Raw genomic sequence first — 56465 nt, 5'->3', positions numbered from 1 at the left:
CCAAGCTGGGTCTGCGCAAGTAATCCGCCGAGCCTGAAGGTTCGAAAGGGCGCCTGAGTTGGTTCGCTGGCTCAGGCGCTTTGCACTTCAAAAACCGACAGATGCCACGCGCGGGTACGCGCTGTGTCATTCCACAAGCGGCCCGCGCCGCGGTTTCTTGTGGAATGGCATCGTCCCTTCGCAGGCGCTGTCTCCATCCCAGCCCGGCACGACGCCGCGCTGAAACCAAGAGGAGTACCGCATGACGATGTTCAATAAAGTCACCAAGACCTTCCAATGGGGCCAACACACGGTCCGCATGGAGACCGGCGAGGTCGCACGCCAGTCCACCGGCGCCGTGCTGCTGGACATGGACGGCACCGTGGTGCTGGCCACGGTGGTCGGCAAGACCACCGGCAAGCCCGGCCAGGACTTCTTCCCGCTGACCGTCGACTACCTGGAAAAGGGCTACGCCGCCGGCAAGATCCCGGGCAGCTTCTTCAAGCGTGAAGGCCGCCCCAGCGAATACGAAACGCTGACCAGCCGCCTGATCGACCGCCCGATCCGCCCGCTGTTCCCCGAAGGCTTCTTCAACGAAGTGCACGTGGTCATCCACACGCTGTCGCTGAACCCCGAAGTCGATGCCGACATCGCCGCCATGATCGCCGTCAGCGCTGCGCTGTCGGTCAGCGGCATCCCGTTCGCTGGCCCGATCGGTGCGGCCCGCGTGGGCTATGTCAACGGCCAGTACGTGCTGAACCCCGGCCAGACCGCCCGCAAGGATTCGGTGCTGGACCTGGTGGTCGCTGGCACCGAAGCCGCCGTGCTGATGGTCGAGTCCGAAGCCCAGCAGCTGAGCGAAGAAGTCATGCTGGGTGGCGTGGTGTTCGGCCACGACCAGGCCCGCATCGCCATCGAAGCCATCCATGAGCTCGTGCGCGACGCCGGCAAGCCGGTCTGGAACTGGCAGGCGCCTGCCCGCGACGAAGCCCTGATCGCCAAGGTCACCGCCGTCGCCGAAGAAAAGCTGCGCGCCGCCTACCAGCTGCGCAACAAGCAGGCCCGCACCGAGGCCACCCGCGCCGCCTACGCCGAAGTGATGGCCGCGCTGAAGGCCGACGGCACCGAGTTCGACAGCGTCAAGGTCGAAGGCCTGCTGTTCGACATCGAAGCGCGCATCGTGCGCGGCCAAATCCTGGCCGGCGAGCCGCGCATCGACGGCCGCGACACGCGCACCGTGCGCCCCATCGAGATCCGCAACAGCGTGCTGCCGCGCACCCATGGCTCGGCGCTGTTCACGCGCGGCGAGACCCAGGCGCTGGTGGTCACCACGCTGGGCACCGAACGCGACGCGCAGCGCATCGACGCACTGTCGGGCGACTACGAAGACCGCTTCATGCTGCACTACAACATGCCTCCGTTCGCCACCGGCGAAACGGGTCGCGTGGGCAGTCCCAAGCGCCGCGAGATCGGCCACGGCCGCCTGGCCAAGCGCGCCCTGGTCGCCGTGCTGCCGACCAAGGAAGACTTCCCCTACACCGTGCGTGTGGTCAGCGAGATCACCGAGTCGAACGGCTCCTCGTCCATGGCTTCGGTCTGCGGCGGCTGCCTGTCGATGATGGACGCAGGCGTGCCGCTGAAGGCGCACGTGGCCGGCATCGCCATGGGCCTGATCAAGGACGGCAACCGCTTCGCCGTGCTGACCGACATCCTGGGCGATGAAGATCACCTGGGCGACATGGACTTCAAGGTGGCGGGCACGACCAACGGCGTGACGGCACTGCAGATGGACATCAAGATCCAGGGCATCACCAAGGAAATCATGCAGGTCGCGTTGGCCCAGGCCAAGGAAGCCCGCATGCACATCCTGTCCAAGATGCAGGAAGCCATGGGCGCTGCCAAGACCGAGGTGTCCAGCTTCGCGCCGCGCCTGTTCACGATGAAGATCAACCCCGAGAAGATCCGCGACGTGATCGGCAAGGGCGGCTCCGTGATCCGCGCGCTGACCGAAGAGACCGGCACGCAGATCAACATCGAGGAAGACGGCACCATCACCATCGCCTCCGCCGATCCGGAGAAGGCCGAGATGGCCAAGCGCCGCATCGAGCAGATCACGGCCGAGGTCGAGATCGGCAAGGTCTACGAAGGCCCGGTCACCAAGATCCTGGACTTCGGCGCGCTGATCAACCTGCTGCCCGGCAAGGATGGCCTGCTGCACATCAGCCAGATCGCGCACGAGCGCGTCGAGAAGGTCACCGACTACCTGAGCGAAGGCCAGATCGTCAAGGTCAAGGTGCTGGAGACCGACGAGAAGGGCCGCATCAAGCTGTCGATGAAGGCGCTGGCGGACCGCTCGGCGCCGCAGGCGTACGCGCCCGCGCCCGCGCCGGTTTCGTCCGCACCGGTCGACGCTGCACCCGGCCAGCCCGAGTAAGCGCGCGTTGCGACGTGCCGCGTCCGCTGGGCGCGGCACACCGCACCGGCCGCACCGACACCTGGCCGGTGCCTTGTACTTTCGAGGACCCGCGATGAAAGCTATCGAGATCACCGCTTACGGCGCCCCCGAGGTGCTGCAACTGGCCGAGCGCCCAGACCCCGTGGCCGGCGCCGGCGAGCTGCTGTTGCGCGTGCGCGCCAGCGGCGTGAACCGGCCCGACGTGCTGCAGCGCACCGGCAACTATCCGGTGCCGCCGGGCGCGTCCGACATTCCCGGGTTGGAAGTGGCGGGCGTCATCGAGGCCGGTGATGCCGAGGAATTGCGTGCCGCGGGCCTGAACATCGGTGACCGCGTCTGTGCGCTGGTGGCCGGCGGCGGCTATGCCGAACTGTGCGTGGCGCCGATCGCGCAATGCCTGCCCGTGCCGAACGGCCTCAGCGACGAGGAGGGCGCGAGCCTGCCCGAGACCTTCTTCACGGTCTGGAGCAACGTGTTCGACCGCGCGCGCCTGCAGAGCGGCGAGACCCTGCTGGTGCAGGGCGGCACCAGCGGCATCGGCGTGACCGCAATCCAGCTCGGCAAGGCGCTGGGCGCGCGCGTGATCGCGACGGCCGGCAGCGACGAGAAGTGCGCGGCCTGCCTGGCGCTGGGCGCCGACCACGCGATCAACTACAAGACTGCCGACTTTGCCGAAGAGGCCCGCAAGCTGACCGATGGCCAGGGTGTGGACGTGATCCTGGACATGGTCGCCGGTGCCTACGTCGCGCGCGAGATCAATTGCCTGGCCGAAGACGGCCGGCTGGTCATCATCGCGGTGCAGGGCGGCACCAAGGCCGAGGTCAATGCCGGCCTGGTGCTGCGCCGCCGCCTGACGGTGACGGGCTCCACGCTGCGGCCGCGGCCGGTGGCGTTCAAGGGTGCGATCGCGCAATCGCTGCGCCGCCATGTGTGGCCGCTGATCGAAGCCGGCCAGATCAAGCCCGTGATCCACAGCCGCTTTGCCGCGGCGGATGCGGCCAAGGCCCACACGCTGATGGAATCGAACCAGCACATCGGCAAGATCGTGCTGACCTGGTGAGCAAGATGAGCGAGATGAGCAAGAAACAACTGATTGCAGGCAACTGGAAGATGAACGCCAGCCTGGCGGGCAGCGAGGCGCTGGTGCGCGGCGTGCTCGAAGGCCTGGCTGCTGCGCCCGCCGTGTGCGACGTGGCCATGTGCGTGCCCGCGCCTTACCTCGCGGCCGTGCAGGGCTGGCTGTCCGGCCAGACGGCCGTGCAGGCCGGCGCGCAGGATGTGTCGCAACATGCCAGCGGCGCCTACACGGGCGAGGTCAGCGCCGACATGCTGCGCGACTTCGGTGTGCGCTACGCCATCGTCGGTCACTCCGAGCGCCGCCAGTACCACGGCGAGACCGACGAGGTCGTTGCGGCCAAGGCGCAGCGTGCGCTGGCGGCGGGCATCACGCCCATCGTCTGTGTGGGCGAGACACTGGCCGAGCGCGAAGCCGGCCACACCGAAGAGGTGGTGCGGCGCCAGCTGGCGGCCGTGGTGCATGTCAACGGCCATTGCATCACCGAGATCGTGGTTGCCTACGAGCCCGTCTGGGCCATCGGCACCGGCAAGACCGCCTCGCCCGAGCAGGCCCAGCAGGTGCATGCCGTGCTGCGCGCGCAGCTCGCGGCCGCCAGCGTCCATGCCGACCGCATCCCGCTGCTGTATGGCGGCAGCATGAACGCATCGAATGCGGCCAGCCTGCTGGCCCAGCCCGACATCGACGGCGGCCTGATCGGCGGCGCGTCGCTCAAGGTTCCGGATTTCCTGGCCATCGTGGCCGCTGCCCGCTGAGGCGTCTGAAGAGGTTTTGCAGAGATGAATGTGTTGTTGAACTTGGTCCTGGCGGTGCAGATCCTGTCCGCCCTCGGGATGATCGGCCTGATCCTCGTCCAGCATGGCAAGGGCGCCGACATGGGCGCCGCCTTCGGCAGCGGCAGCGCCGGCAGCCTGTTCGGTGCGAGCGGCAGTGCCAACTTCCTGTCCCGCACCACGGCGGTGCTGGCGGTCGTGTTCTTTGTCGCGACGCTGGCACTGGCCTACTTCGGCAACCGCCAGCCCGCAAGCGCGGGCAGCGTGCTGGAGCGGGCGGTGCAGGAAGCTCCGGCACCGGCCTCGCAGATCCCGGGTTCCGCTGGCTCGGCGCCCGCAGCACCGGCCGCACCAGCCGTTCCTGCCTCGGGTGCGGGCCAGATCCCGACGCAGTGATCCCATGCTGGCGCCTCACCGGACGCGCCAGCGAAATTTCCCCGGCATCAGCCTGGGAACCCTGCGGTTTCAGGGTAAACTCGAATGCTGTCTGGAAAGCCAAATAACTAGCTCGACAAGAGCGAAGTTCCTCATGCCATCCAGGCACGACAAAACCGCCGTCGTGGTGAAATTGGTAGACACGCTATCTTGAGGGGGTAGTGGCGAAAGCTGTGCGAGTTCGAGTCTCGCCGACGGCACCAACTTAAGTCGGCATGCAACCCAGCAGGGCTTGCATGCCGACGCAGCGGTGAAGAAGTCCCCAGATGAACCTCGGCCAATACCTCCCAGTTCTTTTGTTCATCCTGGTGGGTATAGCGGTCGGCATCGCACCGCAGTTGCTGGGCTATCTTCTCGGCCCCAACCGGCCCGATGCGGCCAAGAATTCCCCGTACGAATGCGGTTTCGAAGCCTTCGAAAACGCGCGCATGAAGTTTGACGTGCGCTACTACCTCGTCGCCATCCTGTTCATCCTGTTCGACCTGGAAATTGCGTTCCTGTTTCCCTGGGCCGTGGCGCTGAAGGACGTGGGTGTCGTGGGTTTCTGGGCCGTCGTCATGTTCCTGGCGATCCTGGTCGTCGGGTTCGTCTACGAATGGAAAAAGGGTGCCCTGGACTGGGAGTGATCCTGTTCGGGCAACTGGAGAATTGCTATGGCCATTGAAGGCGTTTTCAAAGAAGGCTTCGTCACGACCTCGTACGACGCGGTCGTGAACTGGGCCAAAACCGGCTCGCTGTGGCCCATGACCTTCGGTCTGGCGTGCTGCGCGGTCGAAATGATGCATGCGGCTGCCGCGCGCTACGACATCGGCCGCTTCGGCGCCGAGGTGTTCCGCGCCAGCCCACGCCAGTCCGACCTCATGATCGTGGCCGGCACGCTGTGCAACAAGATGGCGCCCGCTCTGCGCAAGGTCTACGACCAGATGGCCGAGCCGCGCTGGGTGCTGTCGATGGGCTCGTGCGCCAATGGCGGCGGCTACTACCACTACAGCTATTCCGTGGTGCGCGGCTGCGACCGCATCGTGCCGGTCGACGTCTACGTGCCCGGCTGCCCGCCGACGGCCGAAGCGCTGATCTACGGGATCATCCAGCTGCAGCAGAAGATCCGCCGCACCCAAACCATTGCCCGCGTCTGATCCATGACCGTCTTTGCTGTTGATCTCGAAGTCCTGAAGGACACGGTTGCCACGACGCTGGGCGACAAGGTGCACGCGCTCACGCTGGTGCGCGGTGAACTGACGCTGACTGTCAAAGCCGCCGACTACATCGACACCATGCAGACCCTGCGCGAAGCGCCCGGCTGCAAGTTCGAGCAGCTGATCGACCTGTGCGGCGTCGACTATTCGGCTTACCGCGATGAGGTGTGGGAAGGCCCGCGCTTCTGCGTGGTCTCGCATCTTCTGTCGGTGAGCCTGAACCAGCGCCTGCGAGTGAAGGTGTTCTGCACCGACGACGACCTGCCCATGCTGCCGTCCGTCATGCACCTGTGGGCTTCGGCCAACTGGTTCGAGCGCGAAGCCTTCGACCTGTACGGCATCCTGTTCGATGGCCACGTGGACCTGCGCCGCATCCTGACCGACTACGGTTTCATCGGGCATCCCTTCCGCAAGGACTTCCCGCTGTCGGGCCATGTGGAAATGCGCTACGACGAAGAGCTGCGCCGCGTGGTCTACCAGCCCGTGAGCATCGAGCCGCGCGAGATCACGCCCCGCGTGATCCGCGAAGACAACTACGGCGGCCTGCACTGAAGGCGCGAGGCCGACCCGCGGACACCCCATGGCAGAAATCAAGAACTACACCCTGAACTTCGGGCCACAGCACCCGGCCGCACACGGCGTGCTGCGCCTGGTGATGGAGCTCGACGGCGAGGTCGTGCAACGCTGCGACCCGCACATCGGGCTCCTGCACCGCGCCACCGAAAAGCTGGCCGAGCACAAGACCTTCATCCAGTCGCTGCCCTACATGGACCGGCTGGACTACGTCTCGATGATGTGCAACGAGCACGCCTACTGCCTGGCCATCGAGAAGCTGCTGGGCATCGAGGTGCCGATCCGTGCGCAGTACATCCGCGTGATGTTCTCCGAGATCACGCGCATGCTGAACCACCTGATGTGGCTCGGCTCGCACGGCAACGACTGCGGCAGCTCCACCATCCTGATCTACGCATTCCGCGAGCGCGAAGACCTGTTCGACATGTACGAGGCGGTCTCCGGCGCGCGCATGCACGCGGCCTACTTCCGTCCGGGCGGCGTCTACCGCGACCTGCCGGACACCATGCCGCAGTACACGGTCAGCAAGATCAAGAACGCCAAGGCGCTGGCGCGCATGAACGAGAACCGTCGGGGGTCCATGCTGGACTTCATCGACGACTTCACCAAGCGCTTCACGACCTACCTCGGCGAGTACCACACGCTGCTGACCGACAACCGCATCTGGAAGCAGCGCACCGTGGGCATTGGCGTCATGGACGCCGACCGCGCGCTGAACCTGGGCCTCACCGGCCCCATGCTGCGCGGCTCCGGCATCGCCTGGGACCTGCGCAAGACGCAGCCGTATGACGTGTACGACCGCATGGACTTCGACATCCCGGTCGGCAAGACCGGCGACAGCTACGACCGCTACCTCGTCCGCATGGAAGAGTTGGCCCAGTCCAACCGCATCATCAAGCAGTGCGTGGACTGGCTGCGCGTGAACCCCGGCCCCGTCATCACCGACAACCACAAGGTGGCGGCGCCCTCGCGCGAGGGCATGAAGGCCAACATGGAAGAGCTGATCCACCACTTCAAGCTCTTCACCGAAGGTTTCCACGTGCCCGAAGGCGAAGCCTATGCCGCCGTCGAGCATCCCAAGGGCGAGTTCGGCATCTACCTCGTCAGCGACGGTGCCAACAAGCCCTACCGCCTGAAGATCCGTCCACCCGGCTTCGTGCACCTGGCTGCGCTCGACGAGATGTCGCGCGGCCACATGCTGGCCGATGCCGTGGCCATCATCGGCACCTTGGACATCGTGTTCGGAGAGATCGACCGATGAGCTCTGCTCCCCATTCCGCACCGGCCATGCCGGCGCCGGCCCTCTCGCAGGAAACGCTGGACCGTTTTGCGCGCGAGATCGCCAAGTACCCCTACGAAGGCCGCGCGTCGGCCGTGATGGCCTGCCTGGCGATCGCGCAGCAGCAGCACGGCCACGTGTACCCCGAGCACGAGAAGATCATCGGCGACCTGCTGGGCATGCCGACCATCGCCGTGCACGAGGTCACGACCTTCTACAACATGTACAACCAGCAGCCGGTCGGCAAGTTCAAGCTGAACGTCTGCACCAATCTGCCGTGCCAGCTGCGCGACGGCTACAAGGCGCTGCACCACCTCGAACGCAAGCTCGGCATCGGCATGGGCGAGACCACGGCCGACGGCCTGTTCACGCTGCAGCAGAGCGAGTGCCTGGGCGCCTGCGCCGATTCGCCCGTCATGCTGGTGAACGACCGCACCATGTGCAGCTTCATGAGCGAAGACAAGCTCGATCAATTGGTCGACGGTTTGCGCCAGGCGGCAGCCGAGGAGGGCAAGGCATGAACGCGCAACAAGTCCTGTCGCAATTCGCGGCCACCGGGGTGCAAACCTGCTTCCACGGCCGCCACATCAGTCCGCAGATCTATGCCGATCTCGACGGCAGCAACTGGCGCCTGAAGGACTACGAGTCCCGCGGCGGCTACCAGGCTCTCAAGAAGATCCTGGCTGCCGACGGCGGCGAGGGCCTCACGCAGGACCAGGTCATCGCGACCATGAAGGAATCGGCACTGCGCGGCCGGGGCGGCGCGGGCTTCCCGAGCGGCCTCAAGTGGAGCTTCATGCCGCGCCAGTTCCCGGGCCAAAAGTACCTGGTCTGCAACTCGGACGAGGGCGAGCCCGGTACCTGCAAGGACCGCGACATCATGATGTACAACCCGCACATCGTGATCGAGGGCATGATCATTGCGGCCTACGCGATGGGCATCACGGTCGGCTACAACTACATCCACGGCGAGATCTTCCAGGTCTACGAACGCTTCGAGGAAGCACTGGAAGAGGCCCGCGCGGCCGGCTACCTGGGCAACGAGATCCTGGGCAGCAAGCACACGTTCCAGCTGCACGCCTCGCACGGCTTCGGCGCCTACATCTGCGGCGAAGAAACGGCGCTGCTCGAATCGCTGGAAGGCAAGAAGGGCCAGCCGCGCTTCAAGCCGCCGTTCCCGGCCAGCTTCGGCCTGTACGGCAAGCCCACCACGATCAACAACACCGAGACCTTCGCGGCGGTGCCGTGGATCATCCGCAACGGCGGGGCGGCCTACCTCGAATGCGGCAAGCCCAACAACGGCGGCACCAAGATCTTCTCGGTCTCCGGCGACGTGGAACTGCCCGGCAACTACGAGATCCCGATGGGCACGCCGTTCACCAAGCTGCTGGAGCTGGCCGGTGGCGTGCGCAAGGGCCGCACGCTCAAGGCCGTGATCCCGGGCGGATCGTCCTCGCCGGTGCTGCCGGCCGCGATCATGAACGAGTGCACGATGGACTACGACTCCATCGCCAAGGCCGGCTCCATGCTGGGCTCGGGCGCGCTGATCGTGATGGACGACACGCGCTGCATGGTCGAGTCGCTCAAGCGCCTGTCGTACTTCTACATGCACGAGTCCTGCGGCCAGTGCACGCCCTGCCGCGAAGGCACGGGCTGGCTCTGGCGGCTGGTGGACAAGGTGCACCGTGGGGCGGGGCAGTCCAGCGACATGGACCTGCTCAACTCCATCGCAGACAACATCCAGGGCCGCACCATCTGCGCGCTCGGTGACGCCGCGGCCATGCCCGTGCGCGCCATGATCAAGCACTTCCGCCACGAATTCGAGGCCATGTGCAAGAAACCCGCGACGGCGCAGGCCTGAACGAGAAGCACCCGATATGGTTGAAATCCAAGTCGACGGCAAGAAGGTCGAGATCGCCGAAGGCAGCATGGTCATGCATGCAGCCGACAAGGCCGGGACTTACATCCCTCACTTCTGCTACCACAAAAAACTGTCCATCGCGGCCAACTGCCGCATGTGCCTGGTGGACGTGGAGAAGGCGCCCAAGCCGATGCCGGCCTGCGCCACTCCCGTCACGCAGGGCATGATCGTCCACACCAAGAGCGACAAGGCGCTGAAGGCGCAGAAGTCGGTCATGGAGTTCCTGCTGATCAACCACCCGCTGGATTGCCCCATCTGCGACCAGGGCGGTGAGTGCCAGCTGCAGGATCTGGCCGTGGGCTACGGCGGCTCGTCCTCGCGCTATGTCGAGGAAAAGCGCGTGGTGTTCCACAAGGACGTGGGCCCGCTGATCTCCATGGAGGAGATGAGCCGCTGCATCCACTGCACCCGCTGCGTGCGCTTCGGCCAGGAAGTGGCCGGCATCATGGAGCTGGGCATGATCCACCGGGGCGAGCACTCCGAGATCACGACCATCACGGGCGAGACCGTGGACTCCGAGCTGTCGGGCAACATGATCGACGTGTGCCCGGTCGGCGCGCTGACGAGCAAGCCCTTCCGCTACAGCGCCCGCACCTGGGAACTGTCGCGGCGCAAGTCGGTGAGCCCGCACGACTCCACGGGTGCCAACCTGATCGTGCAGGTCAAGAACCACAAGGTCATGCGCGTCGTTCCGCTCGAGAACGAAGCCGTGAACGAGTGCTGGATCGCCGACCGCGACCGCTTCTCCTACGAGTCGCTGAACAGCGACGAGCGCCTGACCCAGCCCATGCTCAAGCAGGGCGGCCAATGGCAGACCGTGGACTGGCAGACCGCGCTGGAATACGTGGCCAATGGCTTGAAGCAGATCAAGGCCGACCACGGTGCGTCCAGCATCGGCCTGTTGGCCAGCCCGCACAGCACGCTGGAAGAACTGAGCCTGGCCGGTGCTTTGGTGCGCGGCCTGGGCAGCGACAACATCGACCACCGCCTGCGCCATGCCGAGTTCGTGCCGACTGAAGGCGTGCGTTGGCTGGGGCTGCCGGTGGCGGCACTGACCACGCTGCAGCGCGTGCTGGTCGTGGGTTCCAACCTGCGCAAGGACCACCCACTGTTCGCGCAGCGCATCCGCCAGGCCGCCCGCAAGGGCGCCAAGGTGCATGCGATCGCCTCGTGCGCCCAGCTGGCCGATGCGGACGCCTGGGCCATGTCGCTGGGCGCCACGCTCAAGGCCGAAGCCGGCGACTGGCTGCAGGCCCTGGCCGATGTGGCCACCGCCGTGGGCGCTGAGAAGGGTGTCGCTGCGCCGGCCGCGGGCCAGGCCCACGAAGCCGCGCAGGCCATTGCCAAGTCGCTGCTGGGCGGTGACCGCAAGGCCGTGTTGCTGGGCAACGGTGCCGCCCACCATGCCCAGGCCGCCAGCCTGCTGGCCCTGGCGCAGTGGATCGCCGAGCAGACCGGTGCGAGCTTCGGCTACCTGACCGAAGCCGCCAACACCGTCGGCGCCCAGTTCATCGGCGCGCAACCGCAGGCCGATGGCCGCAATGCTGCCCAGATGCTGGCCGGCGGCCTCAAGGCCGTGCTGCTGCTCAACAACGAGCCCGAGTTCGACTCGGCGGCAGGCGCCAGCGCCGCTGCTGCACTCGACGCGGCCGAGATGGTCGTCACGCTGAGCCCGTTCAAGGCCAACATGGCGTTCTCCGACGTGCTGCTGCCCATCGCGCCGTTCACCGAGACGTCGGGCAGCTTCGCCAATGCCGAAGGCCGTGTGCAGAGCTTCCATGCCGTGGTGCGCCCGCTCGGCGAGACGCGGCCGGCCTGGAAGGTCATCCGCGTGCTCGGCAACATGCTGGGCCTGCCCGGCTTTGCCCAGGAGTCCTCGCAGGATGTGCTGGCAGGTCTCGGCCTGGCACAGGCCGACGGCGTCACGCGCATCCCGGCCGAGCGCCTGTCGAACGCGACACGTGCCAGCATCGCGGCCGCCGCCGCGGTGGGGGCACCGGCCGTCGCCAGCATTTACCAGTTGGACAGCCTGGTGCGCCGGGCCACGTCCTTGCAATTGACCGCGGATGCGCGGCAGGCCCAGGGAGCGAGCGCAGCATGATCGACAGCATCTACGGTTTCGGCCAAGGCCTGGTCGCTGCCAGCTGGTGGACCGGCGCCATCTGGCCTGTGGTCTGGGGCATGATCAAGATACTGTGCGTGCTGCTGCCCCTGCTGGGCGCGGTGGCCTACGCCACGCTGTGGGAGCGCAAGTTCCTGGGCTTCATCCAGGTGCGCCACGGCCCCAACCGCGTCGGCCCCATGGGGCTGCTGCAGCCGATCGCCGACGCGCTCAAGCTCCTGACCAAGGAACTCATCAACCCGACCGCCGCGAGCTCGGGCCTGTTCCGGCTCGGCCCCATCATGGCCATCATGCCGGCGCTGGCCGCGTGGGTGGCCGTGCCCTTCGGCCCCGAGGCCGTGATCGCCAACGTCAACGCCGGTCTGTTGCTGATCATGGCCATCACCTCGATCGAGGTCTATGGCGTGATCATCGCGGGCTGGGCCTCGAACTCGAAGTACGCCTTCCTGGGCGCGCTCCGCGCCTCGGCCCAGATGGTGAGCTACGAGATCGCGATGGGCTTCTGCCTCGTGATCGTGATCATGGTGTCGGGCAGCCTGCATCTGGGTGAGATCGTCGCCGCACAGGCCAAGGGCATGGGCGTCAACATGGGCCTGGGCTTCCTGTCCTGGAACTGGTTGCCGCTGCTGCCGGTGTTCGTGGTCTATCTGATCTCCGGCGTGGCCGAGACCAACCGCCACCCCTTCGACGTGGTCGAAGGCGAGGCCGAGATCGTGGCCGGCCACATGGTCGAGTACTCGGGCATGGGCTTTGCCATCTTCTTCCTGGCCGAATACGCCAGCATGTGGCTGGTCTCCATCCTCGCGGTGCTGATGTTCCTGGGCGGCTGGCTGTCGCCCATCGGCTTCCTGGACTTCATTCCGGGCTGGATCTGGCTGGGCCTGAAGACGTTCTTCGTGCTCTCGCTGTTCATCTGGATCCGCGGTACCTTCCCGCGCTTCCGTTACGACCAGATCATGCGTCTGGGTTGGAAGATCTTCATTCCCGTCACGCTGGTGTGGCTGCTGCTGGTCGGCGGCTGGATGCAGACGTCCTGGAACATCTGGCACTGAGCGGAGAGACCCCACGATGACCACCGCAACCGCTTCCTCTGGCTTTTCCGTCAAGGATTTCCTCAAGAGCTTCATGCTCACCGAGCTCTTCAAGGGCATGGTGCTGACCGGCCGCTACGCGTTCAAGCGCAAGGTGACCGTGCAGTTCCCCGAGGAGAAGACCCCGCTGTCGCCGCGCTTCCGCGGCCTGCACGCGTTGCGCCGCTACGAAAACGGCGAAGAGCGCTGCATCGCCTGCAAGCTGTGCGAGGCCGTGTGCCCCGCCCTGGCGATCACCATCGAGTCCGACGTGCGTGACGACGGCTCGCGCCGCACCACGCGCTACGACATCGACCTGACCAAGTGCATCTTCTGCGGCTTCTGCGAAGAGAGCTGCCCGGTCGATTCCATCGTCGAGACCCACATCCTCGAATACCACGGCGAAAAGCGCGGCGACCTGTACTTCACCAAGGACATGCTGCTGGCCGTGGGCGATCGCTACGAAAAAGAAATCTCGGCCGCCAAGGCAGCCGACGCCCCGTACCGTTAACGGCCAGGCGCCCCGAAGAAAAAAATGGACGTCAAGACAGGCTTCTTCTATCTGTTTTCGCTCGTGCTGCTGTTCGCAGCATTCCGGGTGATCACAGCGCGCAATCCGGTACACGCCGTGCTGTACCTGATCCTCGCGTTCTCGCAGGCTTCTGCGATCTGGCTGCTGCTGCAGGCCGAGTTCCTGGCCATCGTGCTGGTGCTGGTCTACCTGGGGGCGGTGCTCGTGCTGTTCCTGTTCGTCGTGATGATGCTGGACGTGGACGTCGAGGGCTTGCGACAGGGCTTCTGGAAGCACTTCCCGCTGGCCGGTGCGATCGGCGTGCTGATCGCGCTGGAGATGGCGGCCGTGTTGATGGGCGGCTTCCGCGCCACCGACGAATCGCGCAATCTTGCCGGCGCGGCCGTTCAGGCCGGCGCGCAGGTCTCCAACACCAAGGCGCTGGGCATTCTGCTCTACACCGAATACCTGTATCCGGTGCAGGTGGCGGCGTGCATCCTGCTGGTGGCCATGATCGCCGCCATTGCGCTGACGCTGCGCGGCCGCAAGGACAGCCGCAACGTGCGCCCTGAAGACCAGGTCCATGTGCGTGCCGCCGACCGTGTCGCCCTGGTCAAGGTCAACCCGACGCGCCCGGCGCCTCCACCACCGGCCCCACCGGCTGCTGCAGCCGAGGAGAAGAAGGCATGACGCTCAGTCTCGGTCATTTCCTGTCACTGGGCGCGATGCTGTTCGCGCTGTCGGTGATCGGCATCTTCCTGAACCGCAAGAACCTGATCGTGCTGCTGATGGCCATCGAGCTGATGCTGCTGGCGGTCAACATGAACTTCGTGGCGTTCTCGTATTACCTGAACGACATGCACGGGCAGATCTTCGTGTTCTTCATCCTGACCGTGGCGGCCGCCGAGTCCGCCATCGGCCTGGCGATCCTGGTGCTGTTGTTCCGCAACCGCTCCAGCATCAACGTGGACGAACTCAACACGCTCAAGGGCTGAGAACAACAACATGAGCCAAACACTCTCGGCCTCCACGCTCCTGGCCGTTCCAATGGCGCCGCTGGTCGGCTCCGTGCTGGCTGGCATCTTCGGCACCGCCTTCGGTGGCAACAAGATCGGCCGCCGCGTATCGCACTCGCTGACCATCCTTGGCGTCTTCGTCGCCTTCGTCATCGCGGCGATGACGCTCAAGAGCGTGGCGCTCGATGGCGCCCGCTTCAACGAGACGCTATACACCTGGATGGTGGTCGGCGACCTGAAGATGGAAGTCGGCTTCCTGGTCGACGGCCTGACGTCCATGATGATGGTCGTCGTCACCTTCGTGTCGTTGATGGTGCACATCTACACCATCGGCTACATGGAAGAGGACGCCGGCTACAACCGTTTCTTCGCCTACATCTCGCTGTTCACCTTCTCCATGCTGATGCTCGTGATGAGCAACAACATGCTCCAGCTGTTCTTCGGCTGGGAAGCCGTGGGCCTGGTGTCCTATCTGCTGATCGGCTTCTGGTTCAACAAGCCGACGGCCATCTTCGCCAACATGAAGGCCTTCCTGGTCAACCGCGTCGGCGACTTCGGTTTCATTCTGGGCATCGGCCTGATCGCCGCCTATGCGGGCACGCTGAACTACACCGAGATCTTCGGCAAGGCCGACGCCATCGGCAAGCTGGGCTTCCCCGGCACCGACTGGATGTTGGTCACGGTGATCTGCATCTGCCTGTTCATCGGCGCGATGGGCAAGAGCGCGCAGTTCCCGCTGCATGTGTGGCTGCCCGACTCCATGGAAGGCCCGACGCCGATCTCCGCGCTGATCCACGCCGCCACCATGGTGACGGCCGGCATCTTCATGGTGGCGCGCATGTCGCCGCTGTTCGAGCTGTCCGATACCGCGCTGAACTTCATCCTCGTGATCGGTTCGATCACGGCGCTGTTCATGGGCTTCCTGGGCATCATCCAGAACGACATCAAGCGCGTGGTGGCCTATTCCACGCTGTCGCAGCTGGGCTACATGACGGTGGCGCTGGGCGCTTCGGCCTACTCGGTTGCCGTGTTCCACCTGATGACGCACGCCTTCTTCAAGGCGCTGCTGTTCCTCGGTGCCGGCTCGGTCATCATGGGCATGCACCACAACCAGGACATCCGCTGGATGGGCGGCGTGCGCAAGTACATGCCGATCACCTGGATCACCTCGCTGCTGGGCTCGCTGGCACTGATCGGCACGCCGCTGTTCTCGGGCTTCTACTCCAAGGACAGCATCATCATCGCCACGCACGCCAGCCACCTGCCCGGTGCCGGCTTCGCGCAGTTCGCCGTCATGGCCGGTGTGTTCGTCACGGCGTTCTACTCGTTCCGCATGTACTTCCTGGTCTTCCACGGCAAGGAGCGCTACGACCAGAACCCGGACGCGCACCACGGTGCGCACGACGACCACCACGGCCACGACGACCATGGCCACAGCCATGATCCGCACGAGTCTCCCTGGGTCGTCACGGCGCCGCTGGTGCTGCTGGCCATCCCCTCGGTCATCATCGGCTACCTGACCATCGGCCCGATGCTGTTCGGCGACTTCTTCAAGGATTCGATCTTCGTCAACGGCTCGCTGCACCACGCCATGGCCGAGCTGGCGGAGGAATACCACGGCCCTGTGGCCATGGCCCTGCACGGCCTGCAGACCGCACCGTTCTGGCTGGCGCTGGCTGGCGTGGCCCTGTCCTACTACATGTACATGGTCAATCCGGCGCTGCCGGCAGCGATCAAGCGGGCCTGCATGCCGATCTACACGCTGCTCGAGAACAAGTACTACCTGGACTGGATCAACGAGAACATCCTCGCGCGCGGCGCCCGTGCCCTGGGCTTCGGCCTGTGGAAGGGCGGCGACCAGGCCATCATCGATGGCGCGTTGGTCAACGGCTCCTGGAAGCTGGTGGGATGGATCGCAGGCGCCGTGCGCCGCGTGCAGACCGGCTTCATCTACCACTACGCGCTGGTCATGATCCTCGGCATCTTCGTGCTGATGACGTACTTCGTCTGGTTCAACAAATAAGGCTGAGGGAGAAGAACAAAAATGGGTTTGTTGAGCCTCGCGATCTGGACGCCGATCTTCTTCGGCGCCGTGCTGCTGGCCCTTGGCAGGGATGAGTACGCACGCGCCGTGCGCTGGGTGGCGCTGATCGGCGCCATCGTCAGCCTGCTGGTCACGCTGCCGCTGTACAGCGGTTTTGACAACACGACAGCTGCCATGCAGTTCGTTGAGAAAGCGCAGTGGATCGACCGCTTCAATGTGCATTACCACCTGGGGGTGGACGGCATCTCGTTCTGGTTTGTGCTGCTGACGGCCTTCATCACGGTCATCGTCGTGATCGCCGGTTGGGAAGCCATCACCTCGCGCGTGAACCAGTACATGGGGGCGTTCCTGATCCTGTCGGGCCTCATGATCGGCGTGTTCTCCGCGCTGGACGGCCTGCTGTTCTACGTGTTCTTCGAGGCCACGCTGATCCCGATGTACCTGATCATCGGCATCTGGGGCGGCCCGAACAAGATCTACGCCGCCTTCAAGTTCTTCCTGTACACGCTGCTAGGTTCGCTGCTGCTGCTGATCGCGCTGATCTACCTGTACGTGCACTCCGGCGGCAGCTTCGACATCCAGACCTGGCACGACCTGCCGCTGCCGCGCAACGCGCAGACGCTGCTGTTCTTCGGTTTCTTCGCGGCCTTCGCCGTCAAGGTGCCGATGTGGCCGGTCCACACCTGGTTGCCCGACGTGCACGTGGAAGCGCCCACCGGCGGCTCCGCCGTGCTGGCCGCCATCATGCTGAAGCTGGGCGCCTATGGCTTCCTGCGCTTCTCCATGCCCATCGCTCCCGATGCTGCGCACGAATGGGCCTGGCTCATGATCACGCTGTCGCTGATCGCCGTGGTCTACGTGGGCCTGGTCGCCCTGGTGCAGCAGGACATGAAGAAGCTGGTGGCGTATTCGTCCGTTGCGCACATGGGCTTCGTCACCCTGGGTTTCTTCATCTTCAACGACCTGGGTGTGTCGGGCGGCTTGGTGCAGATGATCGCGCACGGTTTCGTGTCGGGCGCCATGTTCCTGTGCATCGGCGTGCTGTACGACCGCGTGCACTCGCGGGAGATCGCAGCCTACGGCGGCGTGGTCAACACCATGCCCAAGTTCGCGGCCTTCGCACTGCTGTTCGCGATGGCCAACTGCGGCCTGCCGGGCACGGCCGGTTTCGTCGGCGAGTGGATGGTGATCCTGGGCGCCGTCAAGGCCAATTTCTGGATCGGCCTGCTGGCTGCCACTGCGCTGATCTTCGGCGCAGCCTACACGCTGTGGATGTACAAGCGCGTCTACCTGGGTCCTGTGGCCAATGACCACGTGAAGGAACTCGAGGACATCAACGCCCGCGAATTTCTGATGCTGGCGCTGCTGGCGATTGCGGTGCTGGCGATGGGCATCTACCCCAAGCCCTTCACCGATGTGATGGACGTGTCTGTGGCCGAGTTGCTCAAGCATGTCGCGGTGTCCAAGCTGAACTGAGCGGGCGAGAGAAGAAACGATATGGACAAAATCAGCTGGATCACCGTTTATCCGGAAGTCGTGCTGCTGGTCATGGCCTGCGTGATCGCGCTGGTCGATCTTGCGGTCAAGAGCCCGCGCCGCACGGCCACCTATGTGCTCACGCTGCTGAGCCTCACTGTCGTGGCCGTGCTGCACGGCACCTATGCCTCTGGCAACACCACCTTGTACGGCTTCGGCGGCATGGTGGTCAGCGACCCCATGGGCAACTGGCTCAAGTGCTTCGCCACCGTGGCCGTGATGGTCACGTTGGTCTACGGCCGGCCTTACGCTGCCGACCGCGGCATGCTGCGCGGCGGTGAGCTGTTCACGCTGTCGATGTTTGCGCTGCTGGGCATGTCGGTGATGATCTCCGGCAGCAACTTCCTGGTCATCTACATGGGCCTGGAACTGCTCACGCTGTCCAGCTACGCGCTGGTGGCGCTGCGCCGCGACAACGCTGTCGCCAGCGAAGCCGCGATGAAGTACTTCGTGCTGGGTGCGCTGGCCTCGGGCTTCCTCCTCTACGGCCTGTCGATGATGTACGGCGCCACCGGTTCGCTGGACATCAACGAAGTGTTCAAGGCCGTGGCCTCGGGCCAGGTCCAGCACCAGGTGCTGGTCTTCGGCCTGGTGTTCATCGTCTCCGGCCTGGCCTTCAAGCTCGGTGTGGTGCCGTTCCACATGTGGGTGCCCGACGTCTACCACGGCGCACCCACGGCCGTCACCCTGATGATCGCCGGCGCGCCCAAGCTCGCCGCCTTCGCCATCGTGATCCGCCTGCTGGTCGAAGGCCTGCTGCCGCTGGCCATCGACTGGCAGCAGATGCTGATCGTGCTGTCCGTGGCCTCGCTCCTGATCGGCAACCTGGCCGCGGTCATGCAGAGCAACCTCAAGCGCATGCTGGCCTACTCGACGATCTCGCAGATGGGCTTCGTGCTGCTGGGCCTGCTGGCCGGCGTGGTCAACGGCAACACGTTGTCGGCCGCCAACGCCTACAGCTCGTCGATGTTCTATGTCGTGACGTATGTGCTGACCACGCTGGCGAGCTTCGGCGTGTTGCTGCTGCTGGCACGCGAAGGCTTCGAGAGCGACGAGGTGGTCGACCTGGCCGGCCTGAACCAGCGCAGCCCGCTGTACGCGGCCGTGATGGCGATCTGCATGTTCTCGCTGGCCGGCATCCCGCCCATGGTGGGCTTCTACGCCAAGCTGTCGGTGCTGCAAACGCTGGTGGCCTCGGGCGAGGGCTATCTGGTGGGCCTGGCGATCTTTGCCGTGGTGATGTCGCTCATCGGCGCCTTCTACTACCTGCGCGTGGTCAAGGTCATGTACTTTGACGCGCCGATCACGGCCAGCACGGTGTCTGCACCTCTGGACGTGCGCGCCGTGCTCTCGGTCAACGGCGCTCTGGTGCTGTTGCTGGGCGTGCTGCCGGGCGGGCTGATGGCGCTGTGCGTGCAGGCCATCACCCTGACGCTGGGCACCTGAGTTGGCGCCCGATGCGGCGGTCTGGCTCGTGATCCTGGCGGCCGTGGTGGCCGCCAACCTGCCTTTCCTCACGCAGCGGTTGTTCCTGGGCCTGCGCCTCGCGCAGGGCAAGGGCATGGCCCTGCGCTTGCTCGAACTGCTGGTGTACTACCTGGCGGTCGGCGCGCTGGGCCTGGTGCTCGAACGCAACGTGGGCCGCATCGCGCCCCAGGGCTGGGAGTTCTACGCCGTCACCGCTGCGTTGTTCGTGACGCTGGCTTTTCCCGGCTTCGTCTGGCGCTACCTGCTCAAGCACCGGCACTGACATGGACAGGGACGACGCTCATCTGACCGAAGAAACCGTGCAGCGCGAGGTACTGCTGCGTGGCCGCTTCCTGCACGTGCTGCGCGACACGGTGCGCCTGCCCGATGGTGGCAGCGACACACGCGAATTCGTCGTGCACCCGGGCGCCGTCATGGTCGTGCCGCTGCTCGACGATGGCCGCATCGTTCTGGAGCGCCAGTACAGGCACCCGATGGGCCGTGTGATGGTCGAGTTCCCGGCCGGCAAGCTCGATGCCTTTGAGGACACCTGGACTTGCGGCCGCCGCGAATTGCTGGAAGAAACCGGCTACACCGCGCGCGAATGGGCCAAGGCGGGCGTGCTGCACCCCGTCATTTCCTATTCGACCGAGTTCATCGAGATCTGGTTCGCGCGCGGTCTTGTGCTGCAGGAACGGCATCTCGATGCAGGCGAGTTCCTCGAGGTCTTCAGCGCCAGCGTGGACGAGTTGCTGGCCTGGTGTCGCGACGGCACGGTGACCGACGCCAAGACCCTGAGCGCTGCGCTGTGGCTGCAGAATTGGCGTGCCGGTGCCTGGGACTTGCAGTGGCAGCCCAACCCGGACGGTGCGGGCGCCGGATAATTCGGTCCATGAAAGTCCTGGACCTTCAGTGCCCCCATGGTCACAGCTTCGAAGGCTGGTTCGGCTCGGAAGACGACTTCCAGTCCCAACTGGCGCGCGAGCTTGTGGAATGCCCGGTCTGCGGCGACACCGCCGTGGCAAAGAAGCTGTCCGCCCCGCGCCTGAACCTGGGCGCGAGCGAACCGGCTGAGAGCCCGCGGCGTGAGGTGGCGGCGGTGGAGCCGCAACTGCAGGCGGCGTGGATGAAGATGGTGCGCCATGTGCTGGCCAACACCGAGGACGTGGGCGGCAAGTTCGCCGAGGAAGCCCGCCGCATCCATTACGGCGAGACCGCGGAGCGCAGCATCCGCGGCCAGGCCTCGCGCGAGGAGACCGAATCCTTGCTGGAAGAGGGCATCGCCGTGATGCCCTTGCCGATCCCCAAGGCCCTCAAGGAGCCGTTGCAGTAGGCCAGGGGCTTGGAGCCTGTGCCCGTTGGGCACAGGGTGTGACCGCCTTCGGGCGGCCGGGCGGCGGTCAGGGGTACAGCCCGCGCAGCTCTCGCGTGTGCAGGATGCGCTCGCAGGCCACGATAAAGGTTGCTGTGCGCAGGCTCACCTTGTGTTGCTCTGCCACCTGCCAGACACCGGCGAAGGCCTGCTGCATCACGCGCACCAGGCGCTTGTTGATCTCGTCTTCGTCCCAGAAGAAGGAGGAGAAGTCCTGCACCCACTCGAAGTAGCTCACCGTCACGCCGCCGGCGTTGGCGATCACGTCGGGCAGCACCAGCACGTTGCGCTCGTGCAGGATGTCGTCGGCCTCGGGCGTGGTCGGGCCGTTGGCGCCTTCGATCACCATGCGGGCCTGGATGCGGTGCGCGTTGGCCTTGGTGATCTGCTGCTCCAGCGCGGCCGGGATCATGATGTCGCAGGGCACGTCCCAGAACTTGTCGGCGTCCATGACCTCGGCGTGCTCGAAGCCGGCCACCGTGCCCTTGTCGGCCACGTGCTTGAGCAGCGAGGGCACGTCCAGGCCGGCCTCGCGGTAGATCGCGCCGCCATGGTCCTGCACGGCCACCACGCGGGCGCCCGCCTCTGCGAACAGCTTGCCGGCGATGCCGCCCACGTTGCCGAAGCCCTGCACGGCCACGGCCGCGTTGGCCACGTCCAGGCCGATGCGCTTGGCCGCTTCCACGCCCACGGTGAACACGCCACGGCCCGTGGCTTCGCGCCGGCCCAGGGAGCCGCCCAGGTCCACCGGCTTGCCCGTCACCACCCCGGTGGCGGTCGAGCCTTGGTTCATGGAGTAGGTGTCCATCATCCAGGCCATGATCTGCTCGTTGGTGTTGACGTCCGGTGCCGGGATGTCCTTGGTCGGGCCGATGATGATGCCGATCTCGCTGGTGTAGCGGCGCGTCATGCGCTCCAGCTCGCCGCGCGACAAGGTCTTGGGATCGACGCGGATGCCGCCCTTGGCGCCGCCATAGGGCACGTTCACGGCCGCGTTCTTGATCGACATCCAGGCCGACAGCGCCATCACCTCGGACAGCGTCACGTCCTGGTGGAAGCGCACGCCGCCTTTGCCCGGGCCGCGCGAGGTGTTGTGCTGCACGCGGTAGCCCTCGAAGTGGGCGATGCGGCCATCGTCCAGGTGGATCGGCACGTCCACCACCAGGATGCGCTTGGGCCGCTTGAGTGTTTCCACCCAGCGCGCCAGATTGCCCAGATAGGGCTCCACGCGGTCGACCTGCTGCAGGAAGATGCCCCAGGGGCCGAGATGGTCGGCCTGCAGGTAGGAGGGCAGGGCGTGCGCGGTGGGCGCCGGGGTGGAAGAGGAGGTTGCCATGGACTGGCTCCTGTTGTTGTCGAGGAGCGCAAGCTTAGGCGTGGCTTACCGGGCTGTCCAAGCCCGGTAGCGGCCGGTTCGTGCCTTATGCATATCATGCATAGGCTGCCGGCAGGGGTCGCTGCTACTGGGTGAACTGCAGTGCGGCCAGACGCGCGTAGGTGCCGCCGGCCGCCACCAGCGCAGCATGCGTGCCCTGTTCGACGATGCGGCCTTGTTCGAGCACCACGATGCGGTCGGCCTGCTGCACGGTGGCCAGACGGTGGGCGATGACGAGCGTGGTGCGGCCCTGCATGGCCGATTCCAGCGCAGCCTGCACCATGCGCTCGCTCTCGGCGTCCAGCGCGCTGGTGGCCTCGTCGAGCAGCAGCAGCGGCGCGTTCTTGAGCATGGCGCGCGCGATCGCGATGCGCTGGCGCTGGCCACCCGACAGGCGCACACCGCGCTCGCCGAGGAAGCTGTCGTAGCCCTGGGGCAAGGCTTCGATGAAGTCGTGCGCGAAGGCCGCGCGCGCTGCGGCCTCGACGTCGGCATCGCTGGCCTCGGGCCGGCCGTAACGGATGTTCTCCCGCGCGCTGGTGGAGAACAGCACCGGGTCTTGCGGCACGATGCCGATGCGCCCGCGCAGTTCGTCCAGCGCCATCTCGCGCGTGGTCACCCCGTCGAGCGCGATGCTGCCGCGCTCCTGATCGTAGAAGCGCAGCAGCAGCTGGAAGACCGTGCTCTTGCCCGCGCCGCTGGCGCCCACCAGGGCCACGGTCTCGCCCGGTGCCACGGCCAGGTTGAAGTCGCTGAGCGCAGCCTGGGCCGGACGCGAGGGGTAGTGAAAGGTCACATCGGCCAATTCCAGACGGCTGCCGCTGTTGCGCGCGGGCGCCGGCGCTGGCCTCGCCGGCGAGGCGATCGGCGAGCGCATGTGCAGCAGCTCCATCAACCGCTCGGTCGCCCCGGCCGCGCGCAGCAGGTCGCCGTAGACCTCGCTGAGGGCGCCGAAGGCACCGGCCAGGATGATCACGTAGACCACGGTCTGGCCCAGGTGGCCGGCCGAGATGTCACCGCGCATGACGGCCTGCGTGCCCTGGTACAGGCCCCACAGCAGCGCGGCCGAGGTGGCCGTGATGATGAAGGCCACGAGCACGGCGCGCGCACGCGTGCGCCGCACGGCGGTGTTGAATGCGTTCTGCGTGGACTGCGTGAAGCGCGCGGCCTCCCGCGCCTCGGCCGTGTAGCTCTGCACCACGGGGATGGCGTTGAGCACCTCGGCCGCGATCGCGCTGGAGTCGGCCACGCGGTCCTGGCTTGCGCGCGAGAGCTTGCGCACGCGCCGGCCGAACCACATGGTCGGCAGCACCACGAGCACCAGGATGCCCAGCACCTGCGTCATCACATAGGGGTTGGACCAGACCAGCATGCCGAGCGCACCGGCGCCCATCACGGCATTGCGCAAGCCCACCGACAGCGATGAGCCGACCACCGTCTGCACCAGCGTGGTGTCGCCAGTCAGGCGCGACAGCACCTCGCCGGTCTGCGTGGTTTCGAAGAACTCGGGGCTTTGCCGCACCACATGGGCGTAGACCGCGTTGCGCAGGTCCGAGGTGACGCGCTCGCCGAGCCAGCTCACCACGTAGTAGCGGCCGGCCGAGAACAGGCCCAGTGCCGCCGCCACGGCGAACAGCTCGAAGAAGTGCGTGCGCAACGCGACCAGCCGCTCGCCCGTGTCCTGCGGCGTGGTGCCGCCGCTGACCAGGCCGTTGTCGATCAGGCTGCGCAGCGCGAGCGGGAACACCAGCGTGGCGCAGGCGGCCAGCACCAGGAACAGGGCGGCCAGCGCGATGTGGCCGCGGTAGGGCGTGAGGAACGGCAGCAGGCCACGCAGCGACCGCGGCGACCCCTGGGCCGGCTCGGCCGCCGAATGTGCAGAAGAAGGCATGGGGCGTGAGTGTATCCAGCCGCGACTGCGGAAATTGCCATGGCAAAGACAGCCTTGACAATATTTGCCTAGGCAATTAAATTTCTGCCCATGGACGAACGACTCTCGCGCAAGCCGATGCCCCCCATGGCCGGCCGCCCGCCGCCCGCGGACTTCTACGAACCCACGAGCTACAACCCAAGCGACAGCGTCGGCTACCTGATGCGCCGCATCATGTCCCTGGTGGCCTTGGCCGTGGAGCGCGAGCTGGAATCCACCGGCCTCACGCATGCGCAATGGATCCCGCTGTTCAAGCTGGCCGTGCACCCGGGCGGCGCCACCGTGGCCGAACTCGCGCGGCTCTGCGAACTCGATGCCGGCGCGATGACGCGCCTGCTCGACCGGCTCGAGGCCAAGGGCCTGTGCCAGCGCGAGCGCTCCTCTGAAGACCGCCGCGTGGTGCGCCTCGCGCTGACCCCACAGGGCAAGGCCGTGGCCGAGCAGATTCCGGTGGCGCTGAGCCGCGTGCAAAACGCCTACCTCGCCGGCTTCTCGCGCGAGGAATGGCTGCTGCTCAAGAGCTTCCTCGCCCGCATCCTGGACAACGCGCAGCAGGGCTGCGCTGGAAAGAAGAACCCATGACATCCGCTCCAAGCCTGCACCTGACGCTGGCTGCCGCCCTGGTGCTGGCCCTGGTGGCCTGCGCCAACCCCTCCGGCATCGCGCCGCAGGCCCAGCTGCGCGAGGCCGCCGCGGTCGGCGTGCCGCTGCAGACCGCCGCCTCGGTGCCAGCCGTCGAGACCGCCTGGTGGCGCGCCTACGGCGATCCCGCGCTCGACCAGCTGGTCGACCAGGCGTTGGCCGGCAGCCCGAGCCTGGGCCTGGCGCAGGCGCGGCTGGCGCGTGCCATGGCCGTGGTCGAGGTGGCAGACGCCGCCCTGCTGCCGCAGCTGGGCCTGGGTGTGGACATCACGCGCCAGCGCTACACCGAGAACGGCGCTGTGCCCGCGCCGCTGGCCGGCTCGGTGCGCAACAACGGGCTGCTCCAGCTGTCCAGCAGCTGGGAGCTGGACTTCTTCGGCAAGAACCGCGCTGCGCTCGACGCCGCGCTGGGCAGCGCGCGCGCCGCCGCGGCCGATGCCCAGGCGGCGCGCGCGCTGCTGGCCCAACAGATCGTGCGCGGCTGGCTGCAGCTGGCGCGCGCACAAGACCAGCTGAGCGTGGCCGAACGCACGCTGGCCCAGCGCGGCGAGCAACTGGCCCTGGTGAAGGACCGGCTCGACGCCGGCCTGGACACGCGGCTGGAACTGCGCCAGGCCGAGGGCGGCCTGCCCGAGGCGCGCCAGCAGATCGAAGCGCTGCGCGAGCAGATCCAGTTGTCGCGCCACGCCTTGGCCGCGCTTGCGGCCCAGCCGCCCGCGGCCCTGCAGGATGCTGCGCCGTCGCTGGCCCGCCTGCAGGCGCCGAGCCTGCCCGCTGTGCTGCCGGCCGACCTGCTGGGCCGCCGCGCCGATGTGCAGGCCGCGCGCTGGCGCGTCGAGGCCGCCGCGCGCGACGTGGATTCCGCGCGCGCCCAGTTCTATCCCAACATCAGCCTGACCGGCTTCGCCGGCCTGTCCAGCATCGGCCTGAACAACCTGGTGCAGGCCGGCAGCCTGCAATGGGGCATCGGCCCGGCGCTGCGCCTGCCGCTCTTCGACGCCGGTCGCCTGCGCGCCAACCTGCGCGGCAAGGCCGCCGATGTCGATGCTGCCGTGGAAAGCTACAACGGCGCCATCGTCGGCGCCGTGCGCGAGGTGGCCGACCAGCTCGTCTCTGTGCGCTCGGTCGCCCTGCAGCAGCAGGAGCAGCGGGCCGCCCAGGAGGCTGCCGAAGGCGCCTATGCGATCGCCAAGCAGCGCTATGGCGCTGGCCTGGGCAACTACCTGCAGGTGCTGACCGCTGAATCCAACGTGCTGGTCCAGCGCCGCCAGCAGGTCGAACTGGCCGCCCGCGCGCTCGACGTGCAGGCGCAGCTGGCCCATGCGCTGGGCGGTGGCGTCGCGGTCGATGCCACGCCGCTGGCACTCAACACCGGGCGCTGATCCGCCTTTCCCTTCCGGACCCGATCACCATGAACACCACTACAACAACCGCCGCCGCCTCCGAACCCGCTGCCCCGGGCAAGCGCAAGAAGGCCCTGACCGCCATCGCCGCCGTCGTCGTCGTCGCCGGGCTGGGCCTGGCCGCCTACGAATGGCTGGTCGCCAGCCACTACGAGGAAACCGACAACGCCTACGTGCAGGGCAACCTCGTGCAGATCACGCCGCAGATCGGCGGCACGGTGATGGCCATCCTGGCCGACGACACCGACCGCGTGCAGGCCGGCCAGCCGCTGGTGCAGCTGGACCCAGCGGACGGGCGCGTCGCGCTCGAGCAGGCCGAGGCCCAACTGGCGCAGACCGTGCGCCAGGTGCGCACGCTGTACGCCAACAACGGCGCGCTCGCGGCCCAGGTGTCGCTGCGCGATGCGGACGTGGTGCGCGCGCGCACCGAGATCGGTCGCGCGCAGAGCGAGATGGCACGCGCCAACGACGACCTGAACCGGCGCCAGTCGCTGTCGGGCAATGGCGCAGTCTCGCGGGAAGAACTGCACCACGCCCAGACCACGCTGGCCAACACCAAGAGCGCACTCGCGGCGGCCGAGGCCGGCGTGCAGTCGGCACAGGCCGCGGCCGCGGCCGCGCGCGAGCAACTGGCCAGCAACCAGTCCATGACCGAAGGCACCAGCGTGGACCAGCACCCCAGCGTGCTGGCCGCCGCGGCCAAGGTGCGCGAGGCCTGGCTGGCCACGCAGCGCGCCGCATTGCCCGCGCCGGTCTCGGGCTATGTCGCCAGGCGCAGCGTCCAGCTGGGCCAGCGCGTGGCCGCCGGCACGCCACTGATGTCGGTGGTGCCGCTGGACCAGCTCTGGGTGGACGCCAACTTCAAGGAAGTCCAGTTGCGCAACATCCGCATCGGCCAGCCCGTCAAGCTGACGGCCGACGTGTACGGCAAGAAGGTCGAATACAAAGGCGAAGTCTCGGGCCTGGGCGTGGGCACGGGTGCAGCCTTCGCGTTGCTGCCCGCGCAGAACGCCACCGGCAACTGGATCAAGGTGGTGCAGCGCGTGCCGGTACGCATCACGCTCGACCCACAGCAGCTGACGGCCAACCCGCTGCGCGTTGGCCTGTCCATGGACGTGACGGTGGATGTCACGCACAAGGACGGCCGCACGCTGGCCGAGGCGCCGCGCAGCGCCCCGCTGGCGGCCACGGCCGTCTATGCGGCCGATGCCCGCGGTGCCGACGAGCAGGTGCGCCGCGTGATCGCTGCCAACGTCGGCCCTGCCGTGCGTGGCCAGGCTCCGGTGGCGCGTGCGCCGGTGCGTGCCGCCGCCGCACAGACGGCCCAGGCCGCGCATTGAAGGACGGCACGCCCGCAGCTCCATGAGCACTGCCACCTTCGTCCGCCCTGAGCCGCTGCAGGGCAGCGCCCGCATGTGGGGCACGGTCGCGCTGTCGGCCGCGACCTTCATGAACGTGCTGGACACGTCCATCGCCAACGTCTCGCTGCCGGCCATCGCCGGTGACCTGGGCGTGAGCCCCAACCAGGGCACCTGGGTCATCACCAGCTTCGCCGTGGCCAACGCCATTGCCGTGCCGCTCACGGGCTGGCTGTCGCAACGCTTCGGGCAGGTGCGCCTGTTCGTGACCAGCGTGCTGCTGTTCGTGCTGGCTTCCTGGGCTTGCGGCCTGGCGCCCAGCATGCCCACGCTGATCGCGCTGCGTGCGCTGCAGGGCTTCGTCGCCGGGCCCATGATCCCGCTGTCGCAGGCGCTGCTGCTGTCCAGCTATCCGCCAGCCCTCGCCGGCACGGCGATGGCCATGTGGGCCATGACCACGCTGGTCGCGCCGGTGATGGGGCCGCTGCTGGGGGGCTGGATCACGGACAACATGTCCTGGCCCTGGATCTTCTACATCAACGTGCCCGTCGGCCTGCTGGCCGCCTTCGGTGCCTGGCGCATCTACGCCAGCCGCGAAAGCCAGATCCGCAAGCTGCCGATCGACGCCATGGGCCTGGCGTTGCTGGTGGTCTGGATCGCCTCGCTGCAGATGATGCTGGACCTGGGCAAGGAGTATGACTGGTTCCACTCCGACCTGATCGTCGGCCTGGGCGTGGTGTTCGTGATCGCGTTCGCGGTGTTCCTGGTCTGGGAACTCACCGCCGACCATCCGGTGGTGGACCTGCGGCTGTTCGCACGGCGCAACTTCTGGGGCGGCACGCTGGCGACCTCGGTGGCCTACGGCCTGTTCTTCGGCAACGTGGTGCTGCTGCCGCTGTGGCTGCAGCAGTACATGGGCTACACCGCCACCGATGCCGGCCTGGTCACCGCGCCCGTCGGCCTCATGGCCATCATCCTGTCGCCCATCGTTGGCAAGACGGTGCACAAGGTCGACCCGCGGCGTTACGTGACCTTCGCGTTCCTGACCTTCGGTCTCGTGCTGTGGCTGCGCTCACGTTTTTCCACGCAGGCCGACATGTTCACGATCCTGGTGCCGACCGTGATCCAGGGCATCGCGATGGCGTTCTTCTTCATCCCGCTGACGACCATCACGCTGTCGGGCATCGCACCGGACCGCATCCCCGCCGCGTCGGGCCTCACGAACTTCGCGCGCATCACGGCGGGCGCCATGGGCACCTCGATCGTCACCACGGTCTGGGAGAACCGCGCAGCACTGCACCACGCGCAACTGGTCGAGTACGTGCAGCGCGGCAGCGAGGCCACGCAGCAGGCGCTGCAGGTCTACCGCAGCGCAGGCATGAACGCCGAACAGGCGCTCGCCCAGCTCAACCGCGTGGTCGACCAGCAGGCCTTCATGCTCGCGGCCAACGACGTGTTCTATGCCTCGGCGGCGCTGTTCATGCTGTTGATCCCGCTGGTCTGGCTCACCCGTCCGCAACGTGGCGGTGCAGGGGGCGCGGAGGCCGCGGCAGGCGCGCACTGAGCGCGGTTTGTCAGCTTCGCGTCAAGCTTGCCGGCCGGGCGACAGTGCCCGGCCGTTTTGCTTAAGAAATAAGCAATATCGCAGTGCAGCATTGGCGTTTATCCTAGTGTTTTGCACAGGGGTCGCCTCGTACAGTGCGCCGCAGTGCAAGGCTGGGAACGGTCGTGCGAACGAACCAACGCGGCAACGGCGGAAGGCTAGGCGAAATTGGCGGACATCATTCTGCAAACCAAGGACCTCACGAAAGAGTTCAAGGGCTTCACCGCCGTCAGCAAGGTCAACCTGGCGGTGCAGCGCGGCAGCATCCATGCGCTGATCGGCCCCAACGGCGCCGGCAAGACCACCTGCTTCAACCTGCTGACCAAGTTCCTCGAACCCACCACGGGGACCATCACCTTCAACGGCCACGACATCACGCGTGAGCAGCCGGCGCAGATCGCGCGGCGCGGCGTGATCCGCTCGTTCCAGATCTCGGCGGTCTTTCCGCATCTCACGCTGATGGAGAACGTGCGCCTGGGCCTGCAGCGCAAGCTCGGCTGGTCGTTCCACTTCTGGAAGAGCGAGAAGCAGCTGGACCGCCTGAACGGCGAGGCCGTCGCGCTGCTCGACCAAGTGGGCCTGGCCGATATGGCGGACGAGGTGACGGTCAACCTGCCCTATGGCCGCAAGCGCGCCCTGGAGATCGCCACCACGCTGGCGATGGAGCCCGAACTCATGCTGCTGGACGAGCCCACGCAGGGCATGGGCCACGAAGACGTGGACCGCGTCGCGCAGCTCATCAAGAAGGTCAGCCAGGGCCGCACCATCCTCATGGTCGAACACAACATGGGCGTGGTCTCCACCATCGCCGACACCATCACGGTGCTGCAGCGCGGCGCCGTGTTGGCCGAGGGCCCGTATGCCGAGGTCTCGCGCAACCGCCAGGTCATGGAGGCCTACATGGGCACCGTGGACGGCGAACTCCAAGGGGCGCATTGATGTCTGCTCCGGCATTGGAGATCAAAGGCCTGCAGGGCTGGTACGGCGAGTCGCACGTGCTGCATGGCGTGGACATGGTGGTGCAGCCCGGCGAGGTGGTCACGCTGCTGGGCCGCAATGGCGCCGGACGCACCTCCACCATGCGCGCCGTGCTCGGCCTGATCGGGCGCCGCGTCGGCTCGGTCCGCATCCACGGCACCGAGACCATCGCCATGGCGACGCACCGCATCGCCCACCTGGGCCTGGGCTACTGCCCGGAAGAACGCGGCATCTTCGCCAGCCTCTCGTGCGAGGAGAACCTGCTGCTGCCGCCTGCGCTCAAGGGCATGGGCAGCGGCATGTCGCTGGACGAGATCTACACCATGTTCCCCAACCTCGCGGAGCGCCGCAACAGCCCTGGCACGCGGCTGTCGGGCGGCGAGCAGCAGATGCTGGCCGTGGCGCGCATCCTGCGCACCGGCGCCAAGCTGCTGCTGCTCGACGAGATCTCCGAAGGCCTGGCGCCGGTGATCGTGCAGGCGCTGGCGCGCATGATCACGACGCTGCGTGCCAAGGGCTACACCATCGTGATGGTGGAGCAGAACTTCCGCTTCGCCGCGCCGCTCGCCGACCGCTTCTACGTGATGGAGCATGGCCGCATGGTGGAGCACTTCGCCGCTGCCGAACTCCAGCAGAAGATGCCTGTGCTCAACGAGCTGCTGGGCGTCTGAACCGCTTTCCCGACCACAACCGCTAGGAGACAGCCATGAACCGCACATTGACCACGCTCTGCCTGTCGCTTGCCGCCGCGGGCTTTGCCTGCAGCGCCGCGGCCCAGGTCAAGATCGGCCTGATCACCGACATGTCCAGCCTGTACTCCGATGTGGAGGGCAAGAACGGCGCGATGGCGATCCAGATGGCCATCGACGACTTCGGCGGCAAGGTGCTGGGCCAGCCCATCGAGCTCATGACGGCCGACCACCAGAACAAGGCCGACATCGCCGCCAGCAAGGCGCGCGAGTGGATCGACACCGCCGGACTGACCATGGTCTTCGGCGGCACCAACTCGGGCACGGCACTGGCCATGGCCAAGGTGGCGCAGGAGAAGAAGCGCGTCTACTTCAACAACGGCGCGGCCACCTCGGCGCTGACCAACGAGCAGTGCAGCCCCTACACCGTGCACTACGCCTACGACACCGTGGCGCTGGCCAAGGGGACGGGTGCTGCCGTGGTCGATGCAGGCGGCAAGAGCTGGTTCTTCCTGACGGCCGACTACGCTTTCGGCCATGCGCTGGAGGCCGACACTACGCGCGTCGTCAAGGAGAAGGGCGGCACCGTGGTGGGCGCCGTGCGCACGCCGCTCAATGCGTCGGACTTCTCGTCCTTCCTGCTGCAGGCGCAGAACTCCAAGGCGCAGATCCTGGGCCTGGCCAATGCCGGTGGCGACACCATCAACTCGATCAAAGCAGCGCGCGAGTTCGGCATCAACAAGACCATGAAGACGGCCGGCCTGCTGGTGTTCCTCTCGGACGTGCACAGCCTGGGCCTGAAGAACACCGAAGGCCTCCTGCACACCACCAGCTGGTACTGGGACCTCAACGACCAGACACGCGCCTTCGCCAAGAAGTTCTTCGACAAGGCCAAGCGCATGCCCACCGACGTTCAGGCCGCCGACTACTCGGCCACCACGACCTATCTGAAGGCCGTGCAGGCCGCCGGCAGCGTGGACGCCGACAAGGTCATGGAGCAGCTCAAGAAGACGCCGGTCAACGACTTCTTCGGCAAGGGCCAGATCCGCGCCGATGGCCGCTTCGTGCACGACATGTACCTCGTCGAGGTCAAGTCCGCCAAGGAATCCACCAAGCCCTGGGATTACCTGAAGGTCGTCAAGACGCTGCCGGGTGAGCAGGTGTTCACGACCAAGGCCGAGACCAAGTGCGCGCTCTGGAAGTGAGCGCCATTCCGCAGTTTTCTTTTTGTTCCCGAGATCGACCATGACAGCCAAGTTCCCGCTTTCCGCACTGATGTTCGCCGCCTTGCTCGCCACCGGCGCAGCACACGCCCAGGACAAGGTCCGCATCGGCTTCATCACCGACATGTCCAGCCTGTACGCCGACGTGGACGGCAAGGGCGGGGCGACGGCGATCCAGATGGCCATCGACGACTTCGGCGGCAAGGTCAACGGCCTGCCGATCGAGCTGCTGTCGGCCGACCACCAGAACAAGGCCGACATCGCCGCCAGCAAGGCGCGCGAATGGATCGACACGCAGAACCTGTCGATGCTGGTGGGCGGCACCACCTCGTCGGCCGGCCTGGCCATGGCCAAGGTCGCGCAGGAAAAGAAGCGCGTCTACATCGTCAACGGCGCCGGCAGCTCGGCGCTGACCAACGAGCAGTGCAGCCCCTACACCGTGCACTACGCCTACGACACCGTGGCGCTGGCCAAGGGCACCGGCAGCGCCGTGGTCGGGCAGGGCGGCAAGAGCTGGTACTTCCTGACGGCCGATTACGCCTTCGGCGCGGCGCTGGAGGCCGACACCGCCAAGGTGGTGCAGAGCAAGGGCGGCACGGTGGCGGGCAGCGTCAAGCACCCGCTGAATGCGTCGGACTTCTCGTCCTTCCTGCTGCAGGCGCAGAACTCCAAGGCGCAGATCCTGGGCCTGGCCAACGCCGGCGGCGACTTCATCAGCGCCGTGAAGGCGGCGCGCGAGTTCGGCATCAACAAGACCATGAAGATGGCCGGCCTGCTGGTGTTCGTGACCGACGTGCACAGCCTGGGCCTGAAGAACACCGAAGGCCTGCTGTTGACCACCAGCTGGGACTGGAACCTGGACGAGCCGAGCCGGGCTTTCGGCAAGCGCTTCTTCGAGAAGGTCAAGCGCATGCCGACCGACATCCAGGCGGCTGATTACTCCGCCACCATGACCTACCTGAAGGCGGTGCAGGCGACCAAGACGCTGGATGCCGACAAGGTCATGGAGTACATCAAGAAGACGCCGATCGACGACTTCTACGCCAAAGGCGTGGTCCGTCCCGATGGCCGCTTCGTGCACGACATGTACCTCATGCAGGTGAAGTCGCCTGCCGAGTCCAAGCAGCCGTGGGACTACTACAAGGTGATCTCCAAGCTCAAGGGCGACGAGGTCTTCACGACCAAGGCCGAGTCCAAGTGCGCACTCTGGAAGTGACCTGACCGTTTCATGACGATCTCTCTGCCCGCCCTGCTGAGCCAGCTGCTGCTGGGCCTGGTCAACGGCTCGTTCTACGCGATCCTGAGCCTGGGCCTGGCGGTCATCTTCGGCCTGCTGAACGTCATCAACTTCGCGCACGGCGCGCTGTTCATGATGGGCGCCATCGTGACCTGGATGGCGATGAACTACTTCGACATCAGCTACTGGGTCATGCTGATCGCCGCGCCGCTCATCGTCGGCGTGTTCGGCGTGCTGATCGAGCGGCTGCTGCTGCGCTGGATCTACAAGCTCGACCATTTGTACGGCCTCTTGCTCACGCTGGGCCTCACGCTCCTGATCGAGGGCGCCTTCCGCTCGGCCTACGGTGTCTCGGGCCTGTCCTACGACACGCCGGATGCGCTCACCGGCGCGACCGACATGGGCTTCATGATGCTGCCCAACTACCGGGCCTGGGTCGTCGTCGCCTCGCTGGTGGTGTGTTTTGCGACCTGGTTCCTGATCGAGAAGACGCGCATCGGCGCCTACCTGCGCGCAGGCACCGAGAATCCGCGGCTGGTCGAGGCGTTCGGCGTCAACGTGCCACTGATGATCACGCTGACCTACGGGTTCGGCGTGGCGCTGGCGGCCTTCGCCGGCGTGCTGGCCGCGCCCGTGATCCAGGTCTCGCCGCTGATGGGGCAGAACCTCATCATCGTGGTGTTCGCCGTGGTCGTGATCGGCGGCATGGGCTCCATCATGGGCTCCATCCTCACCGGTCTGGGCCTGGGCGTGATCGAGGGCCTGACCAAGGTGTTCTATCCCGAGGCCTCGTCGACCGTGGTCTTCATCATCATGGCCGTCGTGCTGCTGATCCGCCCCGCCGGCCTGTTCGGGAAAGAGAAATGAGCAAGAGCTCCTGGGGCTACCTCCTGTTGTTGGCGGCGCTGGTCGCCGCGCCCTTCGTGGGGGCCTATCCGGTCTTCATGATGAAGTTGCTGTGCTTTGCGCTGTTCGCCTCGGCCTTCAACCTGCTGCTGGGCTACACAGGCCTGCTGTCGTTCGGCCATGCAGCCTTCCTGGGCGGTTCGGCTTATGTCGCCGGCCACGCCATGAAGGTCTGGGGCTTCACGCCCGAGGTCGGCCTGGTGATGGGCACTGCCACCGGTGCCTTGCTGGGCTGGCTGTTCGGCCTGCTGGCAATCCGCCGCCAGGGCATCTACTTCGCGATGATCACGCTGGCGTTGGCGCAGATGGTGTTCTTCGTCGCGCTGCAGGCCAAGTTCACGGGCGGCGAAGACGGCCTGCAGGGCGTGCCGCGCGGCAGCCTGTTCGGCGTCCTGTCGCTCGCGGACGACCTGACCATGTACTTCGTGACCCTGGCCATCGTGGTGCTCGCCTTCGTGCTGATCGTGCGCACCATCCATTCGCCGTTCGGCCAGGTGCTCAAGGGCATCAAGGAGAACGAGCCGCGCGCGATCTCGCTGGGCTACGACACGCACCGCTTCAAGCTGCTGGCCTTCGTGCTGTCGGCCGCGCTCGCCGGTCTCGCGGGCTCGCTCAAGACGCTGGTGCTGGGCTTCGCCACGCTGACCGACGTGCATTGGACGGCATCGGGGGGCGTGATTCTCATGACCCTGGTGGGCGGCCTGGGCACGCTGTCGGGCCCGCTGGTCGGCGCGGCCGTGGTGATCCTGCTGGAGAACAAGATCGGCGAGATGGGCCACGGTCTTGCTGGGCTGACCGGCATCGAGTGGTTCAACACGCTGGGCGAATCGGTGACCATGGTCACCGGCCTCATCTTCGTGGTGTGCGTGCTGGCCTTCCGCCGCGGCATCATGGGCGAGATCATCGCGGTGCTGCAGCGCGCGAAGAAGACCTGAGGGAGCGGGCTACAGCCGCAGCCGCTGCGCGTAGCCCGTCATCTCCAGGTAGCCCCGGCCCACCAGCCGGCCCTGCGCATCGAGCAGGTCGGACAACCCTTCCCAGTAGATCGCTCCCGTGGAGCCGCGGCTGTCGAGTTCCTGCGCATCGAGCAGCGCGCGCACGGTGAAGCTGCCGCCCGGCGTGTCGACCTGCCACTCGACGGGGTAGCGCGCCTGGCTGCTCGCGCTGGTCCACCAGCGCCGCGGCGTGAACCGCACCTCGCCCTGGCCGAAGATGCGCGTCGGCGCGCCTGCCGCACGGAACGAGCCGCCATCCCACAGCCCCGAGCCGTCGGCGCGGCGCAGGTGGAAAGCCGTCAGCGCGCCGCCGTCGAACAGGTTCATGCCGATCCAGTCCCAGCCCACGGCCTCGGGGTGCATGAGCGCCTCGCTCCATTCGTGGTCCAGCCAGGCGCGGCTGCGCAGGCTGGCCTCGGCCGGCTGCGCGTCGACGGCGAAGCGCCGGCCCTGCAACACGAGCGAGCCAGTGACCGCCAGTTGCGGCGCGCTGTAGTAGTAACTGGCCTGTGCCGGGTCGGGCCCCTTGCGCGACAGGCCGTCCCGGCCTTGCAGCAGCAGCGGCTGGGTCTCGGCCAGGCGCAGGTGCAGGCCGAAGTCCTGCGCCGGCAACTCGGCGGTGAGGGCACCATCGGGTGCGCGCTGGAGTTGCCAGTCCTGCAGCCGCACGCCGGTGTCGGCTTCGCTGGCCTCGGCGATGCCGAAGCCGGCACGTGCGATGCGCTGGTCGTGCCACAGCTTGCGGCCGTCCAGGTCGGTGATGGCCGCGTGCGCGAACAGCAGCTGCCGGGCGGCGAAGCGTGAACGCAGCGGCTGCGCTGCGTCCACGCGCGAGCGGAAGAAGGTCAGCTGAAAGCCGAACACGCGCCCACTGCTCACGGCCTGGCCTGTGATGTACCACCACTCGGTGCGCAGGTCGGGATGGCTGCCCAGGTCGCGTGGAAACTGCAGCGCCAGCGGCGGCAGTGCGTGTGCCTGGTGGGCGGCGGCCAGGGCGGCGAGCAACAGGGTGCGGCGGTGCATCACCGCACGATACACAAGCGCTGGACGCGCGCTACCCACCCCACAGCAGCCGGCTGGCGACCCAGCCCCGCTGGCCGCTCTCGCGCCGTACCTGCACCCAGTCGCCCCGGCGCGCGAGGCGCTGCACGATCTCGCCGCGTTCGACCTTGCCCAGCAGCTTGCCGCCGGCACGCGGCCGCGCGCGCAGGTTCGCCACGGAGACGCGCACGACCCTGTGCGTGCTCTTGCCCGTGAGGCTGCGGTGCACCCAGCCCGTGTCGCGCTCGAAGTCGCGCACCTGCAGCCAGTCGCCACGGCGTGCCACCACCTGCAAGGGGTAGCCGCGGCTCAGTGACCATTGCACGGCGTGCCTGGTGCCGGGGCCGGAGCGCATGTTGGCTTCGCGGGCCGTGACACTCACGTACTGCTGCGCCCAAGCGCCGAAAGCCTGCAGCGCGAGGGCTGCGACGAAGATGCGGAAAACGGTGGGAAATACAAAGGACATGGCACAGGGGGAGGGCTCCGCCTGCACCAAAGTTCCCGCTTGTTACACCTTGGTCCCCGCCGAAGTGCGCTCGCTCAAGCGGCCGGCGCGCTGCCCGCGCGCCGCTGCCGCACCGCATCCGCGAGCTGGCGCAGCACCGGCTCCGTCTGCGCCCAGCCGATGCAGGCGTCCGTGACCGACACGCCATAGCGCAGTGGCTCGCCAGGCTTCAAGTCCTGCCGGCCTTCCTCCAGATGGCTCTCGATCATGAGGCCCGTGATGCGGCGCTCGCCAGCCGCGATGCGGCGTGCCACGTCCTCGGCCACGACGATCTGGCGCGCGTGCTGCTTGGACGAGTTGGCGTGCGAGCAATCGACCATCAACTGCTCGCGCAACCCAGCCTTCTTGAGCACGGCGCAGGCCGCGTCCACATGCTCGGCCTCGTAGTTGGGCCCCTTGTTGCCGCCGCGCAGGATTGCGTGGCAGTCGGGGTTGCCGCGCGTCTCGAAGATGGCGGCCTGGCCCATCTTGGTCATGCCCATGAAGGCATGCGGCGCGCGTGCCGCAACCATGGCATCGGCGGCGATCTGCACGCCGCCGTCGGTGCCGTTCTTGAAGCCGATCGGGCAGCTCGAACCCGAGGCCAGCTGGCGGTGGCTCTGGCTCTCGGTGGTGCGCGCGCCGATGGCGCCCCAGGCGATCAGGTCGGCGATGTACTGCGGGCTCAAGAGGTCCAGGAACTCGTTGCCCGTGGGCAGGCCCAGCGCGCCGATGTCGAGCAGCAGCTCGCGCGCCTTGCGCAGGCCCTCGTTGATGCGAAAGCTCCCGTCCAGCCGCGGGTCGTTGATGTAGCCCTTCCAGCCCACCGTGGTGCGCGGCTTCTCGAAGTACACGCGCATGACCAGCAGCAACTCCTTCTCGACCTTGGGCTGCAGCGCCTTCAGGTGCTGGGCATAGGCCATGGCCTGGCCGTGGTCGTGGATGGAGCAGGGGCCGGTGACCACGACGAGCCGGTCGTCGCGCCCGTGGAGGATGTCGGCGATCGCCAGTCGGCTCTGCTCGACCAGGGTCTGCACGGCCGGCGGCACTGGCAGTTCATCGAGCAGCAGCGCCGGCGAGATCAGCGGGCGCACGGCGGAGATGCGCACGTCGTCGATGCGCGTGGTGTCCTGCGTGCTGTCGCGCGCGCCGGCTTCCTGGTCGTGGGTGGGGTCGTCGATGCGTGTCATGGGGCAGGCCTGTGTGCTGGTTGATCGATCGGGAGCACAGGCACGCCTGCGTTCACAGCCTGAAGTTGGCGACCTGCTGGACCAGGCGCTCGGCCTGGTCGCGCAGGCTCTCTGCCGCGGCGGTACTCTGCTCCACGAGGGCCGCATTTTGCTGTGTGTTCTGGTCGAGCTGCGCGACGGCGCTGTTGATCTGCCGCACGCCCTCGGCCTGCTCGCGCGCCGCGGTGGCGATGTCGCCGATCAGGCCGGACACGCGTCCCACGCTGCCCAGGATCTCGCCCATCGCCTGACCGGCCTGTTCGGCCCGTGCCGTGCCGTTCTCCACCTGTTCGCGGCTGCCGGTGATCAGCACCTTGATCTGCTTGGCCGCGTCGGCGCTGCGCTGCGCCAGCTGGCGCACTTCGCTGGCAACGACGGCGAAGCCGCGGCCTTGTTCGCCGGCGCGCGCCGCCTCGACCGCGGCGTTGAGCGCCAGGATGTTGGTCTGGAACGCGATCGAGTCGATGGTGTTGGTGATGTCGCCGATGGCGCCGCTGGCCTCGCGGATCTGCGCCATCGTGCCGACGACCTGCTGCACCGTGGCATGGCCTTGCTGCACGGCCTGGTTCGACGATTGCACGAGCTGGCTGCCCTGGGCCGCGGCGTCGGCGCTCTGGTTCATCGAGGCCGTGAGCTCTTCCAGCGCACCGGCTGTCTCCTGCAACTGGCTGGCGGACTGTTCCGTGCGCTGCGCCAGGTCGCGGCTGCCCGAGCTGACTTCGGCAGCGGCTGTGCCCACGCTCTCGCTGACGGCGCGCACCTCGGTGATGGTGCGGGCCAGCTGCTGGCGCATGGTGTCCACGCCGTTGGCCAGCAGGCCGAGGTCGTCGCGCCGTGTGGTGGACATGGGGTGGGAGAGGTCGCCGTCCGCAATGGAGGCCACCTGCGCGTTGAGCTGCAGCAGCGGCTGGCCGACCATGCGGCGCAGCAGCAGCGTCACGCCCAGGCCCATCAGCACCACGGCCGCCAGCATCAGGCCCCAGAGCCAGGCCAGCGTGGCGTTGTGCGCGGCCAGGGCCTGCGCGCGCGAGGCCTCGGCCACGACCCACCAGCCGGTGGCCTGACTGCGCGCGCCGACCCCGATGGGATCGCTGCGCGCCGGATCCTGCACGGCCGCCTGCCCCTGCAATACCCCATCCGGCGCGGAGGCCAGGGCCGCCAGCAGGGCCTCCGCCTGGGCGGGGGCCAGCAGCTCGGACAGCTTGCGGCCCTTGGCACTGGGATGCGCCAGCAGCAGCGCATCGGCCGGCGTGCGGCCAGGGTCGAGCAGGTACATGCCACCGCCGCCCAGGAAGCGCTTCTCTTCGGTGAGAGACACCAGTTCCTGGCGCAGGCCCTGCATGTTGAAGCCGATGAACACGATGCCCACCACCTTGCCGGCGGCATCTCGCACGGGCTGGTAGCGCGACATGTAGGGCACGCCGAACAGCACGGCCATGCCCACGTAGCTTTCGCCGGCCACCATGCGGGCGTAGGCCGGGTGCTGCGTGCCCAGCAGTGTGTCGATGGCGCGCGTGCCGTCCTGCTTGGTCAGCGAGGTGGCCACGCGCAGGAAGTCGTCGCCCTGGCGCGCGAAGATGGTGGCCACGCCACCGGTGGTGCGGGCGAAGCGGTCGACCCGCTCGAAGTCACCGGCCAGTGGCTTGCCATCCAGCAGCAGCTGGCCCGGCCCCTGCAGCGTGAAGTTGCCGCGGTACTCGGTGCCGAGCACCTCGTACAGCTTCTGCGCCGAATCGCGCGCCGTGCGGTCCAACGCATCGGCGATGCGGGCCACGGCACCAGCCTCGCTGGCCATGTAGTCCAGCGTGCGCTGGTAGGCCTGCTGGGTCAGCACCCAGGACAGCACGCCGCAGATCGCGATCAGCATGGCCGCGATGGCGGCGCTGGCCAGCATCGAGACGCGCCGGGCAATCGTGGTGCGGGCAACGGGAGTCGTGGACATGGCGGCACCTCGCATGGGGGGGCGCACGACGACATGCGCCACGGGTGATCAATGGCGCGCAGTGTAGGGGCTGTCGGCCGCACGCACGGGCAGAAACCCGCACGGGCCGTGGGCGGTCTCAGCCCAACCGTGCGCGGTGCCGGGCGATCTGCGCCTTGACCTGGCTGGGTGCCGTGCCGCCCAGCGTGCTGCGCGCCTCCAGCGAGCCGCGCAGGCTCATCACGTCGAACACGTCCTTTTCGATGGCTGGATGGAAGCCCTGCAGCACCGTGAGCGGCAGCTCCGACAGGTCGCAGGCATGCGACTGCGCGGCCTTGACCGCGTGCGCCACGGTCTCGTGGGCGTCGCGGAACGGGAGGCCCTTCTTGACCAGGTAGTCCGCCAGGTCGGTGGCCGTGGCGTAGCCGCGCGCGGCGGCCTGCTCCATCGCTGCGGGCACGACGGTGATGCCGCCCACCATCTCGGCGAAGATGCGCAGCGTGTCCTTCAGCGTGTCCACCGTGTCGAACAGCGGCTCCTTGTCTTCCTGGTTGTCCTTGTTGTAGGCCAGCGGCTGGCCCTTCATGAGCGTGATCAGGCCCATCAGGTGGCCGACCACGCGGCCGGTCTTGCCGCGTGCCAGCTCGGGCACGTCGGGGTTCTTCTTCTGCGGCATGATGGACGAGCCGGTGGTGAAGCGGTCGGCGATCTTGATGAAGCCGAAGTTCTGGCTCATCCACAGGATCAGCTCCTCGCTGAAGCGGCTGATGTGCACCATGGCCAGGCTGGCGGCGGCGGTGAACTCGATGGCGAAGTCGCGGTCGCTCACGGCGTCCAGGCTGTTCTGGCAAACCTCATCCATGCCCAACGTCTTTGCCACCCGCTCGCGGTCCAGCGGGTAGCTGGTGCCTGCCAGTGCGGCGGCGCCCAGCGGCAGGCGGTTGACGCGGCGGCGCACATCGGCCATGCGCTCGGCATCGCGCGCGAACATCTCCACGTAGGCCAGCATGTGGTGGCCAAAGCTCACGGGCTGGGCCACCTGCAGGTGCGTAAAACCGGGCAGGATCACGTCCACGTTCTGCTCGGCGATGCCGACCAGCGCCTTCTGCAGATCGGTCAGCAGGCCGGCGATCAGGTCGATCTCGCCGCGCAGCCACAGGCGCACGTCGGTGGCGACCTGGTCATTGCGGCTGCGCCCGGTGTGCAGGCGCTTGCCGGCGTCGCCGACCAGCTGCGTCAGGCGCGCCTCGATGTTCAGGTGCACATCCTCCAGGTCGAGTTTCCATTCGAACTGGCCGGCCTCGATCTCGGCAGTGATCTGCGCCATGCCCTTCTGGATGGAGGCCAGATCGTCGGCACCGATGACCTTCTGCGCGGCCAGCATCTCGGCATGCGCCAGGCTGCCGGCGATGTCGGCCTGCCACAGGCGCTTGTCGAAGAACACGCTGGAGGTGTAGCGCTTGACCAGGTCGCTCATGGGCTCGGAGAACAGCGCGGACCAGGCCTGGGACTTCTGGTCGAGTTGGTTGTGGGACATGGAATGCCGTCGGCTCAAGGGGAGAGGGAGCAGGCTGGAGGCGGGCGGTGCCGCCTGGCGGAGCGGTGAACCATAATCGAACGCCGCCCGCAGCCTGCGCATGAAGGACCCGCAAATTTTATCGACCTTCCAGGAGCCCCGGACCCCGTCGCAGCGGGGCCGTTCGAGTTCGGTCCTGGTCTTCGACGCCTGCCAGCCAGGTGTGGTGCTGCGCGCCATCCTGTTCGTGGAAGCCGTCATGGCCGTCGGCGCCATGTTCGGCAGCGACACCCCCCTGCAATGGGCCGAGCGCCTGGCCTTGCTGACCGCGGGCGCTTTGCCGGCCACGCTGCTGTGGCTGCTGCTCGCCTGCAGCTTCAAGCACCGCCTGGGCCGCCTGGGCCGCCAGGCGCACTACCCGGTGGGCGTGGTGCTGGGCGCGCTGGCCGGCCTTGCGGCCTGCGCGGTGCTGGCCGCCATCGGCGTCACCGCCAATCCGCCCTGGCTGGCCTGCGCAGTCACGGGCCTGTTGTTGTCGGTGCTGCTGGTGGCCGGCCTCGGGCTGCGCGCGCGGGCACGCACGCCGGCCGCCACCACGGCGCTGCTGGCTGAATTGCAGGCACGCATCCGGCCGCATTTCCTCTTCAACACGCTCAACAGCGCGATCGCGCTGGTCCGCGCCGAACCGGCCAAGGCCGAGGCGTTGCTGGAAGACCTGTCGGACCTGTTCCGCCACGTGCTCCAGAACCCGGGCGAGTCCGTCACGCTGGCCGAGGAGATTGCGCTGGCCGAGCGCTACCTGGCCATCGAGCAGGTGCGCTTCGGCAACCGGCTGCGCGTGCAGTGGTCGCTCGATCCTGCCGCCGACCAGGTGCGGCTGCCGCCGCTCTTGCTGCAACCGCTGGTGGAGAACGCCGTCAAGCATGGCGTGGAACCCAGCGACAAGGGTGCGGACATCCGTATCGCGAGCGAGCGGCGCGGCGAGACGGTGCGCATCACGGTGGTCAACACGGTGCCGGCCGGACAGGGCGCCGGCGGCCACGGCGTGGCGCTCGACAATGTGCGCACCCGGCTCGGGCTGTTGCACGATGTGCGGGGCAGTTTCCGGGCCGGCCTGCGCTACGGCGTGTTCCGCGTCCGCATCGAGGTGCCGGCATGAACAACAACGAAGAACGGAGCAAGCCATGGCCTTGCGTGTGTTGATCGTCGACGACGAACCCCTGGCGCGCACCCGGCTGCGCACCCTGCTGGGCGACTGCCATGCGCCCGCGGCGATGGTCTGCGGCGAGGCTGGCAATGCGAGCGAGGCCATGGTCCTGCTGCAGCGCGAGCGCTTCGACCTGGCGCTGCTGGACATCCACATGCCTGGCAGCGATGGCCTGGTGCTGGCCAACACGCTGCGCGCGCTGCCGGCGCCGCCGGCCGTGGTCTTCGTGACGGCCTATGCCCAGCATGCGTTGCAGGCCTTCGACGTGGAGGCCATCGACTACCTGACCAAGCCCGTGCGCCTGCAGCGGCTGCAGCATGCGCTGCAGAAGGTCGACCGCCTGCGCGGCCTGGCGGGGCAACCGGCGGAGGCGGATGCCGAGGCCTTCATCCTGATCCAGGACCGCGGCCGCACCGAACGCGTGCCGCTGGCGCAGATCCTGTACCTCAAGGCCGAGCTCAAGTACGTGACGGTGCGCACGCTGGCGCGCAGCTACATCCTGGACGGTGCGCTGAACGAACTGGAGACGCGCCACCGCCAGCACTTCGTGCGCGTGCACCGCAATGCACTGGTGGCGCGCAAGGCGCTGCGGGCGCTCGAGAAGCACCACGACCCCGAAGAGGGCGAGGGCTGGGCGGTGCGCCTGCACGGCCTGGACGAGCCGCTGGCCGTCTCGCGCCGCCAGCTGGCGGCCGTGCGCGAGGTGCTGGCCGGCTGATTGGATGCGATGGAAGGCGCGATTTCGGCCACTTTGTCCCCCTAAACTGCGCCTGGATTTGCGCAGATGTTGCGCCAGTTCGGCGTCCAGACAAGGAAAGACACATGAAGTGGAACGACATCGGGGTGGGGCGCCGGCTGTGGCTGGTGGTGCTGGGTTTGCTGGCGGCCATGCTGGCGATTGCCGTCTGGGCCCAGGTGAACTCCGCCAACATCATGGACACGGCTTTGCGCACGGTGCAGGCCTACGAGGGACGGATCTCCGACGCCATCCGCTGGCGCGGCCTGACCGCGAACGCCACGACCATGGTCGAAGGCACCGCCGTCACCAGCGATGCGCCGCTGGCCAAGCTGTACGACGGCCGCGTCAAGGCCATGATCACGCAGATCTCGGCGGTGCAGGAGCGCATCACCAAGGCCACCACGACCGAGGAGAGCAAGGCGGCTCTGCAGGCCATTGCCGACCAGCGCGCGCGCGTACTCGCCATGACGACGCGCGTTACCGAGCTCAAGAACGCGGGTGGCGATGTGCTGGGTTTCGTCGAGCGTGAATACCGTCCCGCCATCGACGCGTACCTCAAGGCCCTGGACGATTTCGTGACCGTGCAGGAAGGCCTGCGCGACCGTGCGCGCGAGGCGGCTGAGGACGCGCGCCGCACCGGCTCGTTCACCGGGTTGGCCGTGATCGGCCTGGTGTTCCTGGTCGGCATCGGGTTGACCGTGGCACTCGTGCGCTCCATCGTGCGGCCGCTCGGGCGCGCACTGCAAGCGGCCGATGCGATCGCCAGCGGCGACCTCACGCAGCGCCTGGACGATGCGCGCCGCGACGAGTTCGGCCAACTCCTGCGTGCGCTGTCGTCCATGACCGAGCGGCTGCGCGGCCTGGTCGGCGAGGTGCGCAGCGGCGTGGAGTCCGTGTCCACCGCCTCCACCGAGATCGCCAGCGGCAACCACGATCTGTCGGCACGCACCGAACAGACCGCCTCCAACCTGCAGCAGACCGCGGCCAGCATGGAGGAGTTGACGAGCACCGTCACGCAGTCGGCCGACACCGCGCGCCAGGCCAACCAGCTGGCCAGCACAGCCGCCCAGGCCGCCACCCAGGGTGGCGAGGTGGTGGGCCAGGTGGTGCGCAGCATGCAGGACATCAGCGAGGCCTCGCGCAAGATCGCCGACATCATCGGCACCATCGATGCCATCGCCTTCCAGACCAATATCCTGGCGCTCAACGCGGCAGTGGAAGCGGCGCGCGCCGGCGAGCAGGGCCGCGGCTTCGCGGTCGTCGCCTCCGAGGTGCGCGCGCTGGCCGGGCGCTCGGCCGAAGCGGCCAAGGAAATCAAGGCACTGATCAACGCCTCGGTGCAGACCGTGGAGACCGGCTCGGCCCAGGTCGAGCATGCCGGCTCGTCGATGCAGGAGATCGTGGCCAGCGTGCGCCGCGTCAGCGACCTGATCGGCGAGATCAGCGCTTCGTCCACCGAGCAGCGCGACGGCATCGCGCAGGTCAACCAGGCGGTCACGCAGCTGGACCAGATGACGCAGCAGAACGCCGCCCTGGTGGAAGAGTCGGCGGCCGCGGCATCCGGCCTCAAGGAGCAGGCACAGCGCCTGTCCGAGGTGGTGGCCGTGTTCAACGTCGGCAGCGGTGCGGCGCCGGCGCCGGCACTGGCGCCGCGCGCAGCCGTGGTGGCAGCGCCCGCGGCGCCCAGCTTCGCCAAGCGGCCCGCAGCTGCGGTGGCAGCGCCTGCCGCCAAGCGCCTGGGCGCAGCCGCGCCCACAGCGCCCAAGCTCGCTCCCAAGCTGGTGCCCAAGGCAGTGGCCAGGCCGCCCGCCCGGCCGCCGGCGCCCAAGAGCCTGGCCGCCCCGGCGCGCACGGCACCGGCCGCCAGGCCCAAGCCGGGCGCCGCCGAAGAAGGCGAGTGGGAGAGCTTCTGAGCCGCGCGGCCGGCCGGCCTCAGCCGGCCATGCCTTCCACGAGGAAGCGCACGCGCCGCTGACCCTGCCATTCGTCCGCATCGAGCCGGAACGCCAGCACGGCGCGGTTGGGCAGCGGCTCCACCCGGCCGAACCAGATGCCGTCCACGGGCTGGCCCTGGTGGCGCAGCTTGAGCGCCAGGTGGCGTTCGCCGACCAGGCGCTGCGAGACGATCTCCACCTCTTCGCTGAAGGTCGGTGCGGCAAAGCCCTGGCCCCAGACCTCGCGGTGCAGCGTGTCGACCATGTCGGCGCGCCGGTACTCGGGCGCCAGCGGGCCGTCGGTGTCGAGCCGGCGTGTCAGGGCGGCCTCGTCCAGCCATTCGCGTGCGATGGTGCGCAGCCCGGCGTCGAACTCGGGCCAGCGCTCGGCCGCCACCGTGCAGCCGGCCGCCATGGCATGGCCGCCGAAGCGCAGCAGCACGCCGGGGTGGCGCTTGGCCAGCAGGTCCAGCGCATCGCGCAGGTGGAAGCCCGCGATGGAGCGGCCCGAGCCCTTGATCTCGCCCTCGTGGCCCGGTGCGCGCGAAGCGGCGAACACGAAGCAGGGCCGGTGCAGCCGGTCCTTCAGGCGCGAGGCCACGATGCCGACCACGCCCTCGTGGAAGGCCGGGTCGTAGACGCTGATGGCGGGCGGCGGTTCCTCGCCTTCGGCGAACAGGGATTCGGCGACGAGTTCGGCCTGCTCGCGCATGTCCGTCTCGATGCTGCGGCGCTCGCGGTTGATCGCGTCCAGCGTGCGCGCGAGCTCGTTGGCGCGCGCGGCGTCGTCGGTCAGCAGGCATTCGATGCCCAGCGTCATGTCGGCCAGCCGGCCCGCAGCGTTGATGCGCGGGCCCAGCGCGAAGCCGAAGTCGAAGCCGGTGGCCTGGCTGCTCTTGCGGCCTGCGGCGTCGAACAGCGCGGCCAGGCCGGCCGGCATCTGGCCGGCGCGGATGCGGCGCAGGCCCTGCGCCACGAGGCGGCGGTTGTTGGCGTCGAGCTTGACCACGTCGGCCACGGTGCCGAGTGCGACCAGCGGCAGCAGCGCGTCGAGCTTGGGCTGGGGCCGCTCGCCGTAGGCACCCCGCGTGCGCAGCTCGGCCCGCAGCGCCAGCAGCACGTAGAACATCACGCCGACGCCGGCCATGCACTTGCTGGTGAAGCCGCAGGCTGGCTGGTTCGGGTTGACGATGACGTCGGCCGCAGGCAGCGCCGGCGCGGGCAGGTGGTGGTCGGTCACCAGCACGGCCAGGCCGAGCGCACGCGCATGGGCCACGCCTTCGATGCTCGCGATGCCGTTGTCCACGGTGACCAGCAGGTCGGCGCCGCGCGCGTGCACGCGCTCGGCGATCGGTGCGGTCAGGCCATAGCCGTCGACCACGCGGTCGGGTACCAGGTAGTCCACGTGCCGCGCACCCAGCAGGCGCAGGCCGCGCACGGCCACGGCGCAGGCGGTGGCGCCGTCGCAGTCGTAGTCGGCCACGATGCAGATGCGTGCGTCGCGCGCGATGGCGTCCGCCAGCAGGCGCGCCGCAGCGTCGGCGCCGAGCAGGCCTTGCGGGCCGGTGGGGGGCAGCAGCCGCGCCAGGCCATCGTCGAGTTCGTCGAATGCGAGCACCCCGCGCGCGGCGAACAGCCGCGCCAGCAGCGGGTGCACGCCGGCCTGCTCGAGCGCCCAGGCCGCGCGCGGCGGCACGTCGCGGGTGCGGATCTTCACAGGCCCTCCAGCAGCTGGGCCAGCTGCGGCTTGCGCCAGCTGGCAAGCCAGCGTGCCAGTGCACCGCGGGGCAGGCCGTCGAAGCGGCGGCTCCCCTGCGGGCCGCTGAGCGTCAGGGCCACGGGCTCGCCGGCGCGCAGGCGCTGCAGCAGCGGCGCGCAGTGGGTCTTGTCGATCTCTTGCCAGGCGGCGGACCAGCTGGCCCAGTCGCCCTGGCGGGCGCTGCTGCGCAGGGCGTCCACGACCTGCACGGCGGACGGGCGGGGCGGCGTGGCCGGCCAACTGCCGCAGCCGCTGATCCACAGCGCGTTGACGGTCACCAGGCGCTGGGCCTCGCGTGCGTCGTTGACGGGATGGGTGTAGAGCAGCATCTGCATCTCGTTCTGCAGGCGGCGCAGCAGCGGGCTGGCGGGCATCCAGGCGTTCAGGTCGTCCTCGCCCAGCACGCGTTCGGGCGAGGCGGTGGCGAGGCCGCGGAACGGCTCGCCGTGGGCGAGCCAGCGGCCGTCCTGCCAGCACTCCACCACGATGCCGTCCTCGGCCAGGTAGGGCGCCATGCTGGCCATCAGCGCCTCGGCCTGGTCGGGCGGCAGTGCCAGCAGGGCCGGGTCGCTCAGGCGCACCTGGTTCATGCCGGCTTCGAGATGGCAGGGCGTGAGCATGGCCCAGTCCTGTGCGGGCGGCAGACCGGCCGCCGCGGCTGCGGCGGCCGCCCAGGGCAGGCGGCCGTCCTCGCCGGCCAAGCCCTGGGCCCTGGCCAGCGCGCGTTCGGCGGGCGTGTCCAGGGCGTCGTCGGGCAGGCGTTCCAGTGGCGCGGGCGTGAGTTCGGCCAGCAGCGCGGCCAGGGAGGGCAGGGACAGCTGGGCCAACGCGCTGCGGCAAGCGGGCGCGTCGCTGGCCGCGTCGAGGATCAACAGGTGGGCTGGGGAGTTGGGAGACATTGGGGGGAGATTGTCCGGGATGCCACAATCCGCGCTTTTTGCGGGCAAAGGCCCCAAAAAGCCGCGCCCGATGCACCTCCCCTACGAACTGGCCGTCGGCTGGCGCTACACCCGCGCCGGCCGCGCGACGCGCCGCAACGGCTTCATCTCCTTCATCTCGGGCGTCTCCATGCTGGGCATCGCGCTCGGCGTGGCAGCGCTCATCATCGTGCTCTCGGTGATGAACGGCTTCCAGAAAGAGGTGCGCGACCGCATGCTGGGCGTCGTCTCGCACATCGAGATCTACGCGCCGCAGGGCCAGGCCATCCCCGATCCGAACAAGACCATGGCGGAGGCCAAGCGCAATCCCGCGGTGATCGGCGCGGCGCCCTTCATTGCCAGCCAGGCACTCATCGCGCGCGGCGAGGACATGAAGGGCGCGCTGGTGCGCGGCATCGATCCCGCGACCGAGAGCCAGGTCACCGACGTGGCGGGCGGCGCGGGCGCGCAGGCCATCGCGCGGCTGGTGCCGGGCCAGTTCGGCATCGTGCTCGGCACGGACCTGGCGCGCAGCCTGGGCGTGCGCGAGGGCGATCCCGTCACGCTGGTGGCGCCCTCCGGCCAGGTCACGCCCGCCGGCGTGGTGCCGCGGCTCAAGCAGATGACGGTGGTCGGCCTGTTTAGTTCCGGCCATTACGAGTACGACTCGGCGCTGGCCATGGTGCACATCGAGGATGCGGCCCGGCTGTTCCGCCTGGAGGGGCCGAGCGGTGTGCGGCTCAAGCTGCGCGACCTGCACCAGGCGCGCGAGGTGGCCTTCGAGCTGGCCCGCAGCCTCTCGGGCGACCTGCTGATCCGCGACTGGACGCGCCAGAACCAGACCTGGTTCGCCGCCGTGCAGCTCGAGAAACGCATGATGTTCATCATCCTGACGCTGATCGTGGCCGTGGCCGCGTTCAACCTCGTCAGCACCCTGGTGATGACCGTGACCGACAAGCGTGCCGACATCGCCATCCTGCGCACGCTGGGTGCCAGCCCGCGCAGCATCATGGGCATCTTCATGGTGCAGGGCGCCATGGTCGGCATCATCGGCACCTTCGCCGGGCTGGCCCTGGGCCTGGCCGTGGCCTACAACATCGACGTGATCGTGCCGGCGCTGGAGAAGCTGTTCCACGCCAGCTTCCTGCCGCGCGAGGTGTATTTGATCAACCGCATGCCCAGCGACCCGCAACAGGGCGACATCCTGCCGATCGCCATCATCTCCCTGATCCTGGCCTTTCTAGCCACCATCTACCCGAGCTGGCGGGCCAGCCGCGTGAACCCCGCCGAGGCGCTGCGCTATGAGTGATGCGATCAAATCTGCCGCCGCTGGCCAGGCCGTTCTGCACGCCCAGGGCCTGTCCAAGCGCTTCCACGAAGGCCGCATCGACCTGACCGTGCTGCAGGGCGTGGACCTCACGGTGCATGCCGGCGAGACGGTGGCCATCGTCGGCGCGTCGGGCTCGGGCAAGAGCACGCTGCTGCACCTTCTGGGCGGGCTGGATGCGCCCACCACCGGCAGCGTGCAACTGGCCGGCCAGGACCTGTCCACGTTGAGCCCGGCCGCGCAGGGCGCGCTGCGCAACCGCGAGCTGGGGTTCGTCTACCAGTTCCACCACCTGCTGCCCGAGTTCAGCGCCCAGGACAACGTGGCCATGCCGCTGTGGATCCGGCGCCAGACGCGCGAGGCCGCCGCCCAGGCCGCGGCCGCCGTGCTGACCGAGGTCGGCCTGGCCGAGCGCATGGCGCACCGGCCGGCGGAGCTGTCGGGCGGCGAGCGCCAGCGCGTGGCGATCGCGCGGGCGCTGGTCGGCGCGCCGCGTTGCGTGCTGGCCGACGAACCCACGGGCAACCTGGACCGCGGCACCGCCGAGGCTGTGTTCGGCATGATGCTGCGGCTGGCGCGCGAGCATGGCACGGCCTTCATCGTGGTCACGCACGACGAGTCGCTGGCCGCGCGCTGCGGGCGGCTGTTGCGGCTGAACCGCGGCGTGCTGAGCGCCCAGGGCGCCTAGTTGGCGGCCCAGCGCTGGCGCGCCAGGCCCTGCGTACCGGATCCGCTGCCGAACAGCGCCTCGCGCGCGGCCTCGCTGAGCACTGGCGCACGCAGTTCGCGGCCCAGCGCCAGGCCGCGCTGCACGCCTGGGCGCGCCAGCACCGTCTCGTACCAGCGGCCGATGTGCGCGAAAGCCGACAGGTCGATGCCCTGCGCGTTGTGCATGCGGATCCAGGGCAGGATGGCGATGTCGGCAATGGAAAAGTCCGGCCCGGCCACGTGGCTGCCGGTCCGGCCGAGTTGGTGGTCGAGCACGCCGTACAGGCGGCGCAACTCGTTGCCGTAGCGCGTGATCGCGTAAGGCACCTTCTCGCTGGCGTACTGCAGGAAGTGGCTGTTCTGTCCGGTCATGGGGCCGAGCCCGCCGACCTGCCACATGAGCCATTGCAGCACCTGCAGCCGGGCCAGGCTGTCGGTGGGCAGAAAGCGCCCGGTCTTGCCGGCCAGGTACACGAGGATGGCGCCGGCCTCGCTGATCTGCATGGGCTCACCGCCACCCAGGGGCTGCGGATCGATGATGGCCGGCATCTTGTGGTGCGGGTTGATCAAGGCCACGAACTCGGGCGTGAACTGTTCCCCGCGGCCGATGTTGACCGGCACCATGCGGTAGGGCAGCCCGCACTCCTCCAACATGATGGAACACGTCCATCCGTTGGGTGTGGGCCAGTAGTGCAGCTCGATCATGGAACCTTCATCAGTGTGTACGACAGGACACCTGAGTGTGGGCCCCGCTGGACGGATACAAGTATTCCATGTTTGGTTCCGTGGCCGTAGGACGGCAGGCCGAGCCGGTTGGGAGGCGGGCGACGCGGCAGCCTGCTGCACAATGCCGGGCCATGTCCGCAGCCCTCCTCACTGCCGCGGGGACCACCCCGCTGGTTCTCGATTCCCCGCACAGCGGCACGGTCTATCCGGCCGATTTCGACCACGCCTGTGACCCCCTGGTGCTGCGCCGCGCCGAAGACACACACGTCGAGAAGCTCTACAGCTTCGCGCCGGACCTGGGCGTGGCCTGGGTCGAGGCGCTGTTCCCGCGCAGCTACCTGGACGCCAACCGCGACGTGACCGAAATCGACCAGGCGCTGCTGGACGCACCCTGGCCCGGCCCGGTGGCGACCGACGCGCGCGTGCTGTCCAAGGTGCGCCTGGGCAAGGGGCTGATCTGGCGCACCACCGACGAGGGCACGCCGCTGTATGCGCGCAAGCTCACGGTGGCCGAGGTGCAGGCACGCATCGCGCGCTGCTGGCAGCCCTACCACGCGGCCGTGGCGTCCGCCATCGCCGCCGCACACGCCCGGCACGGCTATAGCCTGCACCTGAACTGCCATTCGATGCCGGCCGTGGCCTCGCGCTTCGCGACCGATTTCCCTGGCCTCGCCCATGCCGATTTCGTGGTCGGCGACCGCGATGGCAGCACGGCCAGCGCAGCGTTCTCTGCCCGCATCGTCGAGCACCTGCGCAGCCTGGGCTACGACGTGGCCTACAACCATCCCTACAAGGGTGTCGAACTGGTGCGCCGCTATGGCGATCCCGCCCGGCAGCGCCACAGCGTGCAGCTGGAGATCAACCGCAAGCTCTACATGGACGAGAACACACTGGCCCTGCACGCGGGCGCCGACGGCCTGAAGGCCCATCTGCGCTCCCTGGTCGCGCTGCTGTTGGCCACCGATCCGCGGAGCCTGTGATGGACCACGTCGATTGCGTCGTCATCGGCGCCGGGGTCGTGGGCCTGGCCGTGGCCCGCGCGCTGGCGCTGTCGCCGGCCTTCGCCGGGCGCGAACTCATGGTGTTGGAGGCAGCGGATGCCATCGGCACCGGCACCAGCTCGCGCAACAGCGAGGTGATCCATGCCGGCATCTACTACGCGGCCGGTTCGCTCAAGGCGCAGCTGTGCGTGCGCGGCAAGGCGCTGCTGTATGCCTACTGTGCCGAGCGCGGCATCGCCCACCGGCGCTGCGGCAAGCTCATCGTGGCCACCGACGCAGCCCAGGTGGCGCAGCTGCAGGGCATCGTCGCCAAGGCCGCCGCCAATGGCGTGGACGATCTGGTGCTGCTCTCGGCCGATGAAGCCCGCGCCATGGAGCCGCAGCTGCAGTGCACGGCGGCCATCCATTCGCCGTCCACCGGCATCGTCGACAGCCATGGGCTGATGCTCGCGCTGCAGGGCGATTTCGAGAACGCGGGCGGCATCGTGGCGCTGAACACGGCGCTCGCGCAGGCGCGCTGCACGCCGGACGGCATCGTGCTGGCCATGGCCGACGGCACCGAGCTGCTGGCCGGCACGGTGGTCAATGCGGCCGGCCTGTCGGCGCAGGCGCTGGCGCTGCGCCTGCAGGGCCTGGATCCGGCGCATGTACCGCCCAGCCATTTCGCCAAGGGCAACTACTTCACGCTGGCCGGCCGCGCGCCGTTCACGCGGCTGATCTACCCGGCCCCCGAAGCCGCCGGCCTGGGCGTGCACCTGACGCTTGACCTGGGTGGCCAGGCCAAATTTGGCCCCGACGTGCAGTGGGTGGACGACCCCGAGGACCTGGTGGTCGACCCGCGCCGTGGCGACGGCTTCTATGCCGAGGTGCGCAAGTACTGGCCCGGCCTGCCCGATGGCGCGCTGCAGCCGGGCTATGCCGGCATGCGCCCCAAGATCCAGGCACCGCACGAGCCGGCGCGCGACTTCGTGCTGCAGGGCCCGGCGGTGCACGGTGTGCCCGGTTTGGTCAACCTGTTCGGCATCGAGTCGCCGGGGCTCACCAGTTCGCTGGCCATCGGCGAGCAGGTGGCGCGGCTGTTGCAGCCGGTCTGAGCCAGCCGGGGCTCACAGCGCCATCGGCTGGGTCACGGGAAAGTCGGGCGGCGGCGATTGCCGCGCCGCGGCCACCAGGGCCACGCGGCGCGTGCGCAGCCGGCGCAGTTCGAGCGCGATCTCGTGGCCGAAGCCCTGGCGGTGGCCGCGCTGGTCGGCCTGCAGTTCATCCAGGTAGTCCAGGCATCGCAACGGCAGGCCCCACAGCGCGGCGATGTTGTTGAGCACCCGCGGGTGGCGCCGCGCGCACTGGTGCGGCCGCACCGATTCGGGCAGCGCCTTCATCCATGCCATCGTGAGACGCTGCAGGGAGTCGTCCAGCGTGTCGTGGTGGCTGCGCTTCCAGCGCGGCACGGCCACGGCCTTGAGCGGCAGCACGGTGGAGCGGGCGGGGTGCAGCATGGCGGGCGATGGAAGGGAGGCGGCAGCCAGTCTAGGCGGCTTCTGGCCTGCCGTGCGAGGGGACGGTGCCCTGCTGACGGACGGCGGCCTGGCTGCGACGACCGCGCCGCCTACGCCCGCCGCGTGCGCAGCAGACTGAACAGTCCCGCCCCCGCGGCCAGTGCTGCGGCCAGGCCCAGCGCCAGCTGGGCGCCGCCACTGTGGCCGGCCCGCGGAGCCGACAGGCTGAACAGCACGGCCAGCAGCACCGCGCCGATGCTCTGGCCCGTGAGCCGCGCCGTGCCCAGCATGCCGCTGGCGCCGCCGGCGCGGTGCGGCGGGGCCGAGGTCACGATCAGGTAGTTGTTGGGCGACTGGAACAAGGCGAAGCCGATGCCGCACAGCGCCATGCGCCAGGCGATGTCGGCGTTGTGCGGCTGCTCGGGCAGCAGGGCCAGCAGCGCCAGCCCGGTGGCCATGGTCCACATGCCGGCGCAGCCCAGCAGGCCGGGCTGTACGCGGCCGATCAACCGGCCGGCGATCGGCGCCGTGACGATGCTGCCGAGCGGCCAGGCCGTGATCAGCAGGCCGGTGTCCACGTGCGAGCGGCCATAGCCGTCCAGCAGCAGGAAGGGCAGCGCGATGTTGGACAGCATCTGCGCGGCGAAGGCCGTGACGGAGCTGCACATGGACAGCGCGAACACGCGGATGCGCAGCAGGTCCACTGGAAACAGCGGCACGGCCTGGCCGAGCTGGCGGCGCACGTAAACCACGCCCACCGCCAGGCCGACCGCGATGAGCAGCACCGACTGCAACGCCACGCCGGGTTGGCCGGCGCGGGTGCCGAGCTGGTCCACGCCCAGGAACACCAGCGCGAACATGGCGGCGTTGAGCCCCACGTCCAGCAGCGACAGCCCGCCCTTGGCGAGCGGCAGCGGGTTGGCCGGCAGCGCACGCAGGCCCAGCAGCAGCAGGGCGGCGGCGACCGGCAGGTTGATCGCGAACAGCCAGGGCCAGCTGGCGACCGACAGCACGGCCGCGGCCACGCTGGGGCCGGCCACCGAGGCCACGGCCACGGTCATGGAATTGATGGCGATGCCGCGGCCGAGCAACGCGCGTGGGTAGGTCAAGCGCACCAGCGCCGAGTTCACCCCCATGACGCCGGCCGCGCCCATGCCCTGCAGCGCCCGCGCGGCCACCAGCATGGGCAGGTCGCGCGCGAGCACGCAGCCCAGCGAGCCCAGCAGCAGCACCGCCACGCCGGCCAGGTAGACGCGGCGGTAGCCCAGCAGGTCGCCCAGCTTGGCGCAGGGCAGCAGCAGCACCAGCACGCCGAGCTGGTAGGCGTTGACGATCCAGATCGCGTCCGAGGCCGGGCGGTTCAGGTCGCGCGCAATGCCGGGCAGCGCCAGGTTGACGATGGTCGCGTCCAGCACCGAGATGCCGATGCCGAGCAGGATGACGGCCATCGACCAGTGGCGGGCCGGCGTCGGCAGGCCGTCCGCCGGCTCCGCTGCGGGCGACGACATCAGGCCTTGCGGTCGCGGATCGCCTGCGCGGCCTCGCGCACCAGTGCCGGGCCCTGGTAGATCAGGCCGGTGTAGATCTGCACGAGATCGGCGCCGGCTTCGATCTTCGTCAGCGCATCGCGCGCCGTCAGCACGCCGCCCACGCCGATGATGGGGAAGGCCGGGCCCAGCGCCTGGCGCAGCTGGGCGATCACGCGGTTGCTGGCGGCCAGCAGCGGCGCGCCGGACAGGCCGCCGGTTTCCTCGGCATGCGGCAGGCCTTGCACACGGTCGCGCGCCAGCGTGGTGTTGGTGGCGATCAGGCCCCAGCCCAACTGGTCGGCCGCGTTGTCGGCATCGGCGTAGCGCTTGAGCGTGGCGGCGATCACGGCGACCTGGGCTTCGTCCAGGTCGGGGGCGATCTTCACGAACAGCGGCACGCGGCGCAGCTGGGTGCGGCCATCGGCGCTGGTGCTCGCGTGCTCGCGCGCCAGCATGGCGCGGCGTTCGGCCAGCGCGCCGAGCAGGGCGTCGAGCGCGGCATCGGCCTGCAGCGTGCGCAGGTTCTGCGTGTTCGGGCTGGAGATGTTGATCGTGACGTAGTCGGCGTGGGGGTAGACCCCGGTCAGGCCCGCGAGGTAGTCGTCGGTGGCACGTTCGGTGGGCGTGGCGGCGTTCTTGCCGATGTTCAGCCCCAGCAGCATGGGCTTGCCGGTCTGCTGGCGGAACTTGGCGCGCTGCACGTTGGCGATGAAGGCATCCAGGCCATCGTTGTTGAAGCCCAGCCGGTTGATCAGCGCCTGCGCCTGCGGCAGCCGGAACATGCGCGGCTTGGGGTTGCCGGGCTGGCCCAGCGGCGTGACCGTGCCGACTTCGACGAAGCCGAAGCCCAGGCCGCCCAGCGCATCGATGCAGCGGGCGTTCTTGTCCAGGCCGGCGGCCAGCCCCACGCGGTTGGGAAACTGCAGGCCGGCGACGGTGACAGGGTCATCGACGCGGCGGTCGCACCAGGCCCAGGCCAGCGGGGTGCCGTGGGCGCGGGCCAGGGCGGACATGGTGGCATCGTGGGCGGCTTCGGCGTCCAGGCCGAACAGCAGGGGCCGGGCCAGGGCGTAGGAGAGCCGGGTCGGCAGCAAGGGCATCGGATAATTCTCGGCCAGTTCTCAACAAACGCCGGATTCTCCCAGATGACTTCCTCCGCTCCGCTGACCCAAGACCAACTCAAGGCCCTGGTGGGCCGCGCCGCCCTTGCTTACGTGGTGCCGGGCGAGATCCTCGGGGTGGGCACGGGCTCCACCGTCAATTGCTTCATCGACGCGCTGGCCGAGCTCAAGGACAAGATCCCGGGCGCGGTGTCGAGCTCGGAGGCCAGCACGGCGCGGCTCAAGGCGCTGGGCATCCCGGTGTTCGACGCCAACGCCGTCGGCGAACTCGCCGTCTACGTGGACGGTGCCGACGAGATCGACGGCCAGGGCCACATGGTCAAGGGCGGCGGCGCGGCGCTCACGCGCGAGAAGATCGTGGCGGCGCAGTCGCGCCGCTTCGTCTGCATCGCCGATGCCTCCAAGAAGGTGCCGGTACTGGGCCGCTTCCCCATCCCGGTGGAGGTGGTGCCCATGTCGGCGCAGCAACTCGTGCGCCGCTTCGCGGCCATGGGCGGCCAGGCCACGCTGCGCCAGGCCAAGGGCGGCAGCGGTGCGCTGGTCACCGACAACGGCCAGCACATCCTGGACGTGGCCGGCCTGGCCATCGCCGATCCGCTGGGCTTCGAGACCCAGGTGAGCCAGTGGCCCGGTGTGGTCACGGTGGG

General features: G+C 68.3%; 53 protein-coding genes and 1 tRNA gene (2 of these 54 running past the window's edge). 41 read left to right on the top strand and 13 right to left on the bottom strand.

All coding sequences use genetic code 11. The features are described 5' to 3' along the window. From rpsO to DES41_RS01120, 23 genes are all read left to right on the top strand, one after another. Positions 1-23, top strand: partial view of a 30S ribosomal protein S15 gene (rpsO, locus tag DES41_RS01230; RefSeq protein WP_056899063.1) — the final stretch only. 244 nt of this gene lie to the left of the window's left edge; only the last 23 of its 267 coding nucleotides appear in the window; the start codon falls outside the window, past its left edge; it ends in the stop codon at positions 21-23. A 218-nt stretch (positions 24-241) separates the two neighbouring features. After that, the gene (pnp, locus tag DES41_RS01225) at positions 242-2413 is read left to right on the top strand and encodes a polyribonucleotide nucleotidyltransferase (protein ID WP_245965533.1); all 2172 of its coding nucleotides are present in this window, start codon (positions 242-244) and stop codon (positions 2411-2413) included. A gap of 94 nt (positions 2414-2507) precedes the next feature. After that, entirely contained in the window at positions 2508-3494 is a 987-nt protein-coding gene (locus DES41_RS01220) for an NAD(P)H-quinone oxidoreductase (protein WP_114465176.1), read from the top strand. A gap of 5 nt (positions 3495-3499) precedes the next feature. Beyond that, on the top strand, positions 3500-4264 hold the full coding sequence (gene tpiA / locus DES41_RS01215; RefSeq protein ID WP_211332905.1) for a triose-phosphate isomerase: 765 nt from the start codon (positions 3500-3502) through the stop codon (positions 4262-4264). A 24-nt stretch (positions 4265-4288) separates the two neighbouring features. Next, positions 4289-4678 carry a preprotein translocase subunit SecG gene (gene secG, locus DES41_RS01210; RefSeq protein WP_114465174.1) on the top strand — a complete coding sequence of 130 codons (390 nt, stop codon included), beginning with the start codon at positions 4289-4291 and terminating at the stop codon, positions 4676-4678. 157 nt (positions 4679-4835) lie between these two features. Beyond that, positions 4836-4920 (top strand) — tRNA-Leu (locus DES41_RS01205). A gap of 63 nt (positions 4921-4983) precedes the next feature. Further along, positions 4984-5343, top strand: coding sequence for an NADH-quinone oxidoreductase subunit A (locus tag DES41_RS01200; protein ID WP_056658254.1), 360 nt, complete (start codon positions 4984-4986; stop codon positions 5341-5343). Between the two features lie 27 nt (positions 5344-5370). Then, positions 5371-5853: a NuoB/complex I 20 kDa subunit family protein gene (locus tag DES41_RS01195; RefSeq protein WP_056175322.1), complete on the top strand. Its 483-nt coding sequence runs from the start codon at positions 5371-5373 to the stop codon at positions 5851-5853. A gap of 3 nt (positions 5854-5856) precedes the next feature. Next, positions 5857-6465, top strand: coding sequence for an NADH-quinone oxidoreductase subunit C (locus tag DES41_RS01190; RefSeq protein ID WP_114465172.1), 609 nt, complete (start codon positions 5857-5859; stop codon positions 6463-6465). Positions 6466-6493: 28 nt separating this feature from the next. After that, complete coding sequence (locus DES41_RS01185; RefSeq protein WP_114465170.1) at positions 6494-7747, top strand: NADH-quinone oxidoreductase subunit D; 1254 nt, start codon at positions 6494-6496, stop codon at positions 7745-7747. Further along, positions 7744-8286: an NADH-quinone oxidoreductase subunit NuoE family protein gene (locus DES41_RS01180; RefSeq protein ID WP_114465168.1), complete on the top strand. Its 543-nt coding sequence runs from the start codon at positions 7744-7746 to the stop codon at positions 8284-8286. The genes DES41_RS01185 and DES41_RS01180 overlap by 4 nt, the downstream gene beginning before the upstream one ends. After that, entirely contained in the window at positions 8283-9626 is a 1344-nt protein-coding gene (gene nuoF / locus DES41_RS01175) for an NADH-quinone oxidoreductase subunit NuoF (RefSeq protein ID WP_114465167.1), read from the top strand. Before DES41_RS01180 ends, nuoF begins: the two co-directional genes overlap by 4 nt. Positions 9627-9642: 16 nt before the next feature. Next, positions 9643-11787 (top strand): NADH-quinone oxidoreductase subunit NuoG, encoded by a 2145-nt coding sequence (nuoG, locus tag DES41_RS01170; protein WP_114465165.1) that lies wholly within the window; start codon positions 9643-9645, stop codon positions 11785-11787. Continuing rightward, positions 11784-12860, top strand: a complete 1077-nt coding sequence (gene nuoH, locus DES41_RS01165; protein WP_114465163.1) for an NADH-quinone oxidoreductase subunit NuoH — start codon at positions 11784-11786, stop codon at positions 12858-12860. Before nuoG ends, nuoH begins: the two co-directional genes overlap by 4 nt. Before the next feature lie 16 nt (positions 12861-12876). Continuing rightward, entirely contained in the window at positions 12877-13389 is a 513-nt protein-coding gene (gene nuoI / locus DES41_RS01160; protein ID WP_114465161.1) for an NADH-quinone oxidoreductase subunit NuoI, read from the top strand. 24 nt (positions 13390-13413) lie between these two features. Beyond that, entirely contained in the window at positions 13414-14079 is a 666-nt protein-coding gene (locus DES41_RS01155; protein WP_114465159.1) for an NADH-quinone oxidoreductase subunit J, read from the top strand. Further along, positions 14076-14384: an NADH-quinone oxidoreductase subunit NuoK gene (nuoK, locus tag DES41_RS01150; protein WP_056175349.1), complete on the top strand. Its 309-nt coding sequence runs from the start codon at positions 14076-14078 to the stop codon at positions 14382-14384. The genes DES41_RS01155 and nuoK overlap by 4 nt, the downstream gene beginning before the upstream one ends. A 10-nt stretch (positions 14385-14394) precedes the next feature. Then, a complete protein-coding gene (gene nuoL / locus DES41_RS01145) occupies positions 14395-16428 on the top strand; it encodes an NADH-quinone oxidoreductase subunit L (RefSeq protein ID WP_114465157.1) in 2034 nt (677 codons plus the stop codon). Positions 16429-16449: 21 nt separating this feature from the next. Beyond that, positions 16450-17925, top strand: a complete 1476-nt coding sequence (locus tag DES41_RS01140) for an NADH-quinone oxidoreductase subunit M (RefSeq protein ID WP_114465155.1) — start codon at positions 16450-16452, stop codon at positions 17923-17925. Between the two features lie 21 nt (positions 17926-17946). Further along, entirely contained in the window at positions 17947-19431 is a 1485-nt protein-coding gene (gene nuoN, locus DES41_RS01135; RefSeq protein ID WP_114465153.1) for an NADH-quinone oxidoreductase subunit NuoN, read from the top strand. Position 19432: 1 nt separating this feature from the next. Next, a complete protein-coding gene (locus tag DES41_RS01130) occupies positions 19433-19735 on the top strand; it encodes a DUF2818 family protein (RefSeq protein WP_114465151.1) in 303 nt (100 codons plus the stop codon). 1 nt (position 19736) lies between these two features. Continuing rightward, the gene (locus DES41_RS01125) at positions 19737-20336 is read left to right on the top strand and encodes an NUDIX domain-containing protein (protein ID WP_114465149.1); all 600 of its coding nucleotides are present in this window, start codon (positions 19737-19739) and stop codon (positions 20334-20336) included. Between the two features lie 8 nt (positions 20337-20344). Beyond that, complete coding sequence (locus tag DES41_RS01120) at positions 20345-20785, top strand: DUF1178 family protein (RefSeq protein WP_114465147.1); 441 nt, start codon at positions 20345-20347, stop codon at positions 20783-20785. Positions 20786-20852: 67 nt separating this feature from the next. On the opposite strand, the gene DES41_RS01115 is transcribed toward DES41_RS01120, so the two are convergent. Further along, positions 20853-22160 (bottom strand): Glu/Leu/Phe/Val family dehydrogenase, encoded by a 1308-nt coding sequence (locus DES41_RS01115; protein WP_114465145.1) that lies wholly within the window; start codon positions 22158-22160, stop codon positions 20853-20855. A 124-nt stretch (positions 22161-22284) separates the two neighbouring features. Next, positions 22285-24090: an ABC transporter transmembrane domain-containing protein gene (locus DES41_RS01110; RefSeq protein ID WP_114465143.1), complete on the bottom strand. Its 1806-nt coding sequence runs from the start codon at positions 24088-24090 to the stop codon at positions 22285-22287. Positions 24091-24180: 90 nt separating this feature from the next. Between DES41_RS01110 and DES41_RS01105 the strand changes: the two genes are divergently transcribed. The 10 genes from DES41_RS01105 to DES41_RS01060 all read left to right on the top strand — a co-directional run bounded on the left by DES41_RS01105 (position 24181) and on the right by DES41_RS01060 (position 35103). Continuing rightward, the gene (locus tag DES41_RS01105) at positions 24181-24711 is read left to right on the top strand and encodes a MarR family winged helix-turn-helix transcriptional regulator (RefSeq protein ID WP_211332869.1); all 531 of its coding nucleotides are present in this window, start codon (positions 24181-24183) and stop codon (positions 24709-24711) included. Further along, positions 24708-26153 (top strand): efflux transporter outer membrane subunit, encoded by a 1446-nt coding sequence (locus tag DES41_RS01100; protein WP_114465141.1) that lies wholly within the window; start codon positions 24708-24710, stop codon positions 26151-26153. Before DES41_RS01105 ends, DES41_RS01100 begins: the two co-directional genes overlap by 4 nt. A gap of 29 nt (positions 26154-26182) precedes the next feature. Beyond that, complete coding sequence (locus DES41_RS01095) at positions 26183-27514, top strand: HlyD/EmrA/EmrK family protein (RefSeq protein ID WP_211332868.1); 1332 nt, start codon at positions 26183-26185, stop codon at positions 27512-27514. Between the two features lie 22 nt (positions 27515-27536). Next, on the top strand, positions 27537-29096 hold the full coding sequence (locus tag DES41_RS01090) for a DHA2 family efflux MFS transporter permease subunit (protein WP_114465137.1): 1560 nt from the start codon (positions 27537-27539) through the stop codon (positions 29094-29096). 207 nt (positions 29097-29303) lie between these two features. Continuing rightward, complete coding sequence (locus DES41_RS01085; RefSeq protein ID WP_114465136.1) at positions 29304-30074, top strand: ABC transporter ATP-binding protein; 771 nt, start codon at positions 29304-29306, stop codon at positions 30072-30074. Next, positions 30074-30784: an ABC transporter ATP-binding protein gene (locus DES41_RS01080; protein ID WP_114465134.1), complete on the top strand. Its 711-nt coding sequence runs from the start codon at positions 30074-30076 to the stop codon at positions 30782-30784. The genes DES41_RS01085 and DES41_RS01080 overlap by 1 nt, the downstream gene beginning before the upstream one ends. Positions 30785-30819: 35 nt before the next feature. Further along, on the top strand, positions 30820-32007 hold the full coding sequence (locus tag DES41_RS01075) for an ABC transporter substrate-binding protein (RefSeq protein ID WP_114465132.1): 1188 nt from the start codon (positions 30820-30822) through the stop codon (positions 32005-32007). A 40-nt stretch (positions 32008-32047) separates the two neighbouring features. Further along, a complete protein-coding gene (locus DES41_RS01070; RefSeq protein WP_114465130.1) occupies positions 32048-33241 on the top strand; it encodes an ABC transporter substrate-binding protein in 1194 nt (397 codons plus the stop codon). Between the two features lie 12 nt (positions 33242-33253). Further along, positions 33254-34129: a branched-chain amino acid ABC transporter permease gene (locus DES41_RS01065; protein WP_114465128.1), complete on the top strand. Its 876-nt coding sequence runs from the start codon at positions 33254-33256 to the stop codon at positions 34127-34129. Then, positions 34126-35103, top strand: coding sequence for a branched-chain amino acid ABC transporter permease (locus tag DES41_RS01060; RefSeq protein WP_114465126.1), 978 nt, complete (start codon positions 34126-34128; stop codon positions 35101-35103). The genes DES41_RS01065 and DES41_RS01060 overlap by 4 nt, the downstream gene beginning before the upstream one ends. Before the next feature lie 9 nt (positions 35104-35112). Here DES41_RS01060 and DES41_RS01055 read toward each other — a convergent pair whose 3' ends face one another. From DES41_RS01055 to argH, 5 genes are all read right to left on the bottom strand, one after another. Next, complete coding sequence (locus DES41_RS01055) at positions 35113-36186, bottom strand: lipocalin-like domain-containing protein (RefSeq protein ID WP_114465124.1); 1074 nt, start codon at positions 36184-36186, stop codon at positions 35113-35115. A gap of 31 nt (positions 36187-36217) precedes the next feature. After that, on the bottom strand, positions 36218-36670 hold the full coding sequence (locus tag DES41_RS01050) for an SH3 domain-containing protein (RefSeq protein WP_114465122.1): 453 nt from the start codon (positions 36668-36670) through the stop codon (positions 36218-36220). Positions 36671-36744: 74 nt separating this feature from the next. After that, positions 36745-37878, bottom strand: a complete 1134-nt coding sequence (locus tag DES41_RS01045) for a 3-deoxy-7-phosphoheptulonate synthase (RefSeq protein WP_114465120.1) — start codon at positions 37876-37878, stop codon at positions 36745-36747. A 52-nt stretch (positions 37879-37930) separates the two neighbouring features. Continuing rightward, the gene (locus DES41_RS01040; protein WP_170168063.1) at positions 37931-39859 is read right to left on the bottom strand and encodes a Cache 3/Cache 2 fusion domain-containing protein; all 1929 of its coding nucleotides are present in this window, start codon (positions 39857-39859) and stop codon (positions 37931-37933) included. Positions 39860-39977: 118 nt separating this feature from the next. After that, positions 39978-41375 carry an argininosuccinate lyase gene (gene argH / locus DES41_RS01035; RefSeq protein WP_114465116.1) on the bottom strand — a complete coding sequence of 466 codons (1398 nt, stop codon included), beginning with the start codon at positions 41373-41375 and terminating at the stop codon, positions 39978-39980. 100 nt (positions 41376-41475) lie between these two features. Between argH and DES41_RS01030 the strand changes: the two genes are divergently transcribed. From DES41_RS01030 to DES41_RS01020, 3 genes are all read left to right on the top strand, one after another. Continuing rightward, positions 41476-42513, top strand: a complete 1038-nt coding sequence (locus DES41_RS01030) for a sensor histidine kinase (RefSeq protein ID WP_114465114.1) — start codon at positions 41476-41478, stop codon at positions 42511-42513. Positions 42514-42538: 25 nt separating this feature from the next. Then, positions 42539-43279: a LytR/AlgR family response regulator transcription factor gene (locus DES41_RS01025; RefSeq protein ID WP_211332867.1), complete on the top strand. Its 741-nt coding sequence runs from the start codon at positions 42539-42541 to the stop codon at positions 43277-43279. Positions 43280-43383: 104 nt separating this feature from the next. Continuing rightward, a complete protein-coding gene (locus DES41_RS01020) occupies positions 43384-45213 on the top strand; it encodes a methyl-accepting chemotaxis protein (protein ID WP_114465112.1) in 1830 nt (609 codons plus the stop codon). A gap of 19 nt (positions 45214-45232) precedes the next feature. Here DES41_RS01020 and recJ read toward each other — a convergent pair whose 3' ends face one another. Together recJ and DES41_RS01010 are read right to left on the bottom strand one after the other, a co-directional pair. Beyond that, positions 45233-46951 (bottom strand): single-stranded-DNA-specific exonuclease RecJ, encoded by a 1719-nt coding sequence (gene recJ / locus DES41_RS01015; RefSeq protein ID WP_114465110.1) that lies wholly within the window; start codon positions 46949-46951, stop codon positions 45233-45235. Then, a complete protein-coding gene (locus tag DES41_RS01010) occupies positions 46948-47892 on the bottom strand; it encodes a phosphoglycerate mutase (protein ID WP_147282785.1) in 945 nt (314 codons plus the stop codon). Before DES41_RS01010 ends, recJ begins: the two co-directional genes overlap by 4 nt. Positions 47893-47962: 70 nt before the next feature. On the opposite strand from DES41_RS01010, the gene DES41_RS01005 reads away from it, so the two are divergent. Both DES41_RS01005 and lolD read left to right on the top strand, forming a co-directional pair. Continuing rightward, complete coding sequence (locus tag DES41_RS01005; protein ID WP_114465106.1) at positions 47963-49219, top strand: lipoprotein-releasing ABC transporter permease subunit; 1257 nt, start codon at positions 47963-47965, stop codon at positions 49217-49219. Next, entirely contained in the window at positions 49212-49925 is a 714-nt protein-coding gene (gene lolD, locus DES41_RS01000) for a lipoprotein-releasing ABC transporter ATP-binding protein LolD (protein ID WP_114465104.1), read from the top strand. The genes DES41_RS01005 and lolD overlap by 8 nt, the downstream gene beginning before the upstream one ends. On the opposite strand, the gene DES41_RS00995 is transcribed toward lolD, so the two are convergent. Continuing rightward, positions 49922-50650 carry a glutathione binding-like protein gene (locus DES41_RS00995; RefSeq protein WP_114465103.1) on the bottom strand — a complete coding sequence of 243 codons (729 nt, stop codon included), beginning with the start codon at positions 50648-50650 and terminating at the stop codon, positions 49922-49924. The genes lolD and DES41_RS00995 overlap by 4 nt on opposite strands. A 152-nt stretch (positions 50651-50802) precedes the next feature. On the opposite strand from DES41_RS00995, the gene DES41_RS00990 reads away from it, so the two are divergent. Next, positions 50803-51651: an N-formylglutamate amidohydrolase gene (locus DES41_RS00990; protein ID WP_114465101.1), complete on the top strand. Its 849-nt coding sequence runs from the start codon at positions 50803-50805 to the stop codon at positions 51649-51651. Then, positions 51651-52766 carry an NAD(P)/FAD-dependent oxidoreductase gene (locus tag DES41_RS00985; RefSeq protein ID WP_170168062.1) on the top strand — a complete coding sequence of 372 codons (1116 nt, stop codon included), beginning with the start codon at positions 51651-51653 and terminating at the stop codon, positions 52764-52766. The genes DES41_RS00990 and DES41_RS00985 overlap by 1 nt, the downstream gene beginning before the upstream one ends. Positions 52767-52778: 12 nt before the next feature. Here the strand turns inward: DES41_RS00985 and DES41_RS00980 are convergent, their stop codons facing one another. The 3 genes from DES41_RS00980 to DES41_RS00970 form a co-directional block, all read right to left on the bottom strand. Beyond that, a complete protein-coding gene (locus tag DES41_RS00980) occupies positions 52779-53168 on the bottom strand; it encodes a hypothetical protein (protein WP_114465097.1) in 390 nt (129 codons plus the stop codon). Between the two features lie 110 nt (positions 53169-53278). After that, on the bottom strand, positions 53279-54676 hold the full coding sequence (locus tag DES41_RS00975; protein WP_114465095.1) for an MFS transporter: 1398 nt from the start codon (positions 54674-54676) through the stop codon (positions 53279-53281). Continuing rightward, positions 54676-55797 carry a quinone-dependent dihydroorotate dehydrogenase gene (locus DES41_RS00970; RefSeq protein ID WP_114465093.1) on the bottom strand — a complete coding sequence of 374 codons (1122 nt, stop codon included), beginning with the start codon at positions 55795-55797 and terminating at the stop codon, positions 54676-54678. The genes DES41_RS00975 and DES41_RS00970 overlap by 1 nt, the downstream gene beginning before the upstream one ends. 45 nt (positions 55798-55842) lie before the next feature. Here DES41_RS00970 and rpiA point away from each other — a divergent pair, with 45 nt between their 5' ends. Then, on the top strand, positions 55843-56465 hold the 5' portion of the coding sequence (rpiA, locus tag DES41_RS00965) for a ribose-5-phosphate isomerase RpiA (protein WP_114465091.1). 73 nt of this gene lie beyond the right edge of the window; 623 of the gene's 696 nt are visible here — the first part of the coding sequence; it begins with the start codon at positions 55843-55845; the stop codon falls past the right edge of the window.

It is taken from the genome of Pseudorhodoferax soli (genome assembly GCF_003337555.1).
Lineage (GTDB): Bacteria > Pseudomonadota > Gammaproteobacteria > Burkholderiales > Burkholderiaceae_C > Pseudorhodoferax > Pseudorhodoferax soli.
The sequence above is the reverse complement of the archived record's forward strand: the minus strand, read 5'-3'. Positions and strand labels throughout refer to the sequence as shown.

Coding starts and splice junctions, on each gene's coding strand:
- pnp (WP_245965533.1), top strand. CDS start 242: ATGACGATGTTCAATAAAGTCACCAAGACCTTCCAATGGGGCCAACAC.
- DES41_RS01220 (WP_114465176.1), top strand. CDS start 2,508: ATGAAAGCTATCGAGATCACCGCTTACGGCGCCCCCGAGGTGCTGCAA.
- tpiA (WP_211332905.1), top strand. CDS start 3,500: ATGAGCGAGATGAGCAAGAAACAACTGATTGCAGGCAACTGGAAGATG.
- secG (WP_114465174.1), top strand. CDS start 4,289: ATGAATGTGTTGTTGAACTTGGTCCTGGCGGTGCAGATCCTGTCCGCC.
- DES41_RS01200 (WP_056658254.1), top strand. CDS start 4,984: ATGAACCTCGGCCAATACCTCCCAGTTCTTTTGTTCATCCTGGTGGGT.
- DES41_RS01195 (WP_056175322.1), top strand. CDS start 5,371: ATGGCCATTGAAGGCGTTTTCAAAGAAGGCTTCGTCACGACCTCGTAC.
- DES41_RS01190 (WP_114465172.1), top strand. CDS start 5,857: ATGACCGTCTTTGCTGTTGATCTCGAAGTCCTGAAGGACACGGTTGCC.
- DES41_RS01185 (WP_114465170.1), top strand. CDS start 6,494: ATGGCAGAAATCAAGAACTACACCCTGAACTTCGGGCCACAGCACCCG.
- DES41_RS01180 (WP_114465168.1), top strand. CDS start 7,744: ATGAGCTCTGCTCCCCATTCCGCACCGGCCATGCCGGCGCCGGCCCTC.
- nuoF (WP_114465167.1), top strand. CDS start 8,283: ATGAACGCGCAACAAGTCCTGTCGCAATTCGCGGCCACCGGGGTGCAA.
- nuoG (WP_114465165.1), top strand. CDS start 9,643: ATGGTTGAAATCCAAGTCGACGGCAAGAAGGTCGAGATCGCCGAAGGC.
- nuoH (WP_114465163.1), top strand. CDS start 11,784: ATGATCGACAGCATCTACGGTTTCGGCCAAGGCCTGGTCGCTGCCAGC.
- nuoI (WP_114465161.1), top strand. CDS start 12,877: ATGACCACCGCAACCGCTTCCTCTGGCTTTTCCGTCAAGGATTTCCTC.
- DES41_RS01155 (WP_114465159.1), top strand. CDS start 13,414: ATGGACGTCAAGACAGGCTTCTTCTATCTGTTTTCGCTCGTGCTGCTG.
- nuoK (WP_056175349.1), top strand. CDS start 14,076: ATGACGCTCAGTCTCGGTCATTTCCTGTCACTGGGCGCGATGCTGTTC.
- nuoL (WP_114465157.1), top strand. CDS start 14,395: ATGAGCCAAACACTCTCGGCCTCCACGCTCCTGGCCGTTCCAATGGCG.
- DES41_RS01140 (WP_114465155.1), top strand. CDS start 16,450: ATGGGTTTGTTGAGCCTCGCGATCTGGACGCCGATCTTCTTCGGCGCC.
- nuoN (WP_114465153.1), top strand. CDS start 17,947: ATGGACAAAATCAGCTGGATCACCGTTTATCCGGAAGTCGTGCTGCTG.
- DES41_RS01125 (WP_114465149.1), top strand. CDS start 19,737: ATGGACAGGGACGACGCTCATCTGACCGAAGAAACCGTGCAGCGCGAG.
- DES41_RS01120 (WP_114465147.1), top strand. CDS start 20,345: ATGAAAGTCCTGGACCTTCAGTGCCCCCATGGTCACAGCTTCGAAGGC.
- DES41_RS01115 (WP_114465145.1), bottom strand. CDS start 22,160: ATGGCAACCTCCTCTTCCACCCCGGCGCCCACCGCGCACGCCCTGCCC.
- DES41_RS01110 (WP_114465143.1), bottom strand. CDS start 24,090: ATGCCTTCTTCTGCACATTCGGCGGCCGAGCCGGCCCAGGGGTCGCCG.
- DES41_RS01105 (WP_211332869.1), top strand. CDS start 24,181: ATGGACGAACGACTCTCGCGCAAGCCGATGCCCCCCATGGCCGGCCGC.
- DES41_RS01100 (WP_114465141.1), top strand. CDS start 24,708: ATGACATCCGCTCCAAGCCTGCACCTGACGCTGGCTGCCGCCCTGGTG.
- DES41_RS01095 (WP_211332868.1), top strand. CDS start 26,183: ATGAACACCACTACAACAACCGCCGCCGCCTCCGAACCCGCTGCCCCG.
- DES41_RS01090 (WP_114465137.1), top strand. CDS start 27,537: ATGAGCACTGCCACCTTCGTCCGCCCTGAGCCGCTGCAGGGCAGCGCC.
- DES41_RS01080 (WP_114465134.1), top strand. CDS start 30,074: ATGTCTGCTCCGGCATTGGAGATCAAAGGCCTGCAGGGCTGGTACGGC.
- DES41_RS01075 (WP_114465132.1), top strand. CDS start 30,820: ATGAACCGCACATTGACCACGCTCTGCCTGTCGCTTGCCGCCGCGGGC.
- DES41_RS01070 (WP_114465130.1), top strand. CDS start 32,048: ATGACAGCCAAGTTCCCGCTTTCCGCACTGATGTTCGCCGCCTTGCTC.
- DES41_RS01065 (WP_114465128.1), top strand. CDS start 33,254: ATGACGATCTCTCTGCCCGCCCTGCTGAGCCAGCTGCTGCTGGGCCTG.
- DES41_RS01060 (WP_114465126.1), top strand. CDS start 34,126: ATGAGCAAGAGCTCCTGGGGCTACCTCCTGTTGTTGGCGGCGCTGGTC.
- DES41_RS01055 (WP_114465124.1), bottom strand. CDS start 36,186: ATGCACCGCCGCACCCTGTTGCTCGCCGCCCTGGCCGCCGCCCACCAG.
- DES41_RS01050 (WP_114465122.1), bottom strand. CDS start 36,670: ATGTCCTTTGTATTTCCCACCGTTTTCCGCATCTTCGTCGCAGCCCTC.
- DES41_RS01045 (WP_114465120.1), bottom strand. CDS start 37,878: ATGACACGCATCGACGACCCCACCCACGACCAGGAAGCCGGCGCGCGC.
- DES41_RS01040 (WP_170168063.1), bottom strand. CDS start 39,859: ATGTCCACGACTCCCGTTGCCCGCACCACGATTGCCCGGCGCGTCTCG.
- argH (WP_114465116.1), bottom strand. CDS start 41,375: ATGTCCCACAACCAACTCGACCAGAAGTCCCAGGCCTGGTCCGCGCTG.
- DES41_RS01030 (WP_114465114.1), top strand. CDS start 41,476: ATGAAGGACCCGCAAATTTTATCGACCTTCCAGGAGCCCCGGACCCCG.
- DES41_RS01025 (WP_211332867.1), top strand. CDS start 42,539: ATGGCCTTGCGTGTGTTGATCGTCGACGACGAACCCCTGGCGCGCACC.
- DES41_RS01020 (WP_114465112.1), top strand. CDS start 43,384: ATGAAGTGGAACGACATCGGGGTGGGGCGCCGGCTGTGGCTGGTGGTG.
- DES41_RS01010 (WP_147282785.1), bottom strand. CDS start 47,892: ATGTCTCCCAACTCCCCAGCCCACCTGTTGATCCTCGACGCGGCCAGC.
- DES41_RS01005 (WP_114465106.1), top strand. CDS start 47,963: ATGCACCTCCCCTACGAACTGGCCGTCGGCTGGCGCTACACCCGCGCC.
- lolD (WP_114465104.1), top strand. CDS start 49,212: ATGAGTGATGCGATCAAATCTGCCGCCGCTGGCCAGGCCGTTCTGCAC.
- DES41_RS00995 (WP_114465103.1), bottom strand. CDS start 50,650: ATGATCGAGCTGCACTACTGGCCCACACCCAACGGATGGACGTGTTCC.
- DES41_RS00990 (WP_114465101.1), top strand. CDS start 50,803: ATGTCCGCAGCCCTCCTCACTGCCGCGGGGACCACCCCGCTGGTTCTC.
- DES41_RS00985 (WP_170168062.1), top strand. CDS start 51,651: ATGGACCACGTCGATTGCGTCGTCATCGGCGCCGGGGTCGTGGGCCTG.
- DES41_RS00980 (WP_114465097.1), bottom strand. CDS start 53,168: ATGCTGCACCCCGCCCGCTCCACCGTGCTGCCGCTCAAGGCCGTGGCC.
- DES41_RS00975 (WP_114465095.1), bottom strand. CDS start 54,676: ATGTCGTCGCCCGCAGCGGAGCCGGCGGACGGCCTGCCGACGCCGGCC.
- DES41_RS00970 (WP_114465093.1), bottom strand. CDS start 55,797: ATGCCCTTGCTGCCGACCCGGCTCTCCTACGCCCTGGCCCGGCCCCTG.